The 57671-nt window shown below is 71.6% G+C and carries 48 protein-coding genes and 1 pseudogene (2 of these 49 cut by a window edge); 16 read left to right on the plus strand and 33 right to left on the minus strand.

Annotation, left to right across the window (positions count from 1 at the left end):
- The 9 genes from AB0B35_RS12745 to eccD form a co-directional block, all read right to left on the minus strand.
- Positions 1-483, minus strand: partial view of a hypothetical protein gene (locus AB0B35_RS12745; protein ID WP_361044296.1) — the 5' portion only. Its footprint begins 15516 nt before the window's first position; 483 of the gene's 15999 nt are visible here — the first part of the coding sequence; the start codon lies at positions 481-483; the stop codon falls past the left edge of the window.
- Positions 484-521: 38 nt separating this feature from the next.
- A complete protein-coding gene (locus tag AB0B35_RS12750; protein ID WP_361044298.1) occupies positions 522-812 on the minus strand; it encodes a hypothetical protein in 291 nt (96 codons plus the stop codon).
- 26 nt (positions 813-838) lie between these two features.
- The gene (locus AB0B35_RS12755; RefSeq protein ID WP_361044301.1) at positions 839-1240 is read right to left on the minus strand and encodes a YbaB/EbfC family nucleoid-associated protein; all 402 of its coding nucleotides are present in this window, start codon (positions 1238-1240) and stop codon (positions 839-841) included.
- 18 nt (positions 1241-1258) lie between these two features.
- On the minus strand, positions 1259-2896 hold the full coding sequence (locus tag AB0B35_RS12760) for a hypothetical protein (RefSeq protein ID WP_361044304.1): 1638 nt from the start codon (positions 2894-2896) through the stop codon (positions 1259-1261).
- Between the two features lie 9 nt (positions 2897-2905).
- Positions 2906-3223: a hypothetical protein gene (locus AB0B35_RS12765; RefSeq protein ID WP_360534299.1), complete on the minus strand. Its 318-nt coding sequence runs from the start codon at positions 3221-3223 to the stop codon at positions 2906-2908.
- Between the two features lie 28 nt (positions 3224-3251).
- The gene (locus AB0B35_RS12770) at positions 3252-3530 is read right to left on the minus strand and encodes a WXG100 family type VII secretion target (protein WP_360534301.1); all 279 of its coding nucleotides are present in this window, start codon (positions 3528-3530) and stop codon (positions 3252-3254) included.
- A gap of 45 nt (positions 3531-3575) precedes the next feature.
- Complete coding sequence (locus AB0B35_RS12775; protein ID WP_360534303.1) at positions 3576-3857, minus strand: WXG100 family type VII secretion target; 282 nt, start codon at positions 3855-3857, stop codon at positions 3576-3578.
- Between the two features lie 126 nt (positions 3858-3983).
- Positions 3984-5390, minus strand: coding sequence for a type VII secretion protein EccB (eccB, locus tag AB0B35_RS12780; protein WP_361044307.1), 1407 nt, complete (start codon positions 5388-5390; stop codon positions 3984-3986).
- Positions 5391-5392: 2 nt separating this feature from the next.
- Complete coding sequence (eccD, locus tag AB0B35_RS12785; protein ID WP_361044309.1) at positions 5393-6787, minus strand: type VII secretion integral membrane protein EccD; 1395 nt, start codon at positions 6785-6787, stop codon at positions 5393-5395.
- Between the two features lie 144 nt (positions 6788-6931).
- Between eccD and eccCa the strand changes: the two genes are divergently transcribed.
- Positions 6932-10987, plus strand: a complete 4056-nt coding sequence (eccCa, locus tag AB0B35_RS12790) for a type VII secretion protein EccCa (RefSeq protein ID WP_361044311.1) — start codon at positions 6932-6934, stop codon at positions 10985-10987.
- Positions 10988-11013: 26 nt separating this feature from the next.
- Here eccCa and AB0B35_RS12795 read toward each other — a convergent pair whose 3' ends face one another.
- Positions 11014-12168, minus strand: coding sequence for a S8 family serine peptidase (locus AB0B35_RS12795; RefSeq protein ID WP_361044314.1), 1155 nt, complete (start codon positions 12166-12168; stop codon positions 11014-11016).
- Between the two features lie 152 nt (positions 12169-12320).
- Here AB0B35_RS12795 and AB0B35_RS12800 point away from each other — a divergent pair, with 152 nt between their 5' ends.
- Complete coding sequence (locus AB0B35_RS12800; protein ID WP_361044317.1) at positions 12321-15527, plus strand: right-handed parallel beta-helix repeat-containing protein; 3207 nt, start codon at positions 12321-12323, stop codon at positions 15525-15527.
- Positions 15528-15553: 26 nt separating this feature from the next.
- Here the strand turns inward: AB0B35_RS12800 and AB0B35_RS12805 are convergent, their stop codons facing one another.
- Both AB0B35_RS12805 and AB0B35_RS12810 read right to left on the minus strand, forming a co-directional pair.
- The gene (locus AB0B35_RS12805; protein WP_361044319.1) at positions 15554-16135 is read right to left on the minus strand and encodes a hypothetical protein; all 582 of its coding nucleotides are present in this window, start codon (positions 16133-16135) and stop codon (positions 15554-15556) included.
- Positions 16136-16218: 83 nt separating this feature from the next.
- Positions 16219-16473, minus strand: a complete 255-nt coding sequence (locus tag AB0B35_RS12810) for a hypothetical protein (protein ID WP_361044322.1) — start codon at positions 16471-16473, stop codon at positions 16219-16221.
- A gap of 251 nt (positions 16474-16724) precedes the next feature.
- Here AB0B35_RS12810 and AB0B35_RS12815 point away from each other — a divergent pair, with 251 nt between their 5' ends.
- The 4 genes from AB0B35_RS12815 to AB0B35_RS12830 all read left to right on the plus strand — a co-directional run bounded on the left by AB0B35_RS12815 (position 16725) and on the right by AB0B35_RS12830 (position 22525).
- The gene (locus AB0B35_RS12815; RefSeq protein WP_361044324.1) at positions 16725-19070 is read left to right on the plus strand and encodes a Kinesin light chain 2; all 2346 of its coding nucleotides are present in this window, start codon (positions 16725-16727) and stop codon (positions 19068-19070) included.
- Positions 19071-19234: 164 nt separating this feature from the next.
- Positions 19235-20179: a hypothetical protein gene (locus AB0B35_RS12820; protein ID WP_361044327.1), complete on the plus strand. Its 945-nt coding sequence runs from the start codon at positions 19235-19237 to the stop codon at positions 20177-20179.
- Positions 20180-20182: 3 nt separating this feature from the next.
- Positions 20183-21874 carry an insulinase family protein gene (locus AB0B35_RS12825; RefSeq protein WP_361044329.1) on the plus strand — a complete coding sequence of 564 codons (1692 nt, stop codon included), beginning with the start codon at positions 20183-20185 and terminating at the stop codon, positions 21872-21874.
- 72 nt (positions 21875-21946) lie between these two features.
- Complete coding sequence (locus AB0B35_RS12830) at positions 21947-22525, plus strand: hypothetical protein (protein ID WP_361044331.1); 579 nt, start codon at positions 21947-21949, stop codon at positions 22523-22525.
- Positions 22526-22597: 72 nt separating this feature from the next.
- On the opposite strand, the gene AB0B35_RS12835 is transcribed toward AB0B35_RS12830, so the two are convergent.
- The 4 genes from AB0B35_RS12835 to AB0B35_RS12850 all read right to left on the minus strand — a co-directional run bounded on the left by AB0B35_RS12835 (position 22598) and on the right by AB0B35_RS12850 (position 25290).
- Positions 22598-22786 carry a hypothetical protein gene (locus tag AB0B35_RS12835; RefSeq protein WP_361044333.1) on the minus strand — a complete coding sequence of 63 codons (189 nt, stop codon included), beginning with the start codon at positions 22784-22786 and terminating at the stop codon, positions 22598-22600.
- A 206-nt stretch (positions 22787-22992) separates the two neighbouring features.
- A complete protein-coding gene (locus AB0B35_RS12840; RefSeq protein ID WP_361044335.1) occupies positions 22993-23637 on the minus strand; it encodes a hypothetical protein in 645 nt (214 codons plus the stop codon).
- Between the two features lie 383 nt (positions 23638-24020).
- Positions 24021-24881, minus strand: coding sequence for an SDR family NAD(P)-dependent oxidoreductase (locus AB0B35_RS12845; protein WP_361044336.1), 861 nt, complete (start codon positions 24879-24881; stop codon positions 24021-24023).
- Between the two features lie 40 nt (positions 24882-24921).
- The gene (locus AB0B35_RS12850; RefSeq protein WP_361044339.1) at positions 24922-25290 is read right to left on the minus strand and encodes a nuclear transport factor 2 family protein; all 369 of its coding nucleotides are present in this window, start codon (positions 25288-25290) and stop codon (positions 24922-24924) included.
- Between the two features lie 78 nt (positions 25291-25368).
- Here AB0B35_RS12850 and AB0B35_RS12855 point away from each other — a divergent pair, with 78 nt between their 5' ends.
- On the plus strand, positions 25369-26235 hold the full coding sequence (locus AB0B35_RS12855; RefSeq protein WP_361044340.1) for a MerR family transcriptional regulator: 867 nt from the start codon (positions 25369-25371) through the stop codon (positions 26233-26235).
- Here the strand turns inward: AB0B35_RS12855 and AB0B35_RS12860 are convergent.
- From AB0B35_RS12860 to AB0B35_RS12880, 5 genes are all read right to left on the minus strand, one after another.
- A complete protein-coding gene (locus AB0B35_RS12860; RefSeq protein WP_361044342.1) occupies positions 26218-27534 on the minus strand; it encodes a hypothetical protein in 1317 nt (438 codons plus the stop codon). The genes AB0B35_RS12855 and AB0B35_RS12860 overlap by 18 nt on opposite strands.
- Positions 27535-27662: 128 nt before the next feature.
- Complete coding sequence (gene gnd / locus AB0B35_RS12865) at positions 27663-28694, minus strand: phosphogluconate dehydrogenase (NAD(+)-dependent, decarboxylating) (protein ID WP_361044344.1); 1032 nt, start codon at positions 28692-28694, stop codon at positions 27663-27665.
- Positions 28695-28727: 33 nt separating this feature from the next.
- The gene (gene pgi, locus AB0B35_RS12870) at positions 28728-30356 is read right to left on the minus strand and encodes a glucose-6-phosphate isomerase (RefSeq protein WP_361044346.1); all 1629 of its coding nucleotides are present in this window, start codon (positions 30354-30356) and stop codon (positions 28728-28730) included.
- A 150-nt stretch (positions 30357-30506) separates the two neighbouring features.
- Positions 30507-31382: an NAD(P)-dependent oxidoreductase gene (locus AB0B35_RS12875; protein ID WP_361044348.1), complete on the minus strand. Its 876-nt coding sequence runs from the start codon at positions 31380-31382 to the stop codon at positions 30507-30509.
- 273 nt (positions 31383-31655) lie between these two features.
- On the minus strand, positions 31656-32216 hold the full coding sequence (locus AB0B35_RS12880; protein ID WP_361044351.1) for a hypothetical protein: 561 nt from the start codon (positions 32214-32216) through the stop codon (positions 31656-31658).
- A 188-nt stretch (positions 32217-32404) separates the two neighbouring features.
- Between AB0B35_RS12880 and AB0B35_RS12885 the strand changes: the two genes are divergently transcribed.
- Positions 32405-33010 carry a TetR/AcrR family transcriptional regulator gene (locus AB0B35_RS12885; RefSeq protein ID WP_361044353.1) on the plus strand — a complete coding sequence of 202 codons (606 nt, stop codon included), beginning with the start codon at positions 32405-32407 and terminating at the stop codon, positions 33008-33010.
- 362 nt (positions 33011-33372) lie between these two features.
- The gene (locus AB0B35_RS12890; protein ID WP_361044355.1) at positions 33373-34692 is read left to right on the plus strand and encodes a hypothetical protein; all 1320 of its coding nucleotides are present in this window, start codon (positions 33373-33375) and stop codon (positions 34690-34692) included.
- Positions 34693-34799: 107 nt separating this feature from the next.
- Here AB0B35_RS12890 and AB0B35_RS12895 read toward each other — a convergent pair whose 3' ends face one another.
- Entirely contained in the window at positions 34800-35402 is a 603-nt protein-coding gene (locus AB0B35_RS12895; RefSeq protein WP_361044358.1) for a GDSL-type esterase/lipase family protein, read from the minus strand.
- Entirely contained in the window at positions 35399-37606 is a 2208-nt protein-coding gene (locus tag AB0B35_RS12900; protein WP_361044361.1) for an alpha-galactosidase, read from the minus strand. The genes AB0B35_RS12895 and AB0B35_RS12900 overlap by 4 nt, the downstream gene beginning before the upstream one ends.
- A 227-nt stretch (positions 37607-37833) precedes the next feature.
- On the opposite strand from AB0B35_RS12900, the gene AB0B35_RS12905 reads away from it, so the two are divergent.
- From AB0B35_RS12905 to AB0B35_RS12935, 7 genes are all read left to right on the plus strand, one after another.
- A complete protein-coding gene (locus AB0B35_RS12905; protein WP_360534353.1) occupies positions 37834-38724 on the plus strand; it encodes a sugar ABC transporter permease in 891 nt (296 codons plus the stop codon).
- Positions 38721-39623, plus strand: coding sequence for a carbohydrate ABC transporter permease (locus AB0B35_RS12910; RefSeq protein WP_361044364.1), 903 nt, complete (start codon positions 38721-38723; stop codon positions 39621-39623). The genes AB0B35_RS12905 and AB0B35_RS12910 overlap by 4 nt, the downstream gene beginning before the upstream one ends.
- Positions 39623-42013, plus strand: a complete 2391-nt coding sequence (locus AB0B35_RS12915) for a glycoside hydrolase N-terminal domain-containing protein (protein WP_361044366.1) — start codon at positions 39623-39625, stop codon at positions 42011-42013. Before AB0B35_RS12910 ends, AB0B35_RS12915 begins: the two co-directional genes overlap by 1 nt.
- An 88-nt stretch (positions 42014-42101) precedes the next feature.
- Positions 42102-43439 carry a sugar ABC transporter substrate-binding protein gene (locus tag AB0B35_RS12920; RefSeq protein ID WP_361044369.1) on the plus strand — a complete coding sequence of 446 codons (1338 nt, stop codon included), beginning with the start codon at positions 42102-42104 and terminating at the stop codon, positions 43437-43439.
- 117 nt (positions 43440-43556) lie between these two features.
- Positions 43557-44729, plus strand: a complete 1173-nt coding sequence (locus AB0B35_RS12925; protein ID WP_361044371.1) for an ROK family transcriptional regulator — start codon at positions 43557-43559, stop codon at positions 44727-44729.
- 40 nt (positions 44730-44769) lie between these two features.
- Positions 44770-45378, plus strand: coding sequence for a GDSL-type esterase/lipase family protein (locus tag AB0B35_RS12930; RefSeq protein WP_361044373.1), 609 nt, complete (start codon positions 44770-44772; stop codon positions 45376-45378).
- Positions 45379-45401: 23 nt separating this feature from the next.
- A complete protein-coding gene (locus tag AB0B35_RS12935; RefSeq protein ID WP_361044376.1) occupies positions 45402-46490 on the plus strand; it encodes a mandelate racemase/muconate lactonizing enzyme family protein in 1089 nt (362 codons plus the stop codon).
- 81 nt (positions 46491-46571) lie between these two features.
- Here AB0B35_RS12935 and AB0B35_RS12940 read toward each other — a convergent pair whose 3' ends face one another.
- The 10 genes and pseudogenes from AB0B35_RS12940 to AB0B35_RS12985 all read right to left on the minus strand — a co-directional run.
- Complete coding sequence (locus AB0B35_RS12940) at positions 46572-47510, minus strand: cyclase family protein (protein ID WP_361044378.1); 939 nt, start codon at positions 47508-47510, stop codon at positions 46572-46574.
- A gap of 291 nt (positions 47511-47801) precedes the next feature.
- Positions 47802-48902 carry a glycoside hydrolase family 11 protein gene (locus tag AB0B35_RS12945; protein WP_360534369.1) on the minus strand — a complete coding sequence of 367 codons (1101 nt, stop codon included), beginning with the start codon at positions 48900-48902 and terminating at the stop codon, positions 47802-47804.
- Between the two features lie 862 nt (positions 48903-49764).
- Positions 49765-52302, minus strand: coding sequence for a CHAT domain-containing protein (locus AB0B35_RS12950; RefSeq protein WP_361044381.1), 2538 nt, complete (start codon positions 52300-52302; stop codon positions 49765-49767).
- On the minus strand, positions 52299-52763 hold the full coding sequence (locus AB0B35_RS12955; protein WP_361044383.1) for a hypothetical protein: 465 nt from the start codon (positions 52761-52763) through the stop codon (positions 52299-52301). Before AB0B35_RS12955 ends, AB0B35_RS12950 begins: the two co-directional genes overlap by 4 nt.
- Positions 52763-53335, minus strand: coding sequence for a sigma-70 family RNA polymerase sigma factor (locus tag AB0B35_RS12960; RefSeq protein WP_361044386.1), 573 nt, complete (start codon positions 53333-53335; stop codon positions 52763-52765). Before AB0B35_RS12960 ends, AB0B35_RS12955 begins: the two co-directional genes overlap by 1 nt.
- The gene (locus AB0B35_RS12965; protein WP_361044388.1) at positions 53332-54714 is read right to left on the minus strand and encodes a S8/S53 family peptidase; all 1383 of its coding nucleotides are present in this window, start codon (positions 54712-54714) and stop codon (positions 53332-53334) included. Before AB0B35_RS12965 ends, AB0B35_RS12960 begins: the two co-directional genes overlap by 4 nt.
- Positions 54715-54873: 159 nt before the next feature.
- Complete coding sequence (locus AB0B35_RS12970; RefSeq protein WP_361044391.1) at positions 54874-55827, minus strand: hypothetical protein; 954 nt, start codon at positions 55825-55827, stop codon at positions 54874-54876.
- A 105-nt stretch (positions 55828-55932) separates the two neighbouring features.
- Positions 55933-56937 carry a hypothetical protein gene (locus AB0B35_RS12975; RefSeq protein ID WP_361044393.1) on the minus strand — a complete coding sequence of 335 codons (1005 nt, stop codon included), beginning with the start codon at positions 56935-56937 and terminating at the stop codon, positions 55933-55935.
- A gap of 227 nt (positions 56938-57164) precedes the next feature.
- A pseudogene (locus AB0B35_RS12980) lies at positions 57165-57410 on the minus strand (peptidoglycan-binding domain-containing protein); the annotation flags it as partial.
- A gap of 25 nt (positions 57411-57435) precedes the next feature.
- A protein-coding gene (locus AB0B35_RS12985; RefSeq protein ID WP_361044395.1) for a hypothetical protein crosses the window boundary here: on the minus strand, positions 57436-57671 show its final stretch. 1396 nt of this gene lie beyond the right edge of the window; the window shows 236 of its 1632 coding nt (coding positions 1397-1632); its start codon lies off the right edge, out of view — the gene reads right to left on this strand; its stop codon occupies positions 57436-57438.

A 57671-nucleotide genomic window follows, 5' to 3' on the forward strand; every position in this document is an offset into this window, starting at 1 on the left:
GATCAGACGCCGGAAGAACGTCTGCGACATGTACCGCCCGAACGTGATCAGCGCGGAGATCCAGCCCGACGCCCACGCCGACGTCGGCGGGAACGACACCCAGGGCAGCAGCATGACGATCTGTGCCGTGAGGATGGCCAGCTGACCCAGGATCGACGCCTTGGTGTACTCGACGTTGGTCCCCGCGCCGTCGGCGAACCGCCCCAGCTTGCCGCCCGCCTCCACCAGCGTGTGCAGGGCGCCGCCGTCGACCAGCTCGGACAGCTTCGCCCGCATGGCGGACGCGGCGTCGCCCTGCCAGCCCGCGCCCGCGACCGCGCCGCTGATCTCGACGATCTCCGCCTCGGCCGCGATCATCGTGGTCTCGAACGCCGCCCAGACCTTCGCCAGCGCCCAGAGCTGGTCCTCGTCGGCCTGCGGCCACGACTCGCCGGTCACCACGAGGAAGAACTTGCCCACCCATTCGGGCACGTGCATACCCACGGTTCACACCCCGGGGCGAGGTCGTACGGCGGGCATGCTCAGCTGCCCTCGACCGTGCCGAACGAGCGCCCGGAACGCTTGATGTGCTCGCCCATGTTCTTCAGCAGGGCCGCGAGGTTCGCCGACCCCTCGACGACCTCGTCACGGCCCTTGCCGTACTCGGCCACGAACTTGCGGGCGAACTCGTCGTCGCGGCCCCAGGGCTGGCCGAGCGCGTTGATCCCGCTCACCAGCTTCTCCCGGGCGCCGGCGACCTCGTCGCCCACCGCGACCAGGCGTGACGACACCCCGTTGATCACGCCGCCGTCGACCTTCAGCTGCCGCGCCATTGCGGCCGTCCTCTCCCGAACTCAGGTCAGGCCATCCGGCCCGGCAGGTTGAATCCCGAGATGTCGAGCTGCTCGGGCAGCACCCGGTCCCAGTCGATGCGGCCGGCCATCATGTCGCGCACGCTCATCCCGGCGATCCCGGTGCCCGGCAGAGCGCCCAGCATCTGCTGCAGGGCGCTCTCCCGGGCCCGGTCGACCGTCTCCACGACGATCCGGGACAGCTCGGCGGGAGCCATCTTGCGGTAGTCCTGGGAGTTGAACGTCAGCGAGCGCAGCTCGCCCTGTCCCCCGACCGTCACCGTGACCAGCCCCTGCGGGGAGGTGACGGTGGCCGAGACCTCGGCGACCCGCTGCGTCGCCTCGACCGCCGCGGCGCGGTGCCGGGCGTAGTCGGCCGCGAGCTGCTCCAGGGTGCGGTCCTGGTCCATAGTCGTCTCCTCCTCGGATCATCGTCCGTATTGCTGGGTGCCCCCGGTCGTGCTCTGGCCGGGGCGCGGCCGGGTGGGCGTGTACACCGGGACGTCGGTGGTGCCGGTCCCCTGCGTGCCGTCCTCGGCCTGCGTGGGGTCGCCGCCGCGGATGACTCCGGGCGGCACGTCGCCGGCGACGTTCCAGATGTCGCGGTCCTCCTGCAACCACGTGGTGCGTTCGCGTTCCTTCTTCTCGTCCTTGCCGGCGCCCGCGCCCATGCCGCCCATCGGTGGCAGGAACGGCGCGCCACTGCCCTGCCGTCCGCCGACCGGGGCATGCAGGCCGTCGGTGACCAGGCCCCCGCGGGCCAGTCCACCGGCCCCGCCGACCCCGGTCGCGCCCGCCATGCCGGGCGGGGCGTTCCCGGCGTACGGGAACGCCGACCGGACCGGCGGTGCGGGCGAACCTGGCGGACCACCGCCCGGACCGCCACCGGACCCCGGACCGGATCCGGGACCGGAGCCGGGCAGGCCGGGCGGGCGGGGTCCGCCCGTGCCCGGCTTGCCGGGGCCGGAACCGGGTGGCGGAATGCCGGGCAGGTGCGGGGGCACGATAGGACCGCCGGGGCCGCCCGGGCCGGAGCCCGGACCGCCGCCGATGGGCGGCGGAGAGCCTCCGCCGATCGGTGGCGGAGTACCTCCACCGAGTGGCGGTGGAGCGCCACCCCCGAGAGGCGGTGGAGCGCCACCCCCGAGTGGCGGTGGCGAGCCTCCCCCCAGCGGTGGCGGGGAGCCCCCGCCGAGTGGGGGCGGCGATCCGCCGCCGGTGGGCGGCGGTGCTCCGCCGCCGCCGGGCGGGGGCGCGCCGCCACCCGGCGGCGGCGGACCTCCGCCGGTCTCCGGGGGCGGTGGACCGCCCCCTGGTGGGGGCGCGCCGCCACCAGGGGGCGGCGGCCCGCCTCCACCTGGTGGCGGTGGTGGGTCGTCGGTCGGCGGGATCGGCGCGGGCAGCGCCGTGATCGGCTTGAGCTGCCCCAGGCCGACCTCGACGTCGTGGTACACGTTGGCGAGGGTGTCCAGCAGCTCCCGGGCCTTGCGGCTGATGTCCTGGTCGATGTCGGGATAGGACGACGAGGTGTAGATCGTCTCGCCTTCGCTGGTGACGAACCAGGGCCGGTGCGGCTCGGGCGACGACCAGTGCCCCCCGTAGGGCGTGGCTATCCAGGTGGCCGTCTGCCGCCAGTGCTCGTACAGCTCGGTGTAGCGGTCGTGGGTGCGCTGGGCGCCCTCGTGGTTGAGCGCGATCATGTCGTTGATCGCCTTGTCCAGGCCGATGCCGGCCCGGTTCATCTCCTGGATCCAGTTCTCGCCGCCGTTGATCAGCCGCTGGTTCTGGGTGATCATGCGGCGGATGCTGCCCAGCACCGCGTCGAAGGCCCGCGACGCGTCGCCGGTCCAGGCGTCGTCGGTGATGAGCTTCTTGCGCTGCTGCATGACGGCGATGTACACGGAATTCAGGGCGAGCCCGGCGTTGACGACCTTCTGCCCCATGTCGAAGAGGTGCTGCGGATTGGTCGCGCCCTTGTCGTTGACGTGGGTGTAGCCGTCCCGGCTGACGTCACCGACCAGCAAGGCCTGGACCTTGCGCCAATCCCAGTCGCTCCACTCCGGCATGGCGTGCGCCTAACTCACGATCGAATTGATGTCGTCGAGGACGAACGGGTCGTTGCTCTCGTCGGAGTCCTTCAGCAGCGTGGCCGCGCTGACCAGCACACCGTCGCAGTCCACGAAGACGTTGCTCAGCGTGGCGAGCACCGTCTCCCAGTCCTTGGCGCCGGCCTCGATCACGGTCTTGAGGCTCTTGCCCGGTTCGAAGTCGCCGATGGACAGCACGACCGGGTAGAAGTCGCGCTGGGGGCCGTCCAAGGTCGCCGGCAGGCCACGGAACACCTGCGCGGCGCCGTTCATGGCGGCCGGGTCGACCTTCAGCTCCTTGCCCATGGCCTGCTCCCTCCTTCGCCGAACCGTGTCAGATCTTGGAGGCCCGGTTGTCGGCGTCCTGGTAGTTCTCGACCTTCTGCAGCAGGCGCTTGATGCTGGCCTCCATGTCGGTGTGCATGACGGTCGCCTGGCTCTTCCAGGTCGCCGCGACGCTGACGTAGGTGCCCTCGCTCAGTGCGCTCCAGTTGGCGAAGTTGTTGCGCGCGGTGGACTCCATGCGGTCCACGATGCCGTTGAGGCGGGTGTTCTCGGCGCGCAGCCGGTCGGCCGCGTGCAGCACGGCCTCGTAGGTGATTCCGAACGCCATGACTGTCTCCTTCGGATGTGGCGGGTGTCGGGTGGGACGGCGACGTCAGCTGTTCTGGGCCTCGACGTCCTCCATAATCACGATCATCTGCTGGAACCAGTTGGTCAGCTGCGTCATGGGCTGGGCGACCATCCGCTGGTAGTCGGCCAGCCAGTTGTCGATCTCGGCGTTGTACGCGGTACGGGCCTGGCCGTACCAGCTGTTGCCGATGCCCCGCACGCCGCCGTCGACGGCGCTGCGCACCTGCTCGGCTTCCCGCTCCAGGTCGCGGAACTGCTGCAGCGCGGCCCGCAGTTCCGCTACGGGGATGTCAAGGGTGTTGGCCATGTCCATTCACCTTCCAGGTTCGACAGCGACCGATCGCGCTGACCGTAACGGCGCGGTAACCGCTCTCCCAGGCCCAAACAGGAGGGTGGGTCCCCGGGCCCACTACCTGGCCCGACGTGTCCGGTGTCAGCCGGACGCGGCCGCCACCGGATCGAGCACCGGACCTGACGGCACGAGCGCCAGCAGGGTCGCGGGCAGGTCCACGGCCGTGACGCCTCCGTAGCCGAGCGCCGCGACCGCCGCGTCGGTCATCGGGTAGCGCACGCCGACGTCGGTGATCAGCCACCGGGCGCTGCCGGGACGGCCGGGCGCGGTCTCCGGGCGCACCAGCACCCCTGCCCCGGCGGCCACCGCGACCAGGGTCGCCGAGCGCTGGTCCACCGCGCCCGGCGGCGGGGTGGCCGCGCGCAGGTGTCCGACCCGTGCGGTGACCAGCGCCAGGCTCGCATCGGCGCCGAACGTGGCCCGCGCGCACAGCACCTGCTCGCCCAGGTCATTGGGGTCCAGCAGCTGCGGCGGCCGGGCCGGCAGGCCGCCGTCGCCGATCGGCCGGCCGGAGACCGGGGCCGACACCACGCCGGCGGAACTGACCGCCACCGCGCGCGGGCTGCCGTCGTACGCGGCCCGGCTGCGCGGATCGGCGAGGATCAGCTCGGCCATCGTCGGGGTCAGCGACGCCAGCCCGTCGGCGAGCACCAGCCGGAAGCCGGCGCTGTCGTCGTCGGCTCCGGACACCCGCAGGACCTGACCGACCCGGGTGGGCCTGCCGTCGACGGCCGGTCCGGGCGCGCCGACGTTGGCGATGGGCGGCGGGGCCAGGTCGGGTCCGGCCGGCAGGCCGTTGAGCCAGGTGTCGGCGACCGGCACGGGCCGTACGCCGTCGAGGGCCAGGGCCACCGCGGCGGCCGGGTCGGCGACCCGCATGCGGCGGTTTCCCCAGATGAGGTAGCGGGTGCCGTCGAGGGTGGCGACCAGCGCCGCCCGGTCGACCGGGGTGGCGGCGAGGTCGGCGGCGCCGATGGCGAGCAGCACGGCCGGGCGGGACTGGCCGGTGACCTCGGGGGTGCTGGTGGCGCAGACGAGCCACGGGTCGCGGCTGAGCCGGGCGACCGCGGGCAGTGAGTCGGGTGCGCCGGTGATGCCCACGGGCAGGCCGTGCGGCACGCCGTCGAGCGACTTGACCGACACCGAGCGCACGGTGGAGTCGGGGCCGGTCAGCAGCAGCGCGGAGGCGCGGTTGCGGACCGGGCGCAGGACGCCGGCGGTGCTGTCGTAGACGTAGGCGGTGCCGGTCTCCTTCTCGACGATGATGGTGCCCGGTTCGCGCCAGGAGGTGTTGCCGCCGGGGAAGAAGAAGCCGTACGCCCCGCAGCCCGCGACGATGATCGCGCCGATGATCAGCCCGGCGAACGCGGCGACGCTGAACCGGCGGGTCGGGGTCTCCAGCGCGTCGGGCTCGCCGGTCAGCAGCGCCGAGCGCAGCCGCCCGACGACGAAGTTGTGGGCCTGGAGCTGGTCGCGTTTGGTCTGCACGGTCAGCCGGCCAGGCCGCGGACGTAGCCGTACACGCCGAGCACCGCCAGCAGCAGCGGGATCAGCGCGACCGCGAGGGTGGTCTCGAACAGCTCCGCGGCGCGGCCCCAGTAGGGTCGCGGCCGGCGGCTGTCGGGGGTGCGCACGACGGCGAGCAGGCCGAGTCCGGTCACGAGTGCGGCGGCGGGCAGGCCGATCAGCTGGAACGCCGGCCCGGTCAGCCGCAGGGCCAGCAGCAGCAGGCCCCATCCGGCGGCGGCGGTCAGCGCCCAGCGGGCCCAGGCGCCGGTGAGCAGCCGGGTGCGCAGCAGGAGCAGCACGCACACCGCCGCGGCCAGTGTCGGCGGGGCCCAGCCGGCCCGGTCGGCGAGCAGCCACAGCCCGCCCGCGGCGACCAGCGCGATCGCGAGGTGCCCGGCCGTCAGGTAGCGGTCGACGACGATCGTGCGTTCCTGCAGCGCGGCGTCGGGCACCGGCTCCACGTCGCGGGTGATGTCCTCGGGGGTGGTGGGCAGGTCGGGCAGCCGCAGCCCGCCCAGCCGGAACGCCAGCGACGGCAGTTGCGGGCTGATCAGCAGCGCGAACACGGTGATCACGGCCGCGGCGGCGAGCGGTGTCAGCAGGCCGCTGGCGGCCAGCAGCGCTCCGGCGGTCACCGCCGCGCTGGTGGCCACGACGACGAAGGCCATGGGTCGCAGGTCGCCGACGGCCACGGCGACGGCGACGCTGACCGCGGCGGCCATGGCCACGGCGGCGGCCAGGCGTGCGGCAAGGTCGGGCGGCGCCTGCCCAGCGGTGGCTCCGCTCATCAGGACGGGCGTCAGCTGGCCCGCGGCTGCCGCGTAGAGGACCGCTCCGCCGCCCAGGACCAGCCCGGCGATCCGGTCGGCCAGGGCCCGGGCGGCGAGGGTGGCGGCCAGCAGCAGTACGGCGGACATGCCTGCGGCGGTCAGCGCGTGTGCCGGTCCGGCTTGCGGCGACAGCGGCGCGGCCAGGCCCGCGGCGAGGGCGACGCCCGCCGCCGCGCGCAGGGTGTGCCGGGCGCGGGCGGGGTTCCACCGGCCGGGGCGCTGGCGGACCCCTGCGGCCACGCCTTCGATGAGGTCGTCGTGGGCGAAGGTCGGCATGGGATTGTCGCGGACGTTGAGGTAGACGACGTCTCCGTCGCGCAGGCCCAGGGCGGCCGCGGTCTGCTCCTCGTCGAGCGGTCTGCCGCCGAGTTTCTGCAGGACGGCGCCGCGGCCGGCGACTTCGCGGGCGGTCTCCTCGCCGAGCAGGTCGACGATGGCCGGGGTCACGTCCGCCAGGGTCAGCATGGCGGGGACCGCGAGGTCGATGCTGCCGTGGGGCCCGATGATCGTGAGCCGGCAACGCTCTGCGGAGGTGCTGACGTTCACAGTGACTCTCTCCCTGCCACGGCGTGGCGACCACAGCAGGCTAGCGGCGGTGACCGGGCCGAACATGGGCCTGCGGGCCCAAGCCGCCTGCCGTCGCGGCACGCAGAATGAACGGGTTCTGCCGCCCGCTCACTGGGAGAGCCCATGACCACGGTGATCTTCCGCCGGCCCGTGCGACAGCCGGGGCCTCCGCTCCCCCGCGGCGAGATGATCCTGCAGGAGCCGCCGACCCTGCCCGAGCTGAGCGGTGTCGACATGTCGTCGATGCTGACGTATCTGCCGATGGCGCTGGGCACCGGCGCGATGGCGCTGATCTTCATCCAGCCGGGTTCGTCGTCGCTGACCTATGTGGCCGGCGGCATGATGGGCGTGTCGGGCCTGGGCATGCTGGTCAGCCAGCTGGGCCGCGGCGGCGGTGAGCGCAAGCAGCGGCTGCGCGGCGAGCGCCGCGACTACCTGCGCTACCTGGGCCAGATGCGCCGCCAGGTGCGGCAGCTGTCGGAGAAGCAGGCGGCTGCGCTGTTCTGGAACCATCCGGATCCGGAGGTGCTGTGGTCGCTGGCGGGCAACCGGCGGATGTGGGAGCGCCGTCCGTCCGGCGGCGACTTCGCCGAGATCAGGCTCGGGCTGGGCAGCCAGCGGCTGACCGTGACCCTGACTCCGCCGCAGACCAAGCCGGTGGAGGACCTGGAGCCGCTGTCGGCGCGGGCGCTGCGCCGGTTCCTGCAGGCGCACTGGACCGTGCCCGGCACCCCGATCGCGGTGCAGCTGCGCGGATTCGCGCGGGTGCTGGTGCAGTCCACCGACGAGCCCGCCACGCCGGACGAGGGCCGGAGCGCGACGAACCGGCAGCCCGCCGACGAGCACGGCCTGGACCTCGTGCGGGCGATGCTGGGGCAGCTGGTGACCTTCCACAGCCCGGACGACCTGCGCATCGTGGTCTGCGCGCCGGCCGAGCGCCACCCGCGCTGGGACTGGGTGAAGTGGCTGCCGCACGCCCAGCATCCCGGGCACAGCGACGGCGCGGGCGCGGCCCGGCAGGTCGCGGAGACGTTCGCCGATCTGGAGCGGCTGCTCGGCCCGGCGTTCAACGACCGGCCCCGGTTCGACGACCCTGCGCTGCCGAGCCGGGAGGAGCCGTACACGGTGATCGTCGTCGACGGGGTGCCGATCCCGCCGACGTCGCGGTTCGCGATGAGCAGCGTGCGCAACTGCACGGTGGTGGACCTGTCGGAGTCGCTGCGCTGGGCGGTCGACCCGGTCACGCTGCGGCTGCTGGTGCGGCCCGACGTGGTCGAGATGATCGGCGCGGACCCGCAGGGCCGCGACAGCGCGACCGCGCTGAGCACCCCGGACCGGCTGGGGCTGGACCACGCGCGGGTGCTGGGCCGGCGGCTGTCGCCGTACCGGCTGGGCTCGTCGGCGGAGACGGCCGACTCGCTGACCCTCGACCTGGACCTGACCGTGCTGCTGGGGCTCGGCGACGCCGAGACGTTCGACCCGGCCGCGGCGCGCACAGGGCGTTCGCGGTGGGACCACATGCGGGTGCCGATCGGGGTGTCGGCGAACGGCACCCCGGTGGAGCTGGACCTCAAGGAGGCCGCGCAGGGCGGCATGGGCCCGCACGGGATGATCATCGGTGCGACCGGTTCGGGCAAGAGCGAGCTGCTGCGCACGCTGGTGCTGGCGCTGGCGGTGACGCACAGCTCCGATGTGCTCAACGTGATCCTGGTGGACTTCAAGGGCGGCGCGACGTTCCTGGGGCTGGAGACCCTGCCGCACACCTCGGCGCTGATCACCAACCTGGCCGACGAGCTGCCGCTGGTCGACCGGATGCAGGAGGCGCTGCAGGGCGAGCTGGTCCGGCGTCAGGAGCTGCTGCGCCAGGCCGGGCACAGCTCGCTTCGCGACTACGAGAAGGCCCGGGTCGGCGGGGCCCCGCTCGCGCCGCTGCCGACGCTGCTGGTGGTGGTCGACGAGTTCAGCGAGCTGCTGGCGACCAAGCGCGAGTTCCTGGACACCTTCGTCATGATCGGGCGGCTGGGCCGCAGCCTCGGCGTGCACCTGCTGCTGGCCTCCCAGCGCCTCGACGAGGGCCGCATCCACCAGCTGGAGTCGCACCTGTCGTACCGCATCGGTCTGCGTACGTTCTCGGCCGGGGAGAGCCGCAGCGTGATCGGGGTGCCGGACGCGTACACACTGCCGACCGCGCCGGGCAACGGCTACCTGCGCATCGACACCAACACCCTGGTCCGGTTCCGGGCCGCGTACGTCTCGGCCCCGCTCAAGCGCGCCGAGCGCCGCCAGCGCCAGGAACGGGCCCGGCTGGACCTGACCAGGTACGTCGTCGGGCACGTGCCGGTGCCCGACCACGCGGCCGCCCCGCCGGTGGCCGACGACGCCGCAGGTGAGGACGCGCAGGCAGGCGGGCCGCGTCTGCTCGACGTGATCGCCGCCCGGCTGCTCGGCCACGGACCGCAGGCGCACCAGGTGTGGCTGCCGCCGCTGGAGGAGCCGCCGACGCTGGACCAGCTGCTGCCGCCGGTGCGGATCACCGCGGAGCGGGGCCTGGGCGTCGTGCCCACCCCTGGGCTCGACGAGGCGCAGCGCGGCACGCTCGGGCGGCTGCGGGTGCCGGTCGGTGTCGTCGACCGCCCGTCGGAACAGCGCCGGGACCTGCTCATCGCCGACCTCAACGGGGCGGGTGGGCACGTCGGGGTCGGCGGCGCTCCGCAGAGCGGCAAGAGCACCCTGGTCCGTACGCTGGTCACCGCGCTGGCACTCACCCACACCCCCGCCGAGGTGCAGTTCTACTGCCTCGACTTCGGCGGCGGCAGCCTGGCCGGGCTGGCGGGGCTGCCGCATGTGGGCGGGGTCGTCGGCCGGCTGGACCGCGAGCGGGTCAGCCGCACCGTCGCCGAGGTCACCGATCTGCTGCTGCGCCGCGAGCTGCGTTTCTCCGCGCTGGGCCTGGACAGCATCACCGAGTACCGGCAACGCCGCGAACAGGGCACGCTGCCCGACGGGGCCGACGACGGCTACGGCGACGTGTTCCTGATCGTGGACGGCTGGTCCACGCTGCACCAGGACTTCGAGACCCTGGAGGCGTCGTTCTCCGACCTGGCCACGCGGGGCCTCAACTATGGCATCCACCTGATCGTCACGGCCTCGCGCTGGTCGGAGATCCGGCCGTGGCTGCGCGACCTGCTCGGCAGCCGGTTCGAGCTGCACCTGGGCGACCCGGTCGACTCCGAGATCGGGATGCGCCAGGCGGCCAACGTGCCGGCCATCCCGGGCCGCGGCCTGACCCGCGACGCGCTGCACTTCCTGGCCGCGCTGCCGCGCATCGACGGGGTGTCGCGGACCGGTGACCTCAACGAGACCGCCCGGGAACTCGCCGAGCACAGCACCCGGGCGTGGACGGGGCCGCGGGCCCCGAAGGTGCGGCTGCTGCCGACGCTGCTGCCGGCCGCGGACCTGCCCGCGACCGACGCGCCGCGGCGGGTGGCGCTGGGTTTGGACGAGGCCCAGCTCGACACGGTGTGGCACGACTTCGACCAGCAGCCCCACCTGATGATCTTCGGGGAGTCCGAGTCGGGCAAGACGAACCTGCTGCGCCTCATCGCCCGCAGCATCGTGCGCAACAACTCCGCCGACCAGGCCCGCATCCTGCTGGCCGACACCCGCCGCCACCTGTACGACGCGGTGCCGCCCGACATCCAGGTCGGTTACGCGGTCTCCACCGCGGCCCTGACCGACCTGGTCAAGCAGGCCGCGGAGGCGGTCACGCCGCGGCTGCCGGGACCCGACATCACCCCGGACCGGCTGGCCCGGCGCGACTGGTGGGCCGGGCCGCACCTGTTCGTCATCATCGACGACTACGACCTGCTCGCCGGCGGCTACACCAGCCCGCTGGAGCCGCTGCTGGACGCGCTGCCGCAGGGCTCCGAGGTGGGCCTGCACCTGGTGCTGGCCCGTACGACCTCGGGGGCGTCGCGGGCGATGATGTCCGATCCGGCGCTGCGGCGGCTGTGGGACCTGGGCACCAGCGCCCTGCTGTTCTCCTACGACAAGGCCGAGGGCGTCTTCCTCGGCGAGGCAAAGCCGATGCGGCTGCCGCCGGGCCGGGCGCAGCTGGTCAGCCGGCGGCTCGCGCCGACGCTGATCCACACCGCGCACCAGCCGGCCGGCTCGGACTGACCATGGCGGACGCCGGTGGCATCACCTCAGCGCGCGCGGGCACGCCGGCGGCGGATCCGCGGCGCGGCGAGCGTCACGGCCACCATCAGCAGGGTCAGCCCACCCGCCGCGGCGGCGACCACGGTCGCGACGCGGAACGCGCGGTCGTCGGCGGGCTGCGGGCGCGCGACGACCGCGGGCGACACCGGCACAGCCGCGGCGGCCGCACCGCGCTCGGCGGGCAGTACCGCGGTGACGGCGGCGTACAGGTCGAGTGCCCCGTGGCCGAGCTGCGGGTCGGGCACCTGCCGGGGCACCCGGTCGCTGGTGGCCAGCAGCCGCTGCTTGACCTGTGCGGCAGTCAGCTGCGGGTGGTGCGCCCGCACGAGTACGGCGGCTCCGGCGACGTACGCGGCCGCGTACGCGTTGCCGCCCTCGACCACGTGGCCGGAGCCGCGCGGGCCCAGGCTGAGCACCCCGGCACCGGGCGCCATGAGGTCGACCGGTGCCGCGGTGCCCGACACCAGGCCGCCTTCGCGGTCGAAGCCGCCCACCGACAGGACGCGCCCGGTCACCCACGGGTCCACCGGCACCTCCTGCTGCGTCGAACCCCAGGATGCGACGACCACCAGGGCGTCTTTGGCCTCGGCTTCCTCCAGCGCGGCGCGCAGCTGGGCCCCGGCCCGCACCACCGGCGTACCGACCACGATCACCCGGGCGCCGCGCTGGGCGGCCACCCGGATCGCCGCGGCCAGCGCCGTCTCCGACGGCGGGTGCTCGTTGTCGGCGGTGACCCGCAGCGGCAGCACCCGCGCCTGCGGGGCGAGCCCGGTGAACCCCACCCCCGGCTGCTCGCCCGCGGCCACGATGCCCGCCACGAAGGTGCCGTGGCCCAGGCAGTCGGTGTCCGCGCGGCCTCCGGTGAGCGTGTCCTGCCCCGGGTCGACCCGGCCGCGCAGCTGGCGAACCTGCCCGTCCACACCGGAGTCCAGGACCGCGACGGTGACCCCTTCACCGCGGGTCAGCGGCCAGATCCGCTGCGGGCGCAGCCACTGCTGGGCCCAGGGCAGATCCGGTACGACGTTCCGGGCAGGCGGGGCGCAGTCAGGTGCCGCCACAGCCGGGCCGGCCGGAATCAGCAGACCCGCGAAGGCAAGCACCGCCACCGCGCCCAGCCGGCCCCACCTTGTCACGTGTCCCATCCGTACTCCCCACCGAACTCGCCGCTACCGAAGCCGACGGCAAGCGGCGGCTGGCGGCACTGTACGAACCGCGGGCCGTGCGGGCATGGGCCCGCAGACCCGGCCCGGGCCCGACTCGGGTGCCCGCCCTCCCCACATGGAAAGGTCCTCCGGTGAACCATCGCGTCCTCACCGTCTCCGCCACCGCCCCGGACTCCTACCGCACCATCGGCGCCGCGCTGCAGGCGGTCCGCGCGGGCTGGATCATCAGCGTCCTGCCCGGGACCTACAGCGAGTCACTGACGCTGCACGTGCCCTGCACCATCACCAGCGAGGAAGGGCCCGGCACGGTCGTCATCGCCGCGCCCGCGGGCAGCGCCGTCGTGATGGAGGCCGAGGAGGCGACCCTGAGCGGGCTGACCCTGGCCTGCTCCGATCTCGACCTGTCCGCGATCGACATCCCCGCCGGGCGGCTGCTGCTGGAGGAATGCGAGATCCGGGCGCAGGCCGGCGCGGCGATCTACGCCAGGGCATCGGGCGACCTCACGGTGTCGCGCTGCCACATCCGCAACACCGCCGGGGCCGGGATCATCGCCGTCGACCACGCCACGGTGGCCGTCCAGGAGACCACTCTGAGCCAGGTACGCACCTCGGCGGTGGTGGTACGGGCGTCGGCGGCGCTGGTGATGCGCGACAGCATCGTCGCCGACGTCGGCGGCAACGCCATCTGCGGCACCGAGCAGTCCCGTCTCACCGTCGAACGCTGCACCGTGTCCCGGGCAGCCGGACCGGCGATCGCCGTCGAGGGCGAGTGCGAGGCCGTGCTCCGCACCAGCACGGTGACCGACACCCAGGAGGCGGGCCTGCTGGTGACCGGCCAGGCCACTCCGCTGGTCGAGGACTGCCACTTCACCGCCACCGGCGGCGCGGGCATCGTCGTCGACGGCGGCGCCGACCCGCGCGTGACCGGCGCGTCGGTCACCTCCGCCGCGACCCACGGCATGGTCGTCACAGGCGGCGCGACCGGCACCTACCTGGACCTGGCCATCGCCGACAGCGGCGCCGGGCTGGCCGTGGTCGGCGGTGCCGACCCGCTGCTGCAGCGGCTGTCGATCACCGGCAGCCGCGGCCACGGCATCACCGTCTCCGGCGACGGGCGAGGACGCCTGGAAGACTGCACGGTGTCCGGCTCGCTCGGCGCGGCCCTCTACACCGTCGACGGCGGCACACCCCTGCTGCGCGCCAGCAGGCTGACCGGCTCCGGCGAGACGGGCGTGCTCGTCGGCGAACGCGGCGCGGGCACGCTGCGCGAATGCCAGGTCGAGGAGTCCGCCGGGCACGGGGTACAGATCACGGCCGGCGGCGAACTGGTGCTGGAGGAGTGCTCCATCACAGCCGCACGCGGCATGGGCCTGCTGGTCGACGACGACGGCGCGGTCTGGGCCACCCGCTGCGAGATCTCCGGCAACACCGGCGACGGCATCCGGGTCGGCCAGGTCCGGTCCTCGTCGATCAAGGGCTGCACGCTGCACCACAACGGCGGCAGCGGCCTGCACCAGACAATCGGCGACGTGGACCTGGCCGTGGCCGATCTGGACAGCCATGACAACCAGCAGCCCGACCTGCGGCGCGAAGCCGGCGACCCGGCCGGCACCGCCACCGGGCACGCCGACGACCGTCCGGTCCCGACGGGCGAGTCCCGCCGCGCCGCGCCGCCGCCGGCACTGGAGGGCCTGCTGGCCGAACTCGACGGCCTGGTCGGACTCGCCGGGGTCAAGCAGGAGGTGAACATGCTCGTCGACCTGCAACTGCTGGCCGGACGCCGCACCGCGGTCGGGCTGCCGCCGCCGCCGATGAGCCGCCACCTGGTCTTCGCCGGCCCGCCCGGCACCGGCAAGACCACCATCGCCCGGCTGTACGGGCAGATCCTGCAGGCGCTGGGCACCCTGCGCAAGGGGCACGTCGTCGAGGTGGCCCGCGCCGACCTCGTCGCCCAGATCATCGGCGGCACCGCCATCAAGACCACCGAGAAGTTCGAGTCGGCGCTCGGCGGCCTGCTGTTCATCGACGAGGCGTACGCGCTGACCGACGAGGGCGGCGGCACCGGGCCCTCGTTCGGGCAGGAGGCCATCGACACGCTGGTCAAACTGATGGAGGACCACCGTGAGGACATCGTGGTCGTCGCCGCGGGCTACTCCCCGCAGATGCGGGCGTTCCTGTCGTCCAACCCCGGCCTGGCCTCCCGGTTCACCAGGACCATCGAGTTCGAGAGCTACTCCGACGACGAGCTGGTCACCATCGTGGAGAACTTCTGCAAACGCCACCGCTACACCCTCGACTACGGCACCGGCCAGGCGCTGAAGAACCTGTTCGCGCTCATCCCGCGCGACAGCGCCTTCGGCAACGGCCGTACCGCGCGCAAGGTGTTCGAGGACGCCATCGGGCGGCAGGCTCAGCGCCTGTCCCGGGCCGAGGTCGTCTCCGCCCCGGAGTTGACCCGGCTGCGCCCGGAGGACATCGGCCCGCCACCGACCGGCGGCATCCGTCTGGGCGGCACCGCCGAACGGCCCGACCTGGCGCAGTTGCGCGCCAAACTCGCCGGGCTGGTCGGGCTGGAAGAGGTCAAACGCGAGGTCAACGACACCGTCAACCTGTTGGCGACCTCACGCAAGCGGGCCGAGGCGGGGCTGCCGGTGCCCGCCCTGGGCCGGCACCTGATCTTCTCCGGCGGGCCCGGCACCGGCAAGACCACCGTCGCCCGCCTGTACGGGCAGGTGCTGACCGCGCTGGGGTTGCTGGCCAGCGGGCAGCTGGTCGAGGTCAGCCGGGCCGACCTGGTCGCCGAGTACGTCGGCCAGACCGCGCAGCGCACCAAGGAGGTGTTCGAGCGGGCCCGGGGCGGGGTGCTGTTCATCGACGAGGCGTACACCCTCGCGCCGACCGAGCGGGGCGGTGGCGCGGACTTCGGCCGGGAGGCCGTCGACATGCTGGTGAAGCTGATGGAGGACCACCGCGACGACGTGGTCGTGATCGCCGCCGGGTACGACGCGGAGATGGCCGAGTTCCTGAAGGCATATCCGGGGCTCGGGTCGCGGTTCGCGCACACCGTGCACTTCGCCGACTACACGCCGGCGCAGCTGGTCACCATCGTGGAGCAGCACGCGAGCGCGTTCGGGTACGAGCTGATGCTGGAGACGCGGGCGGCGCTGCTCAAGCACTTCACCGCGATGTCGCGGGGGCCGGGGTTCGGCAACGGCCGCACGGCCCGGCAGGTGCTCGACAAGATGATCGTGCGCCAGTCGGGGCGGCTCAGCAAGATCGCCGAACCGGCCCGCGAGGACCTCGTCACCCTGCTGCCCCAGGACCTCGACCCACGGTGAGCCTCTCCTCAGCGACGCGATACATCTCATCGGCTGCTTGTGCGGCGGCGGGCATCGCGAGGGATCCGCCTCTTTGGAGCATTGGCAACTCGGACCGCGTGCCCGCCTTCCTGTGGCACGCGGTGTTCGAGCAGCTGCCGCTGCTGCCGACGATGTGACAGCCAGCGCCGCACCCTCATCGCGCCGAATAGGCCGGCACCCGACCAAAAGAGCACCAAGATCAGAAGCACAACAGCCCTCGCCGGCACGGCGGCGACGGCCCCCGGCCCGTAGACGACCCGCCGCGCGCCCGAGTCCAGCACCCGGACCTGCACGCCCAGGGCCATCTCCGCCGGCACGCCGCTCAACTGCACGCCAGTGCGCGTCACTGTACGGTCGTCGCTGACGAACGTGCCGAGCCAAACTTGGTTCCGGCCACGGCCGATCTCGTACATGTCCTCGGCGGTGAACGTGCCCGCGATGCCGTGGCCGTGTGCCGCCCGCCAGGAAGGGCCCATCTCCTGCAAGGCCTGGCGGGCAGCAAGGACGGACATCGCGGCGAGCCCGATGATCAGCGCGGACAGGGCCAGAGTTCGCAGCCATCGTCGGATGAACGTCGCCGCCTTCACGGGCGGCATCGTATGTTCAAAGGTCAAACAGCGTGGCCGGAGAAGTGCTCGCGCTCGGCCGCCGCGCCAACCCGCCGTCGGGCTCATGATTCCTCGATGAGGCCGAGGGTTTCGGACAGTTCCGCCAAGGCTTCGCCACGCTCGGGATCGGTCTCCGGCGCGGCAATCTGCGCGATCAGCGCGATCAGCTCCGCGGATTCCTCGGCAGTGAGGTCGCCAAGCAGCCCGACTGTGTCACCCAGCAGCTCCGAACCGACCTCAAACGGGATGGCCTCCTCCTCCGCAAGATCGATGGAGACCATCAGGTTCACCAACGCGTGTACGAGCTTGAACGTCAATACGTGCGTCCTCCCGCCATGGTGAGCCGTCCTCTGCTGTCACGACAACGGCACAGGCGAACGGGCGGTCCGCCATCGGGCAAGATCCGTCGCACATCAGGAAGACGCCATCTCGATGGCCACGCGGCCATCGTAGGCTCAGCACAGGTCAGCGATGTGCCGGACTCCGCGTGGTTCGGAAGTAAGACCTTCGGCCCGTAGACCATCTTCCGGAATCGATGGGACGATGGCGCACTATGGGGTCCCAGAGAGTGGCGAAGCTCGTCTTCCCGGCTTTGACGGTTCTCGCGGGACTAAGCGCATGTCTGCTTTCCGTTCTGGCCGTGGTCACCAATATCGCGACAGAGTCGATTCCGTCAGAACTGAAGGCGTTGGTCGATCGCCCGGAGGTGATTTGGCCCGTTGTGGGGGTGCTGGCTCTACTCGTCGTCATCATCACCGGCGCGATCCAGCACCTTGCCTCGAGGCGTGGCCACCGGCAAGCGGAGTCCCGGTCCGACGTCCGACCGCAACGCGTCAAGAAGGGCTACCTGGGACCGGCGACGCCGCCCATTCAGGTCGGAAAGTTGCCCCCCATCGCTCGGGGATTCCAGGCGCGGAGCTCCCTTTTCGGCAGGATCGGTCATCGACCGAACGGCACCGTCCGCCATGGTTCGATCACCGGTATGACCTTACTCAGGGGTCAAGGTGGTGTCGGTAAGTCTCAGCTCGCCGCGGCCTACGCCCGCGAACGCTGGATTGACGGGCACGGCTCGCTTGAGTTGTTGGTCTGGGTCAACGCCGGCAGCAGGGCAGGCGTTCTTTCGGCTTACGCCGACGCGTACTCCCGCGTCAGCGGGCTCGAATTCGAGGATCTGGAGCAAGCGGCCGCGAAATTCCTCGAATGGCTCGGCACAGGCCGAATGCAGTGGCTGATCGTGCTCGACGACGTGACATCGGGGGGCGATCTCAACGGGCTGTGGCCACCCGAGACGGCCGGCGAAACTCTGGTGACCACCCGTCGCCGGGACGAGGCCATCGCCAGAGGCACGTCGACGACGATCGAAGTCGGCGGATTCAGCCCCGGCGAGGCTGCCGACTATCTCAAGCGCCTGTTGGCCGAACGACCCGGGAGCCTGACCGGAAGCGAATCGCTGGCCGCCGAGCTCGGCTACTTTCCTTTGATTCTGTCCCAAGCGGCGACCTACATCGCAGATCAGCACCTGACCTGCGCAGATTATCGCATGGCGTTCGCCCGCAGGGGCGAGCCGTTGGCGGCGCTGCTGCCTGCCTCGGCGGATCTGCCGGACGAGTATCCCTCGCTCGTGACCACGGCCACAGCACTGTCCATCGAACGCGCGGATCAGATTGAGCCGGCCGGGAGCGCGGGCCTCCTGCTCCGAATCGTCGCTCATCTGGATCCCGATGGGATTCCGGGCGCCGTGCTGACCGCGCCACCGGTACTCGCGTATTTGTCCCGTATCGGTAGGCGGCCGGTGGACCCGGACAGCGTGAGACGTACGCTTGCCTCCTTTCATCGTGTGAGCCTGGCCGTCTTCAACGCCCAGGATCCTGTCGCGACGCTCCGAGTCCACGCGCTGGTCCAACGAGTCGGGCGGGACCGACTGACCTCGCCAGAGCGGACCGAGGCCGCCATCGTCGCGGCGGATGCGCTGGAAGCCGTATGGCCCATGATCGAGCGCGATCAGCCGTTCGCCCGCGCGCTCCGGGCGAACGCCAGCACACTCTACGTCGTCGCCGGGCCCGAGCTGCTCGCCGTTCCGGTCCACGCGAACTGGTGGGGCCGTCTTGTCGCGGTCATCCTGCGGCGGCCGGTCCTACGAGCGCATGCCCTGCTGTCCCATCTCGGGCTTAGCCAGCGCGCCGCCGGCCAAGCCGGCGTCGCTGCCGACTATTTCGAGAAACTGCACCTGGCGTTGGAGTCACGGCTTGGTCGCTTCCATCCCGATACCCTGTACGCCCGGTACGAGCATGCCAGTTCGCAAGGCGAGTCGGGCGACCCCGCCGGGGCGCTCGCCAAAATCGAGGCATTGCTCCCGGACATGGTCCGGACGTTCGGTGCGAACAGTGGTGACGCGGTGGACACGCGCCATGAGCTCGCCCGTTGGAGGGGCGAGTCCGGGGATGCGGTCGGAGCGGCGGCCGCGTACGAGCAGATCCTCGAAGACTGGTTGCGGATCCAAGGGCCAGACAGCCCCAATACCCTGGCGGCGCGGCACGAACTGGCCCGGTGGCGCGGAGTCGCAGGCGATGTGCATGGCGCGCTGGAGGCGCTGAAGGCCGTTCTGGCAGACGAAGAACGGGTGCTGGGCAAATATCACCCTCGGACGATGATCGCCCGTGCCAGCGTCGCCGAGTGTCTTGGATTGGCCGGTGATCCGGTGGCTGCGGTGGCGGCTTTCACCGCGTTGCATGTGGATCTGGTTCGGCACTTCGGAAGCGATCACCCGGAAACGGTGCATGCACAGGAGGGACTCGAATTCTGGCGGGACGCGGTGCACGCGCGACCTGCCAACCGCCCGGCAGCGTCACAAGGTGAAGTGCGCCCCGAGACTGCGCCAGGTGCGGGCAGCAATGACGGTCACCTCGAGGCATAGTCGCCAGTCCGAATTGCCCGATTCAAGGTCGGCGCAGCCCGGAGGTCATGAAAGGACGCGGCTCGCCACCCGACCTCGGCGATGCCACGATCAGCCGTACGGACGAGGTCGCCAGGTGAAAACGGGGCAGCATACGGGTCGGCTCGACCGTAGGATCCCGGTCCGTGATCAATCTCGGCGGGCTGCTCACCCGCGCCACCGACCCGGTCTTGCACGACCCGGGCCTCGCCCCGCTCCGCCAGGCGGTTCGCGGCGGCGACTGGCCTGCCGTGGCCGCGTACTTCGCCGGGCTGCCGGCCCGCGCCGACCAGGGACCCGCTGTCGCCTTCGTCGCCGCCCAGCGCGCCAGCGAGAACTTCCTCCAGCGAACCGTCGACACCGAACGCGACTCGTCACTGGCCCGCACCCTGCTGGGCGCCCGCCTGATCACCCTGGCATGGCGCGCCCGCAGCAGCTACGGAGCCCAGCACGTCAGCCGCGCCCAGTGGCAACTGTTCCATGAGCGCCTGTGCGAGGCCGAGCGCGTGCTGGCCGACGCCACCGCCCTCGACCGCGGCAACGCCGCAGCGTGGACGATGCGGTTGACCACCGCCCGCGGCCTGAACTTCGGGATCGACGAGGGCCGCCGCCGCTACGGGCTGGCCGCCGAGCACTGCGACGTGCCGTACCACGCACAGGAGCTGCTGCTGCAGCACCTGTGCCCGAAATGGGACGGCACGCTGGAGGACCTGCACGCGTTCGCCCGCCAGTGCCTGGCCGACAGCCCCGCCGGTTCGCTGTCCGGCGCGGCCGTGGCGATCGCGCACATCGAGCACGCTTTCCACACGGCGCAAGGCGGGCTGTACCCGTACCTGGCCCAGGATCGGGTGCGCCAGGAGTTGCGCGACGCGGCGCAGGCCTCGGTGCTTCACCCTGACTACCGCCCCGCCCCCGGCTGGGTCGCCGCGCACACGGCATTCGCGTTCGCGTTCTACCAGGGCGGCGGCCTGGCGGATGCTGCGCCGCACTTCGCGGCCCTCGGCCGGTGCACGACTGCATATCCATGGCAGATGTGGTCGGCCGACCCCGTGAAGGCTTTCCGGACCGCACGCCGTGCTGTGAAGGGCTGACGAATGACGATCCACACCACGCAGGTCGGGCAGATTCCGGCGCTGTTCGCGCCACGCACCGGCCCCACGCGCGCCGGGCTGGTGTTCCGCGTCGGCCGGGCCGACGAGACCCTGCCCACCGCAGGCATCACGCATCTGGTCGAGCACCTGGCACTGCACCGGCAGGGCCTGGCCGACTATCACTTCAACGGCGGCACCGGCCTGACGGCAACCATGTTCTCCATGGAGGGCACGCCCGGCGACGTGGTCCGCTTCCTCAACGGCGTGTGCGCGTCCCTGCGCGACCTGCCACTGGACCGGCTCGACATCGAACGCAAGATCCTGGAGACCGAGGCCGCCGGCCGCGGCCAGAGCCTCAGCGAGCCGCTGCTGCTGTGGCGCCACGGAGCTCGCGGAGCGGGCCTCGCGGCGTACCCGGAATGGGGCGTGCCCGCGCTGACCGGAGAACAGCTCTCGGTGTGGGCGGCGACGTGGTTCACGAGCGGCAACGCGGCCCTGTGGATCTCCGGCGACGGCGTACCCGAAGGCCTGGAGCTGGACCTGCCCGACGGACCGCGCCAGCCGCTGCCCGCCGAACCGAGCGCGCTGCCGGTGACCCCGGCGTACTTCACCGGCCCGACCCGGGTAGTGGCGATGGACGCGCGGCTGCGCCGGTCGACCGCCGCGTCCCTGTACGCCCGAGCCCTGGACCGGGCGCTGTTCCGGGAACTGCGGCAGGAGGGCGGCCTGTCGTACACCGCCGCGGCCACCTACGACACCGGCGGCGGCACCCAGGCCACCGTAACCGCCGTCGTCGACGGGCTGCCCGACCGGCAGCATGAAGTCATCGAAGGCTTCGTCCGGGTCGTGAAGGAGCTAGCCGCACAACCGGTTTCCGAGGCGGAGTTCGCCAGCCTGCGGACGATGGCCGAAGAGGTGCTGCGGCACGCCGAACTCGACGCGAAGCGCCTGCCGCAGAGCGCGATCGACCTGCTGACCGACGCCCCGGTCGAACCGGTCGAAGCCCTCGCCGAGCAGCTGGCGAAGGTCACCGCCGAGGACGTCCGTGACGAGGCCGCGACAGCGCTGGACACTGCGCTGGTCATGGCCCCCGAAGGGCACGCCCTGGAGCGGCACGGGTTCGAACAGGCCCCGAACCGGTCACGGTTCGCTGTCACCGGTAAGCGCCACCGCTCCCACGACTCGCACCGCACCGCCTTGGTCATCGGCCCGGACGGAGCCAGCCTCACCACCCCGAACGGGCCGGTGACCGTGCTCTACGAAGCGACAAGCGCGGTGGTCGCCTGGCCCGACGGTGCCCGGCACCTGATCGGCCACGACGCCGTCAGCGTGCGCATCGAACCGGCGCTGTACGCCGACTCCCGCCGCGCCCTCGCCGCGATCGACGCCGCCGTCGACCCTGCGCTCGTGGTGCACCTGCCTGCACGCGACCCGGCGGACGTCCCGAAACGCTCCTGGCTGCGCGCTGCCCGCACCCGGCTGCGCTGGGTACGCCAGCGCGTCCAGGCGGCGATGCACCCCCTGGCGGCGCGCCGCAACGGCTACACGTCGCTGCTGCTGACCGTGGTGTTCGTGACCGGCCTGGTAGCGGCGCTGATCGCCGGTGTGGTGACCTCGAACGCCCGGGTCGGCTCGCTGGCTTTCTGGTGCGCGCTCGCCCTGGTATGGCGTCGCCGCAACCTCGGCCACTGGTAGCACGAACTGTCGCCGCGCCGGTCGCTGTCTCGCCTCTGGACGCGACCGGCGCGGCCCAGGTTTCTCAGCGCGGTGGTGGATGGTCGGCATCGGGTCATGCGCTTTCACCAACGGACACGGACAGGTGACGACTTGGGACTGTTCAAACGGCGGCCGTTGCCGCCGGTGCTTCGACTCATGACCGCTGCGGGGCTGCCCACGGCGGGCGGCGAAATCAAGATGCCCGCCATCGCGATGGAGGTGGCTCGCCGAGACAGCAACCGGGCCGCGGCCTGCCTGCGTGTCGTGGAAGACCTGCTGGCCGAGCAGAGCGACGACGGCCCGCACATCGCGCTGAAGTTCCTGGAGGCGCTGCAGAACACGGCGTCGCATGGCGTGCCGGAGCTGCTCACCGCTGAGGAGTTGCTGCCTTTGCGCGGGCCGCTGACGGTCGCGGGCTGGGCGCAGGTGGAGCGCTTCTGGAATGCCGTCATCGCCTGGTGCGACCAGAACGATGTTGATCTTTACAAGAGCTCGCCGTTCCGCACCGTCGAAAATCAGCGGCTGAGGGCGGCCGTGTGGCCGTCGGGCAGGACGCTGGCCGACGGGCGAGTGGTCACCGTCGCCGAGGTGGTGCTGTACGAGAAGGCGGTCGGCGCGTCGATGATGTGACGGGCGAACGAGCACCCGCCGCCGGTACTGTTGGCGAGGTACGGCCGCTGAGACCCGGCGGGCGACTTCCGATCACGTACTGGTCGGCTGCCGGACAGCATCAATGATGATCATATGCGGTTCAGCGGTCGGCCTTGCCGGCAGTACCGGCGGCAGCACCGGCGCGAGCGTCCGGACAACCCGCTCGGCGGCGGCCGTGTCGTACTCGTCGAAGTGCTCCGTCGCCAGCAGCCAGTACCCGCCGGTGCCCAGCCGTGCCATGTCGCGGAACGCCCCGCTGGCACCGAGCTTCTCCAGGACCTCCGAGCGCGTCGCCCAGCTCCTGCGGCAAGACGATGAGCCAGGCGTAGCCGCACAGCACCGAGCGCGGCGCGGCGATCGACGCGGCCGGGTAGCGGTAGTGCAGCCTGTCGAGCATGGTCAGGTCATGCACCCCGGTCTCGGCGTGGAAAGGCCGCTGGCCGCGTCTACGCCCGAAGCACCTCGACGTTTCCGAGCGACAATGTCTTCACAATAAGGTCGAGCTGACTCATGGGACCGTCAACTGTATCGACGATACGCGCCAGACTGTGCTCTGCTACCGGCATGTTCTCCCAGCGCAGCCGGACATGCCTGGTACCGATATGGTCGTGCAGGCACTCAGCCAAGCTCGTGAAGTAGTTGCCGAAATACCCCCCGGGACCGCGGTAGGTTTCGCCGATGGCACAGAAGAAGCTTGCGACATCAACCACGTCAGCGCCCTCCAACGTCGCGGCACTGATTGCGTCCACAGATGCGGCGACATTTCGGGCCTCGCCATGGAGCAGAGTCGCGGCTTCGACCCACCCCTCACGCAAGCCGGCCGGGATGGTCGCCCACCGACCCTTCTCCGCCGGCAGCGACTCCCGCCATTGTTCCCACAGTAGCCGCGCTTCGACGTGAGGCGGCAGCTGAGTTCTTGCCGTCACCGTCCATTGTCCTGCCGTTGCGCCGACCTCGACCATCGCGTCCCAGAACGAATAGCGGCCCATTGCCCGGCCCCGCTTGTCGAGCACCAGCAGGTCAATGTCGCCGAAAGCGTGATGGTTCGGCCGGACACCTGCGAAACGTCCAAGGTCAATCGACGACCGCACTCCGGACAGGCAAAATGCGATTAACGGCTCAGGAAGTTGATCGAGAAGCGCGAAGTCGTCGCAACTATAACGGCCTACGAATAAGTCGGCCGCCTCCTCGGAGACAGCGGTCCGGGCTTGGTCCCCGTCTAGTTGGACGGCAAATTTATACTGCAATGTATTCACCAACCGAGCGCTCTGAGCAGTCTTATCGGGCGGGGCGGCGCCGCCGGGCGCCGCCCCGAACCCGTTTCAGGGGCAGGTGCCGACAGCGATCCTAAAGGGTGACTGGTTCAGATCGGTGAGGTTGTATCCGTTCGGTGCGGGATCGCGCCATGAAGGAGCGACCTCACCGGTCAACCGCCTGCACATCGCGCCGAAGCGCTCACTTTCGGACCTCAAGATCACCCTGCCGAACGTCCTGCGGCCCGGCCCGGAAAATCGGCCCCGCGGGAGAGTGGTTCATTCGCGCGGAGGTCGTTCAGGGTCGCTTCCAGGGTGGCGATCACGGCGTCGAACCCGCTGCCGCCCAGGACCAGCCGGTGTGGAGGCTCGTCCTGGGCCATCGCCGCGATCACCGCACGGACGCCGCGCTCCGGGTCCCCAGGCTGCCGGCCGTCCTGCTCGATCATGGCGGCGCGGACGTCTTCCAGCATCGGCCGGTACGCCGCGACCGGCTCCGCGACGGGCTCGTCGGCGAACCCGGCGTAGGCCCGGGTGCGGAACGCCCCGGGCTCCACCGCGAGCACCGAGATGCCGAGCGGCGCCACCTCGGCGCGCAGCACCTCGGTGACGGCCTCGATCGCGAACTTGGTGGCGCTGTAGTACCCGAACCCGACGATCCCGCGCAGTCCGGCGACCGAGGACATGTTGACGATCCAGCCGCTGCCCCGGGCCCGCATCCCGGGCAGGACGGCCCTGACCACCGACAGCACCGCGAAGAAGTTCAGCTCGAACATGCGGCGCACGTCCGTATCGGCCATACCCTCGATCGACCCGTACCAGCCCCGGCCCGCATTGTTGACCAGCACGTCGATGCCGCCGAAACGCTCCTCGGCCGCTCGCACCGCCTGCTGGACCTGCACCGGGTCGGTGACGTCCAGGGGCAGCACCAGCACCCGGTCTCCGTGCGTCCGCGCCCAGTCGGCGAGCTCTTCGGGCCGCCGTGCGGTCAGCACGACGCGGTCGCCGTATTCGAGCGCGGCGTCCGCGTATGCCATGCCGAACCCGCCCGGTGTCCCGCCGGTGATGAACCACGTTCTCATCGCTTGATCCGATCCACGACTCTTATCCTAAAAGTGAGTTTCATACCTCGATCGCCAGTTCGGCGATCGCCGATCCGCGCAGCGTGAAGCGGTAGTGCAGGTCGACCACCGCGCCCGGGAAGTCGCCCTCCAGGTGCTGCAGCACGTCGTAGTGCTCGTCGTCGACCCGGGCGGCCCCGGTCAGCTCGGTGGTGTAGGTGTACTCGACGGTCGCGCTGCTCAGCCAAGCCCGGATCTCGTCCCGGCCCCGGTGGACACGGCCGTCGTCGGCGACCACCGCGTCGGCGGTGTACGACCTGATCTCGGTTTCGACGTCGCGGGCCTGGTGCGCGGCCAGGTAGGCGGTGATCGTCGCAGGCAGCTCGGCCGGCGCGATCGTGGTTGCTCGACTCCAGTCAACGGTGCTCATGAGCCCACTGTGCGGTCTCCCGCCGGGAGAGAGTCCAACATTCGACCCTCCCCCGGCGGGAGAGCTCAGACTGGCAGCATGCGCACGGGACTGACGATCGGCGAGTTCGCCACGCTCACCCACCTGAGCGTGCGTACGCTGCGCCGCTACCACGAGGCGGGGCTGCTGGAGCCGGCCAGCGTCGACCCGTTCACCGGCTACCGCTACTACACCGCCGACCAGATCCCGCCCGCGCAGGTCATCCACCGGCTCCGGGAGCTGGACGTCCCGCTGGCCGAGGTCAAGTCGATCCTGGCCACCGAGGATCCGCAGCGCCGCGCCGACCTGGTCGCGGGCCATCTGCGCCGGTTGGAGGCGGAGCTGGACCGGACCCGGGCCGCCGTGGTGTCGCTGCGGCAGCTGCTGCGCCCCGACCCTGCCGAGCTGCAGGTCGAGCTGCGCTCGGTGCCCGCCCGCACGGTCGCCGCGATCACCGGGGAGGTCGCGCTGGGCGACACGATCGCGTGGTACGCCGACGCGATGGCCGAACTGGACGCCGCTTACCCGCCACCCGAGCGCACCGGGCCGCCCGGCGGCCGCTACGCCAACGAGCTGTTCACCGGCGGCAACGGCACGATGACCGTTTTCCGGCCCGTCGCCCGGCCCCGCGCGGCGGGCCGGATCGAGCCGCTCACGCTGCCGCCGGTCGACCTGGCCGTGGCCGTCCACCGCGGCCCGCACGACAACATCGACGTCACCTACGGCCGCCTGGGCGCCTGGGTGGTCGAGCATGCCCTGGCCGTGGACGGGCCGATCCACGAGACCTATCTCGTCGGCCCGCGTGACACCGGGGAACCCGCCGGGTGGCGTACCGAGATCGGCTGGCCGGTCTTCCGGCTGACCCCGCCCGCGACGGGTGCCGGAGCAGGCCCCGAGGGGAGCCGGACGTCAGGCGATGGCCGGTGACGTTCCGGTGCGCCGGTCGTCGAGCACCAGCGGGCTCGACCACTGGCCGCCGCTGTAGCGCGACCAGACCAGGTGGCTGTCCCCCGCCTCACGCCACACCATGATCAGGGAGCTCTTGCGGCTGTTCAACGCCGGCACCATGCCGGTGGAGGCACCGTGCGGGAACACCTCCTGCGTCGACCACGACGAGCCGTCGAACACCGACCAGAACATGTTGTCCTCCACCGCCCCCTTCCAGACCATGACCAGCCTTGATCCGTCGCTGCCCAGGGCGGGTCCGGTGGTCGTCCAGCGGTCCGGCAGCTGACCCGGCGGCGACCACGACGAGCCGCTGAGCACCGACCAGTACGTGCCGCCGTCGGCGGCTTCCAGCCAGGCCATGTACAGCTTCCCGCCGGCGCTGCCCAGCGCGGGGCTGCCGACGGTGGCTCGCCCGCCGACGCTTCGCTGGTCGCTCCAGCGGGAGCCGTCGAGCGTCGACCAGTAGATGCCGGTGTCGCCGTCGACGCCGCGCCACGTCATGACGAGCCGGCTGCCGGACACGCCGAGGGCCGGTGAGGTCTCGGTGCGGCGGTCGTCGAGCCGGCGCGGCGACGTCCAGGAGTTGCCGTTGTAGGACGACCAGAAGATGTGGCTGTCGTCGGGTTCACGCCACGCCATGTAGACCTTGCCGCCGACGGAAGCCAGCGCCGGGCTGGTGCGGGTGCTGCGGTCGGAGAACGCCCGCTGCTCGCTCCAGCGTCCGCCGGACAACGTCGACCACCACAGGGTCGTCTGATCGTCGACTCCCTTCCAGACCATCGTGGCCGGGGCGGTGCCGGAGGCGTCGCCCCGGGTGGTGGAGGCCGTCGGCCGGTTCGCGGTCACCGAGGGCGACACGCTCGCCGGGGCGCTCGCCGTCGCCGGCGGAGTCGGAGCCGCCGACGTGGCAGAGTCAGGTTCCGCACCGCCTGCGGGCCGGAACTGCAGCAGCACACTGGCCAGTGCGATGAGCAGGGCCAGCGCTGCGGTGAGCATCGGCGCTCCGAGCCGCCTTTTCGGTGCCGCCGGGGTCGGCGTCGGTGACGAGGCCGTCGGCGATGGCGGGGATGCGTGGGCAGGTGCCGGGGTCGGGGTGTTCAGTGCCGCGCCGGCGACCAGCTGCCAGGCGGCGACGACACCGGTCATCACGGCCCCGAGCAGTACGAACGGGCGAAGCTTCTCTTCGACGTTCGTCGTCACGAGCGCCTGGATCGCCGTCGAGACGGCGACCGTCACGCCCAGCCCGATGACGGTCACCGCTCTTGCCCGAGGAGTCACACCGAGCATTATGGATAGACCGCGTATCGGTCGGCATCGACGATCAGCCTGATCGCGGTGACTGTCGGTCATCTGTCAGCATCGGCGCCACGACCGCCGAGTACGCGGGCAGCAAGGGTCGGGCAGTGCTATTTCTTCTTCTCGGCATGGCCGCCGAACTGGCTGCGCATGGCGGAGAGGATCTTGTCGGTGTACTCGCCCAGCCGCCGGGATTCGAAACGCTCCATCAGCGACGTCGTGATGATCGTGGCCGGAACGCCTTCGTCCACGGCGGCCAGCACGGTCCAGCGTCCTTCGCCGGAGTCGGAGACCCGGCCGGTGAACTCCTCCAGCTCGGGCGAGCGGGCGTAGGCGTCGGCGGTGAGGTCGACCAGCCAGGAGCCGACGACCGATCCGCGCCGCCAGACCTCGGCGACCTCGGCGACGTCGATCTCGTACTGGTATGCCTCCGGGTCGCGCAGCGGGGTGGTCTCGGCGTCGACGACCTGGGTCGCCTTGCCGACGTCGGCGTGTTTGATGATGCTGAGCCCTTCGGCGATCGCGGCCATCATGCCGTACTCGACGCCGTTGTGGACCATCTTCACGAAGTGCCCCGCGCCGTTCGGGCCGCAATGCAGGTAGCCGTCGGGGGCGGTGCCGTCGGTGCGGGTCCTGCTCGGCGTGGGCTCGGCGGAGCCCGCTCCGGGGGCGATCGTCTTGAAGATCGGGTCGAGCCGCTGCACGACCTCCGTCTCCCCGCCGATCATGAGGCAGTAGCCGCGTTCGAGGCCCCACACTCCCCCGCTGGTCCCGCAGTCCAGGTAGTGGATCTGCTGGGCGGCGAGCCGTTTGGCCCGCACGATGTCGTCGCGGTAGTAGGAGTTGCCACCGTCGATCACCGCGTCGCCCGGCTCCAGCAGCGGGACGAGCTTGTCGAGCGTGGCGTCCACGATGGCCGCGGGCAGCATGAGCCAGGCGGCACGGGGCTTGTCCAGCTTCGCCGCGAAGTCCTCCAGCGAGGTGGCTCCGGTCGCGCCCTCCCCTTCGAGTTCCTTGACCACGTCGGGGTTGACGTCGTAGACGACGCAGCGGTGCCCGTCGCGCATCAGCCGCCGGACGAGGTTGGCCCCCATCCGGCCCAGTCCGATCATGCCGAGCTGCATGGGCCTGTCAGCCGCCATGTCCTGCTCCTTGGTGACGAGACGGTTTTCGGTTCAGCCCTTCATGGCCCGGTAGCGGCGGATCAGCGCGTTGGTCGACGAGTCGTGGCCGAGTTCGGGTTCGGCGGTGCTCTCCAGCTCCGGGATGATCGCCGCGGCGAGGACCTTGCCCAGTTCGACGCCCCACTGGTCGAAGGAGTCGATGTCCCAGACGGTGCCCTGGGTGAACACGCTGTGCTCGTACAGGGCGACCAGCGCGCCGAGCACGTGCGGGGTCAGCTTCTCAGCCAGCAGCACGTTGGTGGGGCGGTTTCCCTGCATGACCCGGTGCGGGACCACCGCCTCGGGGGTTCCCTCGGCCCGGACCTCCTGCTCGGTCTTGCCGAAGGCGAGCGCCAGGGCCTGGGCGAAGACGTTCGAGGAGAGGATGTCGTGGTGGTCGCGCAGCGGGTTGAGGCTCTGGGCGAAGCCGATGAGGTCGACCGGGATCAGCCTGGTGCCCTGGTGGATCAGCTGGTAGAAGCTGTGCTGGCCGTTGGTGCCGGGTTCGCCCCAGTACACCGGGCCGGTCTGGTAGTCCACGGGCGCGCCGTCGAGGGTGACGTGTTTGCCGTTGGACTCCATGGTCAGCTGCTGCAGGTAGGCGGGGAAGCGTTTGAGGTACTGCTCGTACGGCATCACGCCGATCGAGGCCGCGCCGAAGAAGTCGGTGTACCAGACCGCGAGCATGCCCATCAGCACCGGGAGGTTGCGCTCCAGCGGGGTGGTGCGGAAGTGCTCGTCCATGTCGTGGAAGCCGGCCAGTAGCTGCCCGAACTGCTCCGGGCCCAGCGCCACCATCGTGGACAGGCCGATGGCCGAGTCCATCGAGTACCGTCCGCCGACCCAGTCCCAGAAGCCGAACATGTTCGCGGTGTCGATCCCGAACTCGGCGACCCGTTCGGCGTTGGTGGACACGGCCACGAAGTGCTTGGCGATCGCGGCGGGGTCGCCGAGCCGGCTCAGCAGCCAGTCGCGTGCCGAGGTGGCGTTGGTCAGTGTCTCCAGGGTCCCGAAGGTCTTCGACGACACGATGAACAGCGTCTCCTCGGCCGCCAGGTCCCTGGTCGCCTCGACCAGGTCGGTGGAGTCGACGTTCGAGACGAACCGGAAAGTGAGGTTGCGGTCGGTGTAGTGGCGCAGCGCCTCGTACGCCATCACGGGGCCCAGGTCGGACCCGCCGATGCCGATGTTGACGATGTTGCGGATCGGCTTGCCGGTGTGCCCCAGCCAGGTGCCCGCGCGGATCCTGCTCGCGAAGTCGGCCATGCGGTCCAGGACGTCGTGCACCTGCGCGACGACGTCGGTCCCGTCGACCACGAGCGAGGCGCCCTTCGGCATCCGCAGGGCCACGTGCAGCACCGACCGGTTCTCCGACACGTTGATCCGGTCCCCGGCGAACATCGCGTCGCGGCGCGCTTCGAGTTCAGACTCGCGGGCCAACTGTGTCAGCAGGGCGAGGGTCTTGTCGGTGACGCGGTTCTTGGAGTAGTCGAGGTAGAGCCCGGCGGCCTCGGCGGCGTACCGCTCGCCGCGGGTCGGGTCTTCGGCGAACAGTTCGCGCAGGTGGCGGCTTTCGATCTCGGCGTGGTGCTCGGTGAGCGCCTGATAGGCCGGACGTTGACGCAACGGCTGGTTCGCCATTCCTCGTGCTCCACCGTTCGGGGCTGATTGCTACTGATACATGGTTACTTCCCGAATGTCGCTTCCTGACGATACGCCCGCGCGAGTTGTCGCAGGCGGTCAACCGGCCAAACGAACAGGCCGCCCGGTCATCAAGGGCATGGTGTGTGCTCAGCTGCGTCCATGACCGTCGGCGGAGGGTTCGGGCGCGCTGAAGGCTTCGGCCACTGCCGCGATGTCGTCGCCGCCGCGGCCGGCCGCAGCTGCCCGCGCGTACAGGTCCCTTGTCACCACCAGTAGTTGCGGCGCGAGCCCGGTCCGGCCGGCCGCCTCCACTATCAGGTCCAGGTCCTTGCGTATCCCGTCGACCGCGAACGACGGCGCGTAGTCGCCGGACACCATGGCCGAGCCCTTGATCTGTGCGTACGGCGCGCCGGTCGGGGTGCCGTCGATCGCCTCCAGGAACAGCCGAGGGTCCACGCCGAGCGCCCGCGCGAACTGCACCGACTGTGCGACGCCGGCGGTGAGCAGCGCCACCCAGGCGTTGCACACCAGCTTCAACGCGCTGGCCGGTCCGGGCTGGTCGCCGACCACCACGGTTCGTGAGCCGACCGCCTCGAACACCGGTCGGCATCGGGCCAGCAGCGACGGATCGCCGGAGGCGAGGACCACCAGTGTGCCGTCCTCGGCAGGTTTCTTGGTGCCGAGGACCGGCGCGTCGACGAGGCGGGGCACGTCCTGGGCGAGCTCGCGGATGCCGTCGACGCCGACCGTCGCCGCCTGGATCCATACCGTGTCCGGCTCCATCGCGGCGGTCAGCTCATCCTTGACGGAGAGCGTCGCGGCCGCGTCGAACAGCATGGTGACGACGGCCTGTGCGCCGGTCACCGCTGCCGAGACCGTTGCCGCCGGCACCGCGCCGGTCGGGGCCAGCTTCTGGGCCCGCGCCGGGTCGCGGTTCCACACCGTCACCTCGTGCCCGGCGCGACGCAGCGACCGCGCCATTCCGGCGCCCATCGCACCGGCCCCTATCACCGCTACTCGCATCAGGTGCCTTTCGGTGACTTGCCAGGCCGGCCGTCGAGCAGCTCAACGCCGACCGGGCAGACCGGCCGCCGGGGGTAAGGCCAGTCTACGGTCGGCCCGGGTCCGGTGAGGCCTCCGGCGAGGGAACGCAGGCGGGACCACGCGGTGCTGTGCGGCTCCGCCAACGCGTTCCTGCGCTGACGAGCCGCCATCCCCCGCCGGCGCCGGGCCGGTCGGGGGTATGGGCGGCGGCGGGCCGCCTGCCGGGGTGGCCCGCCGCCTGGCGCAGTGTCTTCAGCTTCGCGTCGCGGTGCGACCGAGCCGGATGGCCGCGATGAGGAAGAAGATCGCTCCGGGGACGGCGTAGCCGATCGCGTTGGCCAGCGCCGGCTCGGCCGCCGCGGCAGCCGCGACGAACGACCCGCCGGCGAGGATGGACAGGCCACCGCTGATGATCATCGGCCACTGCCCGCCCATCCTGCGGCGGCGGGTGACCCCCACGATCAGCTGCACCAGGCCGGCCACCACGGCCCAGGCCCCCCACACCCGCAGGACCGCCGGGATGCCGGACGTGCCGGCGACGGCCAGGCCGATGGCGGCGAGCAGGCTGACGGCGACGTTCACGTACAGCAGGGCAGGCGAACCGGTGGCGCGGGTCGAGCGGGCGTCGATGATCGCGGCTGCGACGTCGACCAGCGGATAGAGCACGAACAGCGTGACGGCCAGCGGGTTGAGGCCGTCGGCGATCGCGAAAGTCACGGCGGCCCAGACGATGGCGAACACGAAGCGGGCGAAGTACAGCCGCCGCAGTGCGGCCGCCGTCGTCGAGATTCCGGAAGCGGTGAGGGTGGTCATGACGATCCTTCGCGTAGTGGGCAGGGCTGCGAACAGCGGATCCGCTCCCGAGCACCATGGGAGACCGAACGTTCTGTCCCGTCAACGATGACCCCGATCGGGACGGATGTCAAGACCGAACGTTCTATCTATGACATGTCAGCCAAACGGGCCCGGGTAGACGCAAGACCGAACGTTCTTTCGCTATGATGGGCCGCATGGTGCGTGCAGAGCTCGAATCCCGGCCGTCCGAGGCGCGACTTCGGCTCCTGACCACAGCGAGCACGGTCTTCTACGCGGAGGGCATCCACTCTGTGGGTGTCGAACGGATCATCTCCGAGGCGAAGGTGACCCGGGCCACCTTCTACCGGCACTTCCCCGGCAAGGAAGACCTCGTCCTGGCCTATCTGCGCAGCGCCGACGACAGCATCCGCAGCCAGGTGGCAGCCGCCGTCGCCACCAGCCCGTCAGCGAGCGACGCCGCCCGGGCCATCGCGGCCGGGATCGCCGCGGCCATCCAGTCATCCGGCTTTCGGGGATGCGCATTCCTGAACGCCGTCGCGGAGTATCCCGATCCCGATCACCCGGTGCATCGAGCCGTCCTCGCGCACCGGCAGTGGTTCCTCGACACGATCAACGCCCTCATGACGAGCATCGAGCCGACCAAGGCCGAGCACGCCGCGCAGCACTTCGTCATGCTGCGCGACGGCGCCATGGCGGCCGGGTGCCTGTTCGACCGGTCCGCCATCTGCGAGACCTTCCTGCGCGGCGTCGACGGACTCGTCCAGATCCACAGCTCGCGCCAGCCTTCCTGACCGCCCCGACACCGCTGCGGGCCGCCGGCACGCAGATCGACGCGATCGGCCGCCTACGCCGACTCGCAAGGGCGTTCACCAGTTCCGGGCGGCAGGATTGTGCCAGAGTCGACTCGGATGGGCAGCCCGGGACGCTCGCACCCCGGGCTGCGCGAGGAGAGGGTGCCGCGATGGCTGGTCGGTCGGTGAGCGATGGTCCGGGGCCACAAACGCGACCTTCGCCGCCGCAGGACAGCTCCCCCGCGGCCGTGCCGTGCCCGGCGCCTGCCGGGGGTTTCCTGGCGGCGGATTTCGCGCAGGAGTACGTCGCCGGGGCGGTCGCTCCGTTCCTGTTGAGCAGCGTGTTCGCCGGGGAGACGCCCATGCTCCCCATGATCGACCTCGCGTTCTCCAAGAAGGACGCGCTGGCCGGCCACCTGTGGGGCCTGCTGTACGACGGCTGGACGGCCGACTCCGACCGGTCGGGCGTCTCGGTGTTCACCCAGGCATACGAGAACCGCGGACCGCACAACGCCCGCAAGAAGATCTTCATGTCGGCGACCACGCCCGACCTGATCGACGCCCGATACCGTGGCAGACTGCGGCGCTTCCACGAGCTGCTGCTCGCCGAAGAGCACGCCGGCCGGCCCCTGATGCGCCACTTCCTCGACCTGTACTACGAGCTCTTCTGGGACCTGCACGTCGGCGCGGACGGCGGGCTGCCCGCCGTGGTCCGCCGGTTCACCGCCGACTTCACCACGGTGCTGGGCTTCTGGTACCCGACCTCGGATACGGTGTACCGCGCGTACATGCGTGCCCGTGCGGACCGGCCCGCGGTCATGGCCTGGCTCCGCGCCCGGGTCCAGGCGCTCGTCGACGGCTCCGCGCCCGAGCCCGAGCGCACCCTGGTCCACTACTGGCTGAGGAACGGCGAGCTGGGCGAGGACTTCAGCCGCGATGACATCCTGGTCGAGTGTCTGCACGACCTGATGGCGTTTCCCCAATGGGCGACGATGGTGCACCGTGTGGCCGGGGTGCTGGAGCCTGTCCGCGGCGACAGCCAGGTGCGGTCCTGGTTCACCCGGACGATGCGGGAAGGGCCCGACGAGACCGACGGCGGCCCGTTCACCCGGCTGGACCGGTTCGTGATGGAGCTGTTCCGGACGATCTCGCCGAACCCGGGGAGCCTGTCGACGCTTCGGCACACGCAGGCACTGCTCGGCGGGGGTATCAGCGGCTTGGTGACGCCGAACGCCGCGGCGAACGCCGACCCCCGGCACTGGGAGGATCCGGCGCGGTTCGATCCGGACCGCTTCCGGGCGGCCCCGACGAGCGCCGACGGTGACGACGCGAGGTGCCGTCAGGCCGGGCTGGCGCGCTGCCCGTTCCCGCGGGAGGCGTTCGACGTCCGGGACGGCCGCGCGGTGCGCCTGGTCAACTCCGGGTACGGCGCGGTGTACAGCGAGGTCGACGGCACGCCGCATCCGGTGTGCGACACGGCGGGCTATGCGGCGTTCGGGTTCGGTTACCGGCGTTGCCCGGCCGAGCACCTGTCGGTCGAGTTCGTCAAGGAGTTCCTGCGCAGGGTGTGGCAGGACGGGATCTCGTTCGAGTGGCTCGACGTCGAGGTCCCCGAGCAGGTGCCGGTGAACCCGGGGACGGTCGCCGACGACATCACCTTTCGCCGGGCGAGCTCGGCCTGACCGGTGGCCGGCCGGTCAGGCAGCGCCTGGCTGCCGAGGATTTCCGCGTCGGCCGCCCCCACCGCTCGTTCCCGGTGCGGGCGGCCGACGCCCGCCGCGGTGTGCGGCTAGCGCACCGGCGCGAGCAGCGGTGCGGCGTGGCCGATCCAGAGTTTGGCGAGTAGGTCGGCGCCGTGCGGGCTCAGGTGGACGCCGTCGGGCGCGAGCCCGGCCGGGTCCCCGACGGCGTTGAGCGCGGTGTCTGCGGGGACGAGCACGGCGCGGTAGTCGCGCGCGAGGTCGCGTACGATATCGATCTTGGGTTCGAGGTCTTCGCGCCACTCGACCTGCTCGGCCCGCACGGGCAGCAGGAACGGCTCGACGAGCACGAGCGCGGTGCCTTCGGCGGCGAGCGGGTCGAGCAGCGCCCGGTAGTTCGCCTGGAAGCGGGCCGGGGTGGTCACGGTGCCGCTGTCGTAGCGCCGCCAGGTGTCGTTGACGCCGACGAGCACGCTGACCAGCGACGGGTGTTCGGCCAGTACGTCGTGCGCCCACCGGTCGCGCAGGTCGCGGGTGGTGTCGCCGCTGATCCCCCGGTTGATCCAGCGGGCCTGGCCGGCCAGGGCGCGGGTGATGCGCAGGACGTAGCCGTCGCCGAGTCCGGCGGGGTCGGTGCGGCGGTCGCAGTCGGTGATGCTGTCACCGGCGAACAGGACTGTCGGCGGGGTCATGGCTGGATCCTTTCCAGGTCGAAGAGCATGGCCTGCTGGGGGTTGAGGGTGGGCAGCGGTACGCCGGCGACGGCGAGCACGGCGCCGGACAGTTCGATCGGGTTGCGGCGGGCCTGGGTGATCCATGCGGGGTCGTGGCCCTGGTGGCGGCTGGCGGTGCCGAGTTCCTCGCGGACGGCGACGCGGTAGCGGGCGGCGGGGTCCAGGCCGGGGAAGCGGACCCGGCCGGACTGGCCTGCCGGTGAGGTGTGCAGCCGGGCCCAGGTGAACAGGGCGCGGGTGCCGTCGTGGGCGACGGTGCCGTACAGGGCGGTGGCGTCGTCGGCGAGGTCGGCGTTGACGACGCGGCCGGTGTGCAGCAGCGGGCGCAGTTCGCGGTAGAGCCGCGACCAGGCGGTGATCGCGGCGAGGTCGGCGTCGCTGACGGCGGTGAGGTCCTGTTCGATGCCCGCGTGCGCGGTCAGCGACGCGATGAGCCGGAACGACAGGTCGGTGGTGCGGGAGGTGGTGTGGGAGCGTGCGGCGCCCAGGTGTGAGCCGATGAGTTCGGGGGGTACGAGGGTGCGGGTCCACCGTTCGATCTGGACGCGTTCGACGGGGTCGTTGCAGTCGGAGGCCCATACCCGGTCGGTGCGGTCGAGGATGGCCAGGTCGATGCGGCCGCCGCCGCCGGAGCACGTCTCGATCTCCAGGCGGGGGTGGCGGGCGCGCAGCTCGTCGAGCAGCCGGTAGAGGGCGCGGGTCTGGCCGCGTACGGCGGGGCGGTCGCCGTCCGGTGCACGGCTGACGGCTTCGAGCAGGTCGCGGTTGTGGTCCCACTTGAGGTAGTCGATGGCGTGGGCGCGGACCAAGTCGTCGATGCGCTCCAGCAGGTAGGCGTAGGCGTCGGGGCGGGCGATGTCGAGCACGTACTGCTGCCGGGCGCTGGGGCCGAGGCCGGCGCGGGGGCCGAGGATCCAGTCGGGGTGCTGCCGGGCGAGCCGGGAGTCGAGGTTGACCATCTCGGGTTCGAACCAGAGCCCGAACTGCATGCCGTGGTCGCGTACGACCTTGACGAACGGGTCGAGCCCTTCGGGCCAGGTGTCGCGGTCGACGTGCCAGTCGCCCAGGCCCGCGGTGTCGTCGTGGCGGCCGTGGAACCAGCCGTCGTCGAGCACGATGCGTTCGACGCCGACGGCGGCGGCGCGTTCGGCCAGGCGGGTGAGCCGGTCGAGGTCGTGGTCGAAGTAGACCGCCTCCCAGGTGTTGAGCACGAGCGGCCGGGGGGTGGCGGGGTGGTGGGGGCGGGCGCGCAGCCGCCGGTGCAGGCGGTCGGCGACGCCGTCGGTGCCGGTGCCGGACCAGGTGAACAGGACCGTGGGCGCGTCGTATCGGTCGCCGTCGGCGAGGATGACCTCGCCGGAGTGCAGGGCTTCGCCGGCGCCGAGGACGGCGGCGAACGCGCCGGGGGCTTCGGGGAGGCGTTCGGCGAGGTAGCGCTGCTCGCCGCTCCAGGCCAGGTGCATGGCCCAGACTTCGCCGTGGCCGAAGCCGAAGCCGTCGGTGCCGGCCATGAGCAGGTAGGGCGAGTCGTGTCCGGGCTTGCCGCGGTGGGTGGCGCGCAGGTGGGTGCCGAAGGCGAACCGGGTGCGCTGGGGGGCGCGTTCGCGGCACCACTTGCCGGTGAAGTCGAGCAGTTCGGTGGCGCGTTCGGGCACGGGCAGCAGGGCGAGCAGCCCGTCGAGGGTGTACGGGGTGGTGCCGCCGGCCGGGTCGAGGGCGGCGTCGCGCTGCACACTCATCGACACGGCGAGCACGCCGTGCGGGTCGAGTTCGTAGGTGATCGCACTGCGCAGGGCGGTGACGCGGTCGAGGAATCGGAACTCGATCCGGCCGCCGACACCGTCGGGCGGCAGTTCGATGTGGTGGGTGTCGAGCACGGGCCGGGGTGTGGTGGCGCGGCCGAGGGCGTTGCCGGTCTGCGCGGTGGTGCCTGACCAGCCGTCGTGGGCGGTCGGCCAGACCGACAGCACGCGCGGCTGGTCGGGTGAGTTGTTGAGCACGGCGGGTTCGGCGGTGTGCCGCAGGTCGTCGTAGCGGCCGTCGGCCGGGTCGCCGAGGTCCGCGCCCCAGTGCAGGACACGGGGGGTGGGGTGGCGCACCTCGACGACGAGGGCCGCGCCTCCGGCACGCAGGGCGAGTACGGCTTGGGTGCCGGATTGCATGGCTGAGAGCCTCCGTGGACGTTACGACAAGGTTACTTGACGCCGTAAATTAATCATGTTTAGTCTGTCGCGGCAAGCGCAGGAGCAGATCGAAAACCCCCGCCGTGGCAACGGCGCGACAGATCGAACATGCGGGAGCAGGACCAATGGCGCTCTTGGAAACACCGGCCCGGAAAACGCGGCCACCACAGCAGGCGAGCGGACGGCGCGGCAAGGGCCGTGGCGCGATGAACGCGGACTCCCCCGCCCACCGCGGCGACGCCCGCCTGGCCTGGGTGCTGATCGCGCCCTCCCTGATCGGGTTCGCGGTCTTCGCGGTCTACCCGACGCTGCGCGGCCTCTACCTGAGCTTCACCGACTTCGCGGTGCTCACTCCGCCGACGTGGGTCGGCTTCGACAACTACGTCAAGCTCGCCGCCGACGACGTCTTCTGGTCCGCGCTGGGCGTCACCGTCTACTTCGTCGCGCTGTCGGTGACCATCAGCCTGGCCGTATCGGTCGTGACCGCGGCGGTGCTGCACCGCCTCACGTCCTCGACCGTCATCCGCGGCCTGATCATCCTGCCGTTCCTCATCTCCGCGGTCGTCGCCGCGACCGTGTGGTCGTGGATGCTCGACGCGCAGCTCGGCATCGTCAACATCGCCATCGAGGCGCTCGGCGGTGACAGCGTACGCTTCCTGACCTCCCGCGAATGGGCGATCCCGTCGATCGCGCTGATCAACGTGTGGAAGCAGATGGGCTACACGTCGATCATCATCTTCGCCGGCCTGCAGACCATCCCACCCACCGTCTACGAGGCCGGGCGCATCGACGGCGCGAGCGAGCTGCAGATGTTCCGCAAGCTCACGCTGCCCCTGCTGCGCCCGATCCTGGCCCTGGTGCTGGTTCTCAACGTCATCGGCGCGTTCCAGGTGTTCGACATCGTCCAGGTCACCACGAAGGGCGGGCCGGCCAACGCCTCCAACGTGCTGCAGATGCTGATCTACAGCAAGGCGTTCGGGCAGTTCGACTTCGGCTACGCCTCGGCGATGTCGTTCGCGCTGTTCGCGATCCTGCTCGTCATCACGTTCCTGCAGATGCGCCTGCTGCGCGCCAACGAATCGGAGGTCAGCGCATGACCGCCACCGCCACCCGCCGCCGGCGCGGCTGGACCGTCGGCAAGGCCTTCGCCTGGACGTACCTGCTCGGCGTGCTGTTCGTGACGATCTTCCCGTTCTACTGGATCCTGCGCACCGCGCTGTCGGACAACTACGCGCTCATGGCGCAACCCGACTCGATCCTGCCCGCGGGCTTCACCTGGGGGCCGTTCCGGCGGGTGCTCGGGCTGGCCACGACCCAGGAGTCCATCGCCGAGGGCGGCTCGGGCGCGTCGGTCGAACTCGGGCACTTCCTGGTCAACTCCGTCATCTACGCGACGCTGTCCACCGCGCTGATCGTGTTCTTCTCCACCATCGCCGCGTACGCCTTCGCCCGTCTGCACTGGCGCGGCCGCGATCTGGTGTTCAACCTGTTCCTCACCGCGCTGATGGTGCCCGGCATCCTCACCCTGCTGCCGAACTTCGTGCTGGTGAAGGAACTCGGCCTGCTCAACACCTTCGCCGGGATGGTCCTGCCGGGATCGCTGTTCTCCGCCTTCAACATCTTCTTCCTGCGGCAGTTCATGCTCGGCCTGTCCACCGAGATCGAGGAGGCGGCGCTGCTCGACGGCGCGGGCCGGCTGCGCGTGCTGTTCGGCATCACCCTGCCGATGACCAGCGGACCCGTCATCACCCTGTCGATCCTGGGCTTCATCGGCATGTGGAACGACTACTTCTGGCCGCTGCTGGTCACCAGCGACGAGTCCGTGCAGCCGCTGACCCTGGCGCTGGCGGTGTTCAAGCAGTCATCGCCGCAGGCGCAGCCCGACTGGGCCGGCCTGATGGCGGCGACGCTGGTCGCGGCCCTGCCGATGCTCGCGCTGTTCATGGTGTTCGGCAAGCGCATCGTCAACTCCATCGGCTTCTCCGGGGTGAAGTGATGACGCCGACGCTGCGCCTTGCCTGGGCCCGACCCGCCCGGGAGTGGGTCGAGGCCACACCGCTGGGCAACGGGCGCATCGGCGCGATGGCCTTCGGCGGCGCCCAGGCCCGGTTCCAGGTCAACGACGCCACGGTCTGGTCCGGGCACCCTGATGGACCGGCCGACGCCCTGGACGACCTCATCGCGGGCGGAGCCGGTCCGGCCCGCCTGGCCGAGATCCGCGCCGCCATCGACGCCGAGGACCTGCGTCGGGCCGAAGCGCTGCTGATGGGTTTCCAGGGCCCGTACTCCCAGGAGTTCCTGCCGTTCGTCGACCTGGTGGTGGACACCCGCGGCGCGGCCACCGCACCCGGCCGGGCCGCCCGCGTGCTCGACCTCGACGAAGCACACCTGAGCGAGGCGCTGCACGTCGACGGGGTCGCCGTCACCCGACGCAGCTACGTCAGCGCGCCGGCCGGCTGCCTGCTCGTCGAGTACACCGCTGACTCCCCCGTGCTCGACGTCGACCTGCGCCTGTCGACCCCGCTGCGGCAGGCGGGACGCGACACCAGCACGACCGGGCTCATCCTCGACGCGGTCGCGCCGGTCGACGGCGCGCCCGCCCACGAACCCTCGGTCGTACCCGCACACCGCTATCTCGACGGTGCCGGATTCGACCACTTCGCGACCGCGGCGCTGGCGGTCCGAAGCGACGGAACCCACGGTTCCGCCGGTGACACCCTGCAGATCCGCGGGGCGAGCCGGCTGCTGATCGCACTGTCGACGTCGAGCAGGGCTGCACTGTGGTGGGCTGACCCTGACGGCGGCGGCTGGCGGACCTCCTCCCGCGAGGAGATCCGGGAGCACGCCCGCTCGACCGCGGCCGCCGCCCTGCGGCGCACCGCCGACGAGCTGTTCGCCGAGCACCTCGCCGACGTGCGGGACCATGCCTCGGGGGCGCGCTTCGCGATCGGCAGCCGGCGCGGCGGCACCTGGGACACCGACACCGACGTGCTGCGCGGCGACGACGAAGGCCTGCGCGCCACCGTGCTCGCCGAGTACGGCCGCTACCTGCTCGCAGCCGCCTCGCGCACCGGCGGACCCGCCGCGAACCTGCAGGGCATCTGGAACGACGAGCTCCGGCCGCCGTGGTCGTCCAACTACACCATCAACATCAACACGCAGATGAACTACTGGCCCGCACCGGTGGCCGGACTCGACCACGCGGCCGAGCCGCTGACCGAGCTCGTGCGGCGGATGGCCCGTACCGGATCCGAGGTCGCCGCCCGCCTCTACGGGGCCCGCGGCTGGGTCGCCCACCACAACAGCGACCTGTGGGGCTGGAGCCTGCCGGTCGGCATGGGACACGGCGGCCCGAGCTGGGCGATGTGGATGATGGGCGGCGTCTGGCTCACCCACAACCTGTGGGACCGCTACGAGTTCACCGGCGACCGCGACCTGCTCGCCCACACCGTCTGGCCGCTCATGCGCGGCGCGGCCCTGTTCTGCCTCGACTGGCTCGTCGACGACCCGGCCACCGGCGGCCTGCGGACCATCCCGTCGACCTCTCCCGAGAACCTGTACGTCGGCCCCGCCGGCCGGCCCGAGGCGATCGGCGTGTCCACCACGACCGATCTGGCCCTGATCCGCGCGCTGTTCGAACGCTCCCGCACCGCCATCGCCGTGCTCGGCGCCGACGACCCGATCGACGCCGAACTGGCCGCCGCCCTCGACCGGCTGCCCCGGCTCGCCGCCGGACCCGACGGGCGGCTGCGCGAATGGTCGACCGACGCCGCCGACGTCGACCCGCACCACCGGCACCTGTCTCCGCTGGTCGCCCTGTACCCCCTCGACCTGATCGACCCGGCCCGCACCCCCGATCTCGCCGACGCCGCACGCCGTTTCCTCGATCGCCGCGGCCCCGGCGCGATGGGCTGGTCCTGGGCGTGGAAGGTCGCGCTGCGGGCCCGGCTCGGCGACGCCGACCACGCCCGCGAACTGCTGCTCGAAGCGTTCACGCCGTTCGACCGCGACCACCGCAGGCTCGCCCCGGTCGACGGGTCCGAGTGGGGCGGGCTGCTGCCGAACCTGTTCAGCACCCACCCGCCGTTCCAGATCGACGGCAACTACGGGTTCACGGCCGCCATCGCCGAGATGCTGGTCCAGAGCCACGGTGGCCGCCTGCGGCTGCTGCCGGCCCTGCCCGCGGCCTGGCCCGAGGGTCAGGTGACCGGCCTGCGCGCCCGCGGCGGCCGTGAAGTCGACCTTGCCTGGAGTGGCGGCGTGCTCGAGCGTGCCGCCGTCCGGGACCGCACCGGGCTCGCGCAGCGGATCACCGTCGAGCACGACGGACAGATGTACGAACTGGACCTGCCGCCCCACGGCGAGGTCATCCTGCCCGGCGCGTGAGCGCCCGGCCCACCGACCCACCACAACACATCACGCACACCCGATCGGGCGTCAGCGACGGCGCCCCGCCACCCACAGTGAGGAACTCGTGAAACCGCAGCGAATCGCATCGGCGTTAGCGTTCGTCGTCATCGCCGCCTCCGCGCTCACCGCCTGCTCGACCACCGACGAGACCAGCGCCGGCAGCGGCACGGTCAACTGGTGGACCTGGGACGAGCGGCAGGCCGCCTCGTACCAGAAGTGCCTGCCCGGCTTCCAGAAGGACAACCCCGGCATCACCGTCAAGATCTCCCAGTACGGCGTGGGCGACTACTTCACCAAGCTCACCGCCGGGTTCGTCTCCGGGGCCGCCCCGGACGCGTTCCAGAACAGCGTGCCGCTGCTGGGCGCCTACGCCGGGCAGAAGCAGATCATGCCGCTCGACGACCTGATCAAGAAGACCGGCTACGACCTGAAGGTCTTCGACATCGGCGTCGACTCGTGGAAGTACACCGACGGCAAGCAGTACGGCATCCCGCTGGACTGGGCCGGTGCCGCGATCTACTTCAACGAGGCCAAGGTGACCGAGGCGGGCCTGACCGCCGAGCAGGTCCAGAACATGACCTGGAACCCCGACGACGGCGGCACCTTCGACGACATCGTCGCGCACCTCACCGTCGACAAGAACGGCGTCCGCGGCGACCAGGCCGGATTCGACAAGACCAAGGTCGCCACCTACGGCATCGGCAGCCTCGCCTCCGGTGACTTCAACGGCCAGACCTCGTGGAACTCGTTCGTGTCCACCCTGGGCTGGCGCATGGGCGACAAGCCGGCGTGGCCGACCCGCTTCCAGTACGACTCCCCCGAGTTCGTCAAGACCCTCGAGTACGTGCGCGGCCTCAGCGACCGCGGCCTGATGCCCGCCTACGGCCAGCTGACGGTCTCCGGCAGCCAGCAGGTCGGCTCCGGAACCGTCGCGATGATCCAGGGCGGCACCTGGGACGCGACCTCGATCACGAAGATCCCGGGCGTCAAGGTCGGCATCGCACCGACCGTCAAGGGCCCGAAGGGCCGCTCGATGATCTCCAACTCCAACGCCAACAACATCTACGTCGGCACCAAGAACCTCGACGCGACGTGGAAGTGGGTCACCTACATGGGATCGGAGGCGTGCCAGTCGGCCGCCGGCGTCGACGCGACGTTCCTGCCCTCGATCGCCAAGTCGCTGCAGGCCGCCGTCGACGCGCAGAAGGCCCAGGGGCTCGACCTGTCGGGCTTCGTCAACGCGCTGAACAACGGCGAGCTGTGGGCGGCCCCGCCCACGGCCAACGGCCAGGAACTCGCCGACACGATCAAGCCGCTGTTCGAGGCGTACTTCAGCGGTGAGCGCGACAAGAACGTGTTCGGTGAGATGGCGAAGAAGACCGAGGAGATCCTCGCCGAGTGACACCCGGTGCGGGGGTGGGAACGGCGTTCGCGCCCGCCCCCGCACCTCTACGGTATTGCTTGGATCACGCGCCACCGCCCGCACCTGAACGGTATCCACACCACAAGGGAATCCCCGATGAACGAACCAGGCGCCGCCGTCGCGTTGCTGCAGGCAGCCTCCGCCGCGGCGGCCGAGGTGTTCAAGGCCATCCTCACCCGGGGTCCGATCAGCCGCATCGACATCGCCCGGCTGGCCGGCCTGTCCCAGGCCGCGGTCACCAAGGCGGTCGCGCCGCTCATCGAGGTCGGCCTGGTCTCCGACCGGCTGCAGTCCCAACGCGACGGGCAGCCGGGACGCCCCGCGAACCCGCTGATGGTCGTGCCCGACGCGCTGGTCTGCCTCGGCATCAAGGTCAACGCCGACGAGGTCGTGGGCGTCGCCACCGACCTGACCACCCGCATCCTGGCCAGCGACCGCCGGCCGCTGGACAACACGAAGCTCGACACCGTCGTCGATGCCATCGAGGCCACCACCGACCGGCTCGTCGGCCTGCTCGGCGAGCACGCCCGGCGGCTGTGCGCCGTCGCGGTCACGGTCTCCGGCGACGTCGACACGCAGGGCGGCACCGTCCGCGAGTCGGCGATCATGGGTTGGGCCGACGTGCCGCTCGCGGCGATCCTGACCGAGCGGCTCGGCCGCGATGTGCTCGTGGAGAACGACGTACGCGCCCTGACCATCGGCGAGCACTGGTTCGGCGTCGGTGTGGGCACCGCCTCGTTCGCGATCGTCACGATCGGGCGCGGCATCGGCAGCGGACTGCACGTCAACGGCGAGGTCGTCGAAGGCGCCTACGGCGTGGCCGGCGAGATCGGGCACCTGCCGCTCACCTCACCGGACCGGACCTGCCCGTGCGGGCGGCGCGGCTGCGTCGAGGCCGTCGCCGGGACCCCGGCGATCGTCGCCGAGGTGTCGCGCGGGCACGGCAGGCAGCTGTCGATCGGCGAGGTCGTCGACCTGGCACACCACGGCGACCCGCTGGCGGTGCGCACGTTCGAGCAGGCGGCGACCGTGATCGGCACCGCGATCGCGACGCTGGTCAACCTCACCGGACCCGAACTGGTCATCATCGGCGGTGAGGCGGTCAGCGACTTCGACCTGTTCGAGGCGCACCTGCGGGCCGCGTTCGCCGAGCACGCCTTCGGCGCGGCGGCCCGGTGCAGGATCGTCACCCGCCCGCACACCTTCGAGGACTGGGCCCGCGGCGCGTCCGCGTCGGCGATCCGGCGACTGGCCGAGAACCGCGACTGAGCCCGCAGCCGACCGACCCCGTCGACCCCGGAAGGACGCCATGACCGCGCCGACCGTCCTGTTCATCGGCGACAGCATCACCGACAGCGGCCGCCACGACGACCCGGACGGGCTCGGCGACGGCTACGTCCGCCGGGTCGCCGAGGCCATCGGCCCGAAAGCACGTTGGCTCAACCGCGGGATCACCAGCAACAGCACCCGCGACCTGCTCGCCCGCTGGGACACCGACGTGCTCGCCGAACGCCCGGCGCTGGTCAGCGTGCTCGTCGGCATCAACGACACGTGGCGGCGATACCACCGCGCGGACCCGATGGCGGCCGAGGAGTTCGACGCCAACTACCGGGCCCTGCTCGACCCGCTGGCCGCGAACGGGACACGGCTGGTGCTCGTCGAGCCGTTCCTGCTGCCCGTCGACGCCGAGCAGCGATCCTGGCGGTCCGATCTCGACCCGAAGATCGAGGTCGTACGCGCCCTCGCCCACGACTACGGCGCGGTCCTGGTCCCCGCCGACACCGCGCTCAACGCCGCAGGCGACGCCGCGACCGTGGCACCCGACGGCTTCCACCCCAGCGAACACGGCACAGCGCTGCTGGCGGCGCTGTGGCTGCAGCACGCCGGACCCGCCGTCACCGCACTACAGCGGCCCTGACCCGGCCCCCGAAGGAGCACCCCATGTCAGTGATCTCCCATGCCAGTGCCTACCTGGTCGACCTTCCCGTGGAAGTGCCGCGCACGGATGCCGTCCAGGCGTTCCTCAAGCAGGAGACGATCTTCGTCGAGATCGAGACCGCCGACGGCGGGCACGGGCGCGGCTACGCGTACACCATCGGCACCGGCGGCACCGCGGTGCTGGCCATGCTGACCGACTACCTGCTCCCCCGCCTGCTCGGACAGGACGCCGGCCGTCCGGAGGCGATCTGGCGCGACCTGCACGCCGCCACCCGGGCGACCACCGTCGGCGCGATCACCTCGCTGGCGCTGGCCGCCGTCGACACCGCCGTGTGGGACCGGCGCGCACGCGCCGCCGGGCTGCCGCTGTGGCGGCTGGCCGGCGGCGCCAAGGACCGGATCCCGCTCTACGACACCGAGATGGGCTGGCTGCACCTGAGCCCCGACGAGCTGGTCGAAGGCGCCCGGTCCGCGCAGCGTTCGGGCATGACCGGCGTGAAAGTCAAGATCGGCAAGCCGTCGCTCGCCGACGACGTCGACCGGCTCACCGCCGTACGCTCCGCGCTCGGGCCGAGCTTCGACATCATGGTCGACGCCAACCAGTCGATGACGCTGGCCGAAGCCGTCCGGCGGTCGCGGGCCCTGGCGCACCTCGACCTGTTCTGGCTGGAGGAGCCGCTGCCCGCCGACGACGTCGCCGGCCACGAGCGGCTCGCGCGGGCCACCGCCATCCCCATCGCCGTCGGCGAGTCGATGTACTCGGTAGGCCAGTTCGCCGAATACCTCACCCGGGGCGCGGCCTCGATCGTGCAGGCCGACGTGGCCCGGGTCGGCGGCATCACACCCTGGCTGAAGATCGCCCACCTCGCCGAAGCGCACAACGTGGCCATCTGCCCGCACTTTCTGATGGAGCTGCACGTCAGCCTGTGCGCCGCCGTGCCGAACAGCCGCTACCTGGAGCACATCCCGCAGCTGCGCGCCATCACCAGGTCCGGCATCGAGGTCGCCGACGGGCACGCGCTCGCACCGGCACAGCCCGGCCTGGGCATCGACTGGGATCTAGACGCCATCGACAACCTGCGTACCGCCTGACGCCGCCGCTGACCTCGCGGAAGCCGAGACCGACATCCGCCCGGACGCCTTCCGGGTCTGCTGCGGGTCTCCTCCCCGCGGTCAGAACGTGGCGATCGGGTTGACCGGACTGCCCGACGTGCCGGCGAAGCGGACCGGTGCGACCGCGAGCTGGAAGTCCCACTGGCCGAGTTCGGCAGCCGTCGACGCGCAGGCCTCCAGGTCGCAGTTGTCGAGCATCCACAGTCCCATAGCGACGAGGCTCACGGCGTGCACCGGCATCAGCACGTCCGGATAACCCGAGGGCTGAACGTCCTGGGGGGTGTCGGCGCCGATCAGCGCGACCTGCCGTTCGTGCAGCCAGGGCAGGCATGATGCGTGCCAGCCGGCCTGTGTGAAACCGCCGGCCGCACCGCGCTCGTGCCGGAAGCGGCCGTAGCCGGTCCGCAGCAGCACCGCGTCGCCGGGCCGCACCCGCACACCCTGGCGGCGCTCGGCCTCCTCGAGGTCGTCGGGGGTCACGCCCCGCCCCGGCTCCAGCCACGGCACGTCGCGGACCCTTGCGATGTCGAGCAGGACACCCCGCGTGACGATCCCGTCCGCTGCCGCGGTGACGGCCGCCCACGCCGATCCCGTCCCGCCGTCGATCAGCGAATGCGGGCGTCCGTTGTACATCTTGCCGTCCCAGAGGATGTGGCACGGCGAGTCCAGGTGGGTGATGGTGTTGCCGTGGAAGGTGATGCCGAGCCGCTCGGAGGAGAAGCCCCAGCGCCGGTCGGCATGGAAGGCGGCCACCGGCATGTTCTCGGCACCCGGCATGTCGGCGGCGCACGGGCACGTCGTCGTCGACCGCTCCATGTCGTCCGGCACGGCGACCTCCCATGCGCACGACACGCTCCTGCCGTGGCGCACGGCGCGCGCCGCCGCCAGCCGGACGTCGTCGCCGATGTGGTTCAGGGTGCCGCGTTCGTCGTCGTCACCCCAGCGACCCCAGTTCGACAGCGTGTCGAAGTAGCCGAGCACATCGTCCTGTGTGGGCATCGGTCGGCCTGCCGTCATCCCTCGACTCCTCCGGTCGCACGGTCCGGGGCCCCGCAGGTGGGGACGTTCCGCCCTCGCCTTCGGCATGACCGCCGCCCGTTCATGAGCGGGCCTGACACTACATCGACGGGCGGACAGTCGGCCGGTCAGCACGAGCAACACGCCCGCTGGCAAACGCCCGGCCGGCGCTAGAACCGCGGAAGCCTCGACCGGTTCGCACACGGCCCCGGCCGGCGGTGGCTCCGCCGGCCGGGGCCGTGCATGGTGCGAGGGCTTTGCCGTCGGCGCGGTTCAGCTGCCGCAGGCGGTTCCGTTGAGGGAGAACCCGGTGGGCGCGGAACTGTTGCCGGTATGGGTCGCCTGGAAGCCGATGGTCGTCGACCCGCCCGGTGGGATCGAGCCGTTGTAGTTCACGTTGGTCGCGGTCACCTGCCCACTGGTCGGTGAGTAGGTGGCACTCCAGCCGGAGGTGATGTTCTGGCCCGAGGCGAGGGTGAAGCGCAGCGACCAGCCGTTGACAGCCGTCGAGCCGGTGTTGGTGATGGTGATGTTGTCGGTCAGGCCGTTGTTCCACGGATTGAGCGCGTTGGTCACCCGGCAGCCTCCGCTGCCGCCGCCGGGCGAGCTCGACGCACTCGGCCGGGGACTCGCGCTGGCCGACGCGCTCGGGCTGGCCGGCGGGTTGCCGCCCTCGCTGACGGTGATGTTGGAGCTTCCGCTGCTCTGGTAGCCCTCGGTCGCCATGATCTGGTAGTTGTGGGTGCCCAGCGTGAGGCCCAGCCGCGACCACGCGTTGAAGTGGTTGGCGGTGGTGATGGTGCCGCTGGTCCGGTGCTGCTGGCGCACGCTCCAGTACTGGTAGAACGTCGCGGTGCCGATGATCGACGGCTGGTTGACCCGCTGGGTGCGGTAGATGTCGTAGGTGGCGCCGTCGGTGGTGACCGAACCCAGCCGGGTCGTGCCCGTGCTCGGGTTGTAGCTGCCGAAGTCCTCCACGACGTAGTACTCGATGAGCGGGTTGGTGGTCCAGCCGTACAGCGCCAGGTAGCCGTTGCCGTTGGGGCTGAAGCTGCCCGAGTAGTTCACCGTGTGGCTGGACCCGGGGTTCCAGCCCTTGCCGACGACGGTGTTGTTCATGTTGCTCCACTGGACGCTGTACTGGCCGCCCGCGCCCAGGTTCATGGTGACGTTGCCGTTGTCCTTCCAGTACGAGTAGAAGAAGCCGTTGTGGTAGCCGGTGGAGTTCGAGGTGATGGTCCGGTCGGCCTCGGCATGGGCCGTGCCGGCCACGACGATCGACGCGGCGGCCAGCACGACGGCGCACGCGCCGCCGATGAGCGCGTTGACCCGGCTGCGCCTGCGCGGCAGCGGGAGGGACGGTTGGTCGTTCACGCGAGTGTTCCTTCACGACAGGGCAGCCAGCGGGCAAGGCTGCGGGGAATCGACTCGATGCCGTCGGGGCCGTCCGGGCGGGCGGCCGTCAGGGAACGGCGGAGCGTGCCGGTGACGCGTGGGCGTGGTCCGGTCGACAGCCAGGTGCCAGGTCATGGCCACGGCCGAGGACCGCCGATCGTCGACAATCATCGATGCTCGCAGTATTGGACCGCCCCGCCGAACCTGTCAACAACTTCCGGAAATTATCGGCGAAACACCGCCGCCTCGACTCCGCCCCGGGCGGGAATGCTGCCATGTGACCAGAGCATCGGAGATTCCGAAAGTTTCAGCACGAGCACGTGCCCGACCCGCAAGGACGCCCGGTCGCCGGCAAGTCGACTTCCGCGACAGGCGGGTACGTCACCGAGGCGACGGACCCCGGCATACGGCGCGCGCCCGGCCCGGATCGCAGCCGGAATACAGGGAATCCGGCACGGCCCACAGGTGCCACCGCCGGGCGAGCAGCAGGACGGACGCAAGCCTACCCCGGTACGGTTCCCATATATGCCTTAATGACCGTTTCATAGCTTATGCTGGCCGCCGTGATCCGCGCCCTGCCCGCCCGTCGCGCCGCCGACGGCTCACCGCCGCGGCGATGCCGTCAGTCCTGGCCGCGGCCGCCGTCGAAGAACCCCATCCGGAGGCCACGGTCAAGGATCTGCTGCGCGCTGGCAAGGCCCTCACGCAACTGCTTCGGTGTCCTGCCCGCCCTGCGCCCCGCGCGCCTGGACCCCGTGCCCGCCCTGCGCGCCGAATGACCTGGCGACCTGACTGTCGGGTGTGCCTCGTACCTACCAGGACCCGATCCGGCAGACCCGGGTCAGCCGGCCCCGAAGCAGATGAACCCCGAGCGCATGCCCGGCGGCACGGCTGTGGCAAGGGCGTTCGCCGCAGCCCACCCGCTGGTGAGCAGCCGGTGGAAGGTGGCCATGACCGGCATCGCGTCCTCGTCGGGGACTCGGCAGACGCTGGCGACGACGGTGCGGGTGCCGGCCCCGACCAGGGCGGCCGCCATGCCCAGCGCCTCGTCGCCGGGGCGGATGTGGTGCATCCCGATGTCGCAGGAGGACAGCACCACCGTGGCCGGCGGGGCCACGAGCCGCTGCAGGTCGTAGCCGAACAGCGGGCCGTCGGCCAGGTCGAGGCGGGAGAACAGCGGGTTGTCGGTGTCGTGGTGGCCGTGCGCGGCGATGTGGACCAGCGAGGCGCCGTCGGCGGCCGCGAGCGTCGCCTCGGCGGTGGCCCGGCCGCCGACGAGCACCCTCGCCCCCGGGTAGCGGGCCGCGATCTCGGCGACCTCCGGTTCGCCGCGCTCGTTGCCGGGCCCGCAGACCAGCGCGACCGGTCCGGCGCGAGCGGAGCGGGCGCGGGCCGCCGCCCACGCCGTCGCCGACGGTGCCACGGTCACCGGTCGGCCGGCCAGGCCCGGCAGCACCGACCACGGCACCGCCATCAGGGCTCCCGTGGGGACGACGATCACCTCGGCGTCACCGAGCAGCGGCAGCAGCGGGTCCAGCACCGCGGCGGCCAGGGCGGCGCTGTCGCGGGCGGTCGCCGCGGCCAGGGCCGTGGCGAGGCGGTCCGGCAGCGCCCGCCCGGCCTGGGCGTCGAGGTCGGCGCGCAGGCGCAGCAGAGCCTCGGTCGCCTGGCCGGGTGGGGCGAGATCCACGACCCGGGCGGTGCGGGAGGTGACGACCAGGGCCCGCAGCCGCTCGCCGGGCAGGTAGGACACCATCGCGGCGGTTCCGAGCAACGCGCGGACGCCGGACAGGGACACGGGCGGGGCGACGCTGTGCCCGTCCGCGGCGGTGGCCCAGGCGTGTTCGCGCAGGACACGTTGGAGGGCGTCGGCGCGGGCGGGCAGGTTGCCGAGGGGGTGTCCGGCGAGTTCCCGGTCGCGCATGCTCTGGCGTACGCCGCGCAGCTCGGCGAGCGCGGCCGCGGCCCGCGGGTCGTCGGGTGGGCGCACCGGCGGCAGCAGCAGCGCCTGAGCGCGGGCGCGTTCGGCCCAGCGGAAGATGTCGGCGGGGCGGCCGGTGTGCAGGGCCGCGCGCAGGCCCCGGTGGGCCAGTTCCCGGCCGTGGACGGCGACGCCGGTGCGCAGGTCGGGCACGCCGAGTTGTTCTCTGGCCCGGTGCAGGGCGGAAAGGCCCGCGGTCAGGTGCCGGGCGGCGGTGCGGGCGGGTGCGGTGTCGGCGCGGGCCAGGTGCCACAGCAGGCGCGTGTCGAGGCGGTCCAGCCGCCGGGGTGTGCAGGTGGCGAGCTGGCCGGCGGCGCGGTCCAGGTCGCCTGCGGCCGCGTAGGCGCGGGCGGCAAGCAGCCCGGCGAGGCGGGCGTCCTCGGGCAGCGGCAGGGCGGCGAGGTGCTCGCGCAGTGCGACCGCGTGCTGGGCGAGGCCGGCCGGGTCGGCCGAGGCCTCGAACGTGGCCCGTAGGGCGGCCAGGTCGGCGCGCGCGGTCCAGCGTGGGTTGTCTCGCCGGCGGAACAGGTCTCGGGCGGCTTCGGCCCAGCCGATCGCGGCCTGTGGCTGTCCGGCGAGCAGCGCGGCGTCGGCGCGGGCGAGGTGGGTCTCGGCGTGGTCCTGGCTGAGTCGCTGGTCGGCGAGGCGGTGCTGGGCGGCGGCGAGTTCGGCGTCGGCGTCGGTGTGCAGTCCGGCGGCGAGCAGGGCCCGCGCCCGGTCGAGGGAGAGCACGGCCAGCATGCCGGGCAGGATCGTGGCGTACCGGTGGGCGGCGTCGGCGTACCGGCCGAGCGCGGCGGGCAGGTCGCCAGCGAGGTAGTCGAGGTAGCCGAGGTTGTGTACGGATTTCGCGGCCAGTCGCGGGTAGCCGTGCCGGTCGGCGATGGCGGCGCAGCGAAGCAGGTCGGCGCGGGCGGCGCTCGGTCGGGACGCGGCCATGTGCAGCACTGCCCGGTTGAGCAGCACCCGGGCGACCTCTTCGGGTTCGTCGTGTTCGCTCAGCTCGGCCAGTGCGTGGCCGTAGGAGGTCAGTGCCTGGTCGTCGCGGCCGGTGCGCCGCAGCAGCATGGCCCGCTGCCCGTGCAAGGTGCCGCGGTGGCCTGGCGGCAGGAGCTGCTCGGCGTCGGCGAGCAGTTGGAGTCCCGTGTCGACGTGTCCCTGCTCGGATTCGGCCAGGGCGAGGCTGAGCAGAATCCGGCCCCGCAGCACGCTGCGGTGCTCGCCTGCGGCGTCCAGTACGGACAGGGCCTGCCTGAGCGAGGCGGCCGCGTCGGCGGGGCGCATGTCGGCGTTGGCGGCGACTCCCGCGGCATGCAGTGCGGCCGCCTCCCCTGCCGAGGCGTTGCCTGCGGCCGGCGCCGGGGCTGGTGGTTCGGCCGGGATGGCGGAGGCGGTCACAGTGCGACGGCCGGGGTGACGATCCACGGCTCGTGCGGGTGGTCGCGGAAGACGAGCAACTGCCCGAGGCCTGGTTCGATCTCCGGGAACGCGAACCGGCCCGCCTCGTCGGCGGTGGTGATCTGCGAGCCGGTGGCGCGGCGCAGCTCGACCCGCAGCGGCGCGGCCGGGGCGAGCCAGCCGTCCACGCGCAGCCGGCCGCGGCCGGCCTCGGTGAGGGTGACCATGATGGTCAGGCTGTGGGCCTCGAAGGTCAGGGTGCGGGTGTGTTCGGTGGACCGGGCCGCGACCGGCTGCTCGGCCTGCAGCCTGGCGATCTCGGCGGCGAGTTGGCGGGACGCGAGCGCGAACAGGGACCGCTCGACGAGGTCGGCGGGCATCGGGTCGACGGTCTCGTGCAGGTCGCGGATCTGGTCGAGGAGGTCGAAATCGGCGGCGTCCAGCGGCTGCGACTCGCTCATCATCTACTCCAGCGGGGGTCGGCGAGCAGGGCGTCGCGCAGTTTCGTCAGGCATCGTCCCCGGGTGGGTCCGATGCTGCCGTGCGGCATGCCCAGTGCCGCGGCGACCTGGGTGTAGTCGGGCCGGTCGACCATCGCCACGATGCGCAGCAGCTCCCGGCACCGGCCGGGCAGGGCCTGTACGTGGTTCCAGAGCAGCCGGCGGCGTTCGTCGGCGATGAGGTGCTCGGCGGCCTCGGGCCGCGGGTCGGGCTGCTCGTCGTCGGTGTCGGCGGCGACGGTCTGCCGGCGCTGGCGTTGCACCCGCCACGATTCGCGTTTCGCGGCGGTCACCAGCCACGCGGTGAGCGCGTGCGGAGACCGGATCTCGTGCAGCGCGCGCAACAGTTCCAGCCAGGTGGTCTGCACGGCGTCGGCGGCGTCGGCCGCGTCGAGGCCTTGGGCGCGGGTCACGTGCCACAGCAGCGGGGTCAGCTCGCGCACGATGTCGTCCAGGGCGCCCGCCTCGCCGGCCCGTGCTCGTTCGAGCAGGTCGGCGAGGTGGGCTTGGCGTTCGGTGCCGGTGGAGGTCATCGCATCCGGTCCAGCGCGCGGCCGGCGCGGCCGTGTGCCGCGTCGGGCGCGACCTGGTCGTCGTCATCGTCCATGATCGCGGCGGCGATCAGTCCGGCGGTCACCGCGGCGGCGAACGAGGTGCCGCTCCACCGGGCGAAGCCGCTGGCCAGGTTGTCCTCCAGGTAGTTGGAGGCCGGTTCGCGGTGCAGCCGCTGGTGGCCGAACAGCGGCATCGCGCTGACCAGCGCCGTGCCGACCGTCCACACCATCACCCAGTCGCCGAAGTTGCTGTAGGCCGCCCGCGACAGGTCGGGGTTCAGCGCCCCGACACTGACCAGTTCGGTGCGCGGCACCGTGTCCGGCTGGGCGAGCGCGGTCAGGGCGGCCGGGAAGACCGGGGCGTCGCTGGCGTGGTTGCCGGCCGACGCCACGACCCGTACGCCCATGTCGCCGAGCTCGCCCAGCAGGCGGCGCAGTTGGATCGTGTGGTGGCTGTCCTCGGTGGTCTGCTCGTAGTAGCCGAACGCGAGGCATACGACGTCGACGAACCGCTGCGGGTCTGCCTCGGCGCCGCGGACCCGTTCCACGAGCCATTCCAAGGCGGACAGGATGACCTGCTCGTCGATGATGCCGTCGGCGCGCATGACATGCATCGACAGCAGCCGCGCGTCCGGGGCGCATTGGCGGATCAGGCCCGCGATGAAGGTGCCGTGCCCGGCGTGGGAGTGGGTGCGTGGGTCAGCGCCGTCGAAGTCGGCCGGTTCGGCGGACACGGTCCCGGGGGCCTGCCAGCCGAGGTCGGCGGCGTCGAGGTGGATCGGGTCGGGCTGGTCGTCGAGGGCTTCGTTCATCCAGTCGTGTCGGCCGATGCCCGAGTCGAGGATCGCGACGACGGGTCGGCGGCGGCCGGGCAGGGCGTCGACCGGGCGTCGGCTGAGCCGGATCAGCGGCGAGGCGACTGCCGCCCGCTGCGCACCGGCGTGGCCCTCCTTTGCCGGCATGCCGATGAAGGCCAGCCGGTGCAGCGACAGCCGCTTGACCAGCTCCGCCGCAGCGCCGCTGAGTCCGTCGGCTTCGGCGAACTTTCTGAGCGCCTGCAGGGCGACCCACGCGTCGGGTGGGTTGGCGGCGTCCTGCGTGCCGAGTCGAAGTACCCGATCGCTCGACACCGACAGCGACCAGCCGTGTCCGGCCAGCGCCTGTTCGAGCTCGGCGACGGCGGGCGGCTGCGGCGGGTCGCCGGTGACCGCCAACAGGTAGATGGAGTACACGGTGGGCGCACCGCCGTCGGTGTTGGCCCAGGTCACTTCGGCCGGGTCCAGGTCCACGCCGCCGGCCAGGTTGAGTTGGGGAAACGTCGTCGGCAGCTGCTGCTGGGGCACGTACCAGTCCTTCACGACCGGTCCCTTCGTCAGGACGGGCCAGGCCCGTCACGGTGATCAATGGCTGCCGCCGATCGTCCAGATCCTATGTGCCGGAACATGATCGGCGGGTGCGCGTCGCGTCACGGTTTGTGACGCGGGCGCTGTCGTGGTTGCGTCATAGGCGTGCCGTCCTCAGGTCATCGCGCAGCGCGGGACCTTCTGCGTGATGTCGCCGCCGGTGTCGAGCCAGGAGTCGGCGATGTAGCCGGTGACGTCCCCGACGGTCGTGTGGTCCCAGAGCCGGCTGCTGCCACGACGTCCGGACACCTGCTGGCCCTCGATGTAGCAGTCGATGACGCCGACCTGGCCGGCGTCGGCTCGCCCCACGATGGCGGCGTGTGTGGTCGGCCCGGATCGCACGATGACCCTGGGTTCGGCCTTGACGGTGGCGGTGACGCCGTTGCCCTCGGGCCGTCCGGGTTTGAGCTGGCCGGTGAGGTCCATGCACATGAAGTCGGTGGAGCCCATCCACAGCACGGTGTACCGCTGGCCCTGGCGGGTGCGGGTGACCGCGTCGAAGCAGAAGTCCGGCCGCGGCTGCTGGGATCCGTTGAGGAAGCCGTTGGAGAAGCCCAGGGTCAGCTGCTTGCTCAGATAGCAGACCGCTCCCTCGACCAGGGCTTGCAGGTTGCCGCTGACGACCGCGACCACGCCGACGGAGTAGCGGTATTCGTTGCTCTGGTAGATCGCGATCGCGAGCCGGTCGGTTTCGTAGCCGCACTCGACGGCGTCGGCGACCTTGGCGACGCGGTCGACGAGCGTGCCGAGGCCCTGGGAGAATTCGTCGACGCGCTGCAGTTGCTCGGCCGGGATGACGGTGCGGACGTTGGCGATCAGGCCGACGAACTGCAGGCAGGGATTGTGGATGGTGGTGGTCTGCTCGTCGCCGAAGGTCGGCAGCAGGTCCCTGGTGACCGGGCCGGGCTGGCGGCAGCCCGGCTCGGCCGGTGAAGCGGCCACGTGTTCCTGGCCGCCGGAGTCACCGCCGCCGAAGCCCTGGCCGTCGTCGCAGTCGGCCGCGGTCAGGGTGAGAAGGAGTGCTGTCGCGCCGGCGAACAGGCGCAGACGCGCGGATGTGCTGGCCATCGCTGGATCTCCCGGTTCGTGAGGGATCTGACGCTGGTATGGGGTCCGTGGACGGCGCGCAGATACACGGCCCGGGGGCCGTTTCGCGGCGGAGCCCGGCACCGCTCAGGGTGTCGCCGGCAGGAGCCGGATGAGGATCTGCCGCACGCCGGTGCCCAGGCCGGACACGAATTCGCTGCCCGCGGCCCACTCGGCGACCGGCAGCAGCACCACGGCCACCGCGGCGACCGCGATCAGCGCCGCGACCACGCTGGCCTCACTGCCGTCCTGCGTGATGATCTTCAGTTCGATCGCGAGGTCACCGGAGATCTGCACCGCTCCCCCGGTGACCGGGTGGGTCCGCAGCACCCTGCGGGTCATCGTGTAGATCACCGCTCGCTCCGCCTCGTCGAAGGCGATGCTGGTGAAGCCCTGCTCGTCGCCGATGCTGCCGCCGAGCTGAACCGTGCCGTCCAGGCCGACCCGCACCGACACGGCGGCGAACATGGCACCGATCGCGGCCCGGGACTCGATCTTCAACCGCGAGCAGAGCTGGTCCAGCGCGACACCGCCGATGGTGCGCGCGACGCCGGAGGCGACGGCCGCCTCCAGCGCGGCCAGGTCGGGTGCGATCTCGCAGGCGAGCGGGTACGCCCCGGACCAGTCGACCTTCAGCGGGCCGGTGACCGACAGTTCGACGCGTACACCGGGGCCGATGAACACGGCGACCGGCTTGCCCCGGACCGTGTAGGTCAGCGCGGGCAGCCCACTGGCCTGCCGAGGCAGCTCCAGCACCTCGAGGTCGGCGGCAGACAGCAGCAGCGGCACCCGGCCGGGCGGCTCCTCCCCTGGTGCCACCAGCCCGACCAGGCGTCGCCAGGTCGCTCCGCCGACATCGACCCGGGAGTCGGCGGTCAGGCCCTGGATCTCCTGGAAGCCGCGGATCGCCGCGCACAGTTCGCGCGAGGCGGTGCCGTCCTCGATCGGCGGCAGCAGGCTGAGCGAGGTGCCGCCGGCGGGCAGGCCGACGGCATCGAGCAGTTCGCCGATCTGCTGCTGGTCGGTGGCGTGGTTCGGACTCTGGGTTCCGGCGTCGGTCAGGCCGACCGCGGCGGTGAGGCCCCATCTCATGGCGTTCTCCTTCGTGTGGCGGGGGTGGGTGGACCGGTCAGCCGACCGGGTCTTCGGCGGTGTCCCAGGCGAAGTCGAGCAGCTTGGGCAGCACGGGCAGCAGGGGCGGTGGCAGCAGCGGCGGCACGGTGCGCCCGACGGCGGCGAGCACGTCGTACGGGCGGATGGTGGCCGGGCCGGGGGTGCCGGCGGCGACTGCCCGGAATGCGGCGATGCGCCTCGGCCGTGTTGCGTCCGACGACGGGGTCGACCTGGTCCAGGCCGAGGTCGGTCTTGTACCGGGTGACGGCCGCTCCGGTGGCAGGCCCGAAATCGCCGTCGACGTCGACGACGTAGCCGAGGTCGGTCAAAGCCTGCTGGATCCGTTTCACGGTGTCCGGCGGGTCGCCGCTGCCGTCGAAGATGCGGTGGCCGTCCAGGCAGCGCGTCAGCGCTTCGTCGCCGAAGAACCGGGGTGCGCGCAGCTCTGCCATGTCTGTGCTCCTCAGGGTGGGCGGGTCAGGGTGTGGGTGTGTCGCGGACGGTGGCGGTGTCGAAGGCGAGGCGGCTGGCGCCTTCGCCCCGGCCGACGCCGACGCGGCGGGCGATCCAGCGGGCGTAGCGGCCGTCGGCGCGGCGGGCCAGCACGGGCACCCGCCGGACGGTGACGCCTTCGCGCGGGATCTCCTCGTCGTGCAGGGTGAGCGGCTGCCCGGGCCGCAGCAGCACCCCGTGCGGTTCGGCCGGCGCGCTGC

Origin of the sequence: Catellatospora sp. NPDC049133 (assembly GCF_040648455.1) — a bacterium.
Classification (GTDB): domain Bacteria; phylum Actinomycetota; class Actinomycetes; order Mycobacteriales; family Micromonosporaceae; genus Catellatospora; species Catellatospora aurea.

Excerpts from the sequence above, each read along its gene's own strand:
- AB0B35_RS12885 (WP_361044353.1), top strand. The coding sequence starts at position 32,405 with ATGGGCCGCATGGTGCGTGCAGAGCTCGAATCCCGGCCGTCCGAGGCG.
- AB0B35_RS12925 (WP_361044371.1), top strand. The coding sequence starts at position 43,557 with ATGAACGAACCAGGCGCCGCCGTCGCGTTGCTGCAGGCAGCCTCCGCC.
- AB0B35_RS12935 (WP_361044376.1), top strand. The coding sequence starts at position 45,402 with ATGTCAGTGATCTCCCATGCCAGTGCCTACCTGGTCGACCTTCCCGTG.
- AB0B35_RS12850 (WP_361044339.1), bottom strand. The coding sequence starts at position 25,290 with ATGAGCACCGTTGACTGGAGTCGAGCAACCACGATCGCGCCGGCCGAG.
- AB0B35_RS12915 (WP_361044366.1), top strand. The coding sequence starts at position 39,623 with ATGACGCCGACGCTGCGCCTTGCCTGGGCCCGACCCGCCCGGGAGTGG.
- AB0B35_RS12960 (WP_361044386.1), bottom strand. The coding sequence starts at position 53,335 with ATGACCTCCACCGGCACCGAACGCCAAGCCCACCTCGCCGACCTGCTC.
- AB0B35_RS12755 (WP_361044301.1), bottom strand. The coding sequence starts at position 1,240 with ATGGACCAGGACCGCACCCTGGAGCAGCTCGCGGCCGACTACGCCCGG.
- AB0B35_RS12900 (WP_361044361.1), bottom strand. The coding sequence starts at position 37,606 with ATGCAATCCGGCACCCAAGCCGTACTCGCCCTGCGTGCCGGAGGCGCG.
- AB0B35_RS12845 (WP_361044336.1), bottom strand. The coding sequence starts at position 24,881 with ATGAGAACGTGGTTCATCACCGGCGGGACACCGGGCGGGTTCGGCATG.
- AB0B35_RS12855 (WP_361044340.1), top strand. The coding sequence starts at position 25,369 with ATGCGCACGGGACTGACGATCGGCGAGTTCGCCACGCTCACCCACCTG.
- AB0B35_RS12890 (WP_361044355.1), top strand. The coding sequence starts at position 33,373 with ATGCTCCCCATGATCGACCTCGCGTTCTCCAAGAAGGACGCGCTGGCC.
- AB0B35_RS12940 (WP_361044378.1), bottom strand. The coding sequence starts at position 47,510 with ATGCCCACACAGGACGATGTGCTCGGCTACTTCGACACGCTGTCGAAC.
- AB0B35_RS12905 (WP_360534353.1), top strand. The coding sequence starts at position 37,834 with ATGAACGCGGACTCCCCCGCCCACCGCGGCGACGCCCGCCTGGCCTGG.
- AB0B35_RS12770 (WP_360534301.1), bottom strand. The coding sequence starts at position 3,530 with ATGGCGTTCGGAATCACCTACGAGGCCGTGCTGCACGCGGCCGACCGG.
- eccCa (WP_361044311.1), top strand. The coding sequence starts at position 6,932 with ATGACCACGGTGATCTTCCGCCGGCCCGTGCGACAGCCGGGGCCTCCG.
- AB0B35_RS12835 (WP_361044333.1), bottom strand. The coding sequence starts at position 22,786 with ATGGCACGGCTGGGCACCGGCGGGTACTGGCTGCTGGCGACGGAGCAC.
- AB0B35_RS12775 (WP_360534303.1), bottom strand. The coding sequence starts at position 3,857 with ATGGCCAACACCCTTGACATCCCCGTAGCGGAACTGCGGGCCGCGCTG.
- AB0B35_RS12975 (WP_361044393.1), bottom strand. The coding sequence starts at position 56,937 with ATGAGATGGGGCCTCACCGCCGCGGTCGGCCTGACCGACGCCGGAACC.
- AB0B35_RS12930 (WP_361044373.1), top strand. The coding sequence starts at position 44,770 with ATGACCGCGCCGACCGTCCTGTTCATCGGCGACAGCATCACCGACAGC.
- AB0B35_RS12955 (WP_361044383.1), bottom strand. The coding sequence starts at position 52,763 with ATGAGCGAGTCGCAGCCGCTGGACGCCGCCGATTTCGACCTCCTCGAC.
- AB0B35_RS12880 (WP_361044351.1), bottom strand. The coding sequence starts at position 32,216 with ATGACCACCCTCACCGCTTCCGGAATCTCGACGACGGCGGCCGCACTG.
- AB0B35_RS12760 (WP_361044304.1), bottom strand. The coding sequence starts at position 2,896 with ATGCCGGAGTGGAGCGACTGGGATTGGCGCAAGGTCCAGGCCTTGCTG.
- AB0B35_RS12765 (WP_360534299.1), bottom strand. The coding sequence starts at position 3,223 with ATGGGCAAGGAGCTGAAGGTCGACCCGGCCGCCATGAACGGCGCCGCG.
- AB0B35_RS12795 (WP_361044314.1), bottom strand. The coding sequence starts at position 12,168 with ATGGGACACGTGACAAGGTGGGGCCGGCTGGGCGCGGTGGCGGTGCTT.
- AB0B35_RS12895 (WP_361044358.1), bottom strand. The coding sequence starts at position 35,402 with ATGACCCCGCCGACAGTCCTGTTCGCCGGTGACAGCATCACCGACTGC.
- AB0B35_RS12875 (WP_361044348.1), bottom strand. The coding sequence starts at position 31,382 with ATGCGAGTAGCGGTGATAGGGGCCGGTGCGATGGGCGCCGGAATGGCG.
- gnd (WP_361044344.1), bottom strand. The coding sequence starts at position 28,694 with ATGGCGGCTGACAGGCCCATGCAGCTCGGCATGATCGGACTGGGCCGG.
- AB0B35_RS12910 (WP_361044364.1), top strand. The coding sequence starts at position 38,721 with ATGACCGCCACCGCCACCCGCCGCCGGCGCGGCTGGACCGTCGGCAAG.
- AB0B35_RS12750 (WP_361044298.1), bottom strand. The coding sequence starts at position 812 with ATGGCGCGGCAGCTGAAGGTCGACGGCGGCGTGATCAACGGGGTGTCG.
- AB0B35_RS12825 (WP_361044329.1), top strand. The coding sequence starts at position 20,183 with ATGACGATCCACACCACGCAGGTCGGGCAGATTCCGGCGCTGTTCGCG.
- AB0B35_RS12970 (WP_361044391.1), bottom strand. The coding sequence starts at position 55,827 with ATGGCCAGCACATCCGCGCGTCTGCGCCTGTTCGCCGGCGCGACAGCA.
- pgi (WP_361044346.1), bottom strand. The coding sequence starts at position 30,356 with ATGGCGAACCAGCCGTTGCGTCAACGTCCGGCCTATCAGGCGCTCACC.